Source organism: Mesorhizobium sp. P3_A10 (assembly GCF_056403175.1).
This window is the reverse complement of sequence record NZ_JBFUFZ010000001.1, coordinates 1,010,019-1,064,760: the sequence shown is the minus strand read 5'-3', so window position 1 is coordinate 1,064,760 and position 54,742 is coordinate 1,010,019. Positions and strand designations below refer to the sequence as shown.

The window sequence follows — 54,742 nt, the reverse complement described above, 5'->3', positions numbered from 1 at the left end:
GCCAATGCCCGGATCGTTGACATCCTTTCGGCGTTTTACATAAAGCAACGAGAGAACTTTAGCCTGAATGACGCTATCTCGTTCGATGCCTTTAGTGTCGGTGGCTTCCTGGGTCAGCTCGCGATGTATATTCATCTGCTCATTGTAGTGAATGTCATATTGCGCGCGCTTGACGGGATATTTGAGCGTATCATGTGCCTCCACGATTTCGCTGAAGCGCGCTGCGTCCCCGGTATTCTGGTTGTCGGGATGATAGCGCATGGCAAAATAGCGAAACACGCGCTCAATCGTTTCTGAGTTAGCGTTGCGGCTGACTTCCAGAAGCTCGTAGTAGTCAATGAACAAAGCGGTGCTCCCTCCAGCGCTATCATAAAAGCACCCGCCGAACCGCACGGCAAATTGATCGTTAGCAAAGGGTTAATCTCCCCTACCAGCACCGCAAGCTTCGCCCAGCAAGGGCTGAAACAAAAGCCGGGTCGGATCGTTTTCAATCTGCCAGAGACCCTAACTCTGGCCTTGTCCAACTCCCGCTGGCTTCGGCCGGCGGGCTTTTTAGTCCTGAAGCCGGTACCCAGCTTCTCAGGCGCTTTGCCATTTCATTAGAAGTTGCTAAAAATACGCTCGATATCGGGAATTGTCAGATTGGACGCCGCTTCACGCATTAGCTTCGAGGCCAGGCAACGGGCAGACTCGGTTGCGCCACCGCCTAGATATGGTCCTTTCCGGGCAGGTATAACCGGAGCGGCTGTAGCCGGCGGCGTGGTTGCGTTCCTTTGTTGGCTTGTTGAATGCAACCACATGGCGGGCGCGACTGGCGTAATCATAATTTTGGCATTTGCTCTGCCGTACTTCTATCTCCGGAGCGCGGAACGGACGAACATGGAGGCCTTTGAGACAGAATACATACGGCTGTTGGAACTGGAGAGGGCGAGAGAGAAAAGCTTGCCTGGCGCCAAACCAAAGGCGCTTCCGGTAAGAAAAGCTCGCCTGACGGTGAGAAGACCCCGCCTACCGGTGAGAAAACTCCGCCCGTGGTAGCCCGCCGCTCAAGGCGGTGGTGGCGCGTTTATACGGACTTGCTACGCGCCTCGTTGCAGGATTTCAGGGAAGAGGATTGACCCTTACTTGTGCTTCTCGACGAATGCTTTGCATGGGAGTGATAGCTGATCGATCATGCTCTGAAGATCACATTGGCCAATCGGTTTCCCTGGGCAAAGACGTTTGTAGTCGTTTCTGCACTCTTTGCCCTGGAAGCTTTTGAAGGCTTTTGCCTCGGCTGCCATACTATTCAAAAGCATGCCTGAGCACGCTAGGGCCAAGCCCAGCCACAGATGCTTCCCCATTAGCCCTCTCCCTGTTTGCCCCAATAAATTAGGGTACGCTAATGGTAAGGGCTCTGCAATCCAGCGCCAGCCCAGGATGAGCGGAACCTAATTTACGGCGCGCGCTTTATCTGCTCATGAGCACACGCGGCACCAACTTCCTTCACAAGTGGATTTCCAACGTCCCCGAAACGGTCGGCGCCGATATCATCTCAGTTGCTGAGCTGACGCAAAAGCTGTTCGCTGACGCCAAGACGATCGGCATTAGCAGCGTGGAAATCGAGGAGGATACCGGGAGCGTCTATGAGGTGATTCTAGACGCGATCGTGCACTGCGATGCCGGTTTGCCAGAGTGACACGGACGGATGCTCCGCCCCTTTGCACCCAATCGCTGATCGATGCGATGTATGCGTGTCCCATTTCGGGAGAGAGGTGTCGGCATCCATCTTGCAGCGGATGCTTGCCGGCTGACCCCGGTCCTGATCGCGTAATCTGATCAGGTTTGTAGGCTCGCCGGGCTTGAGGTGGTTGGGGTCCTCGCCCGGCGAGTTCCAATGATCTGGTAGCTGCCCCACCCCAGCGGCCCGACAGTCCGTTGGGGTAAATCCACTTACCGCCGGGCCTAACCGGCTCAGGCGGGCGAGCCGGCTAAAGCAGACCCTAATATTAGCTACTCTGCAGCAAAACCCCGGGCTGACGTTTTTCCCCGCTAGTGGCCACGCAGTTGGGGCAATGTATTTTCCGCAGTTTCTCGTGGGAATGCTGACGACATCGGGCGTCGTCGGGGTTTGTGCCTATTCGGCCACAGGCTCAATCTGGAAGGCTATTGTGTGGGGTATCATTGCTGCGGTTCTGCTGCAGGTCGGGTACTTCTCACTCCTGTTCTGGCTTGTCTATGGGCGGCGAGATACCAAGCAGGCGGCGGAGGAAACCACTCCGGGCACTACCAAGCAGCCTGCCGTTCCGAACCGACCACTCCACAGAGGCGGTCGTTAGTATCATTCGTCGCCCCGCGAAAGGCACTTGCCCTCACCACCCGATTCAGGATTATATTCCTTTCGTTGCGGCGACCCCTCAAACGGAGTTCGCTACCATGGCCAGGACCAAACTTTCCAAGCAGCTATCAGAGACTGAAATCGCGCGCTTCCTGAGCGAGGCGGAACGGCTGCACAAGAGCATCGTGCAGCCGCTGCTCTCGCCTAGCTGCGAGCATTTCCGAGCGCTGCAAAACACCCACGAGGCACTGTTGAAGACGGCCAAAGATATCACCGGCAAGGATGCGCCGTTCATCCGATGGAACGGGACGGGACCGGTGCTCCCGCCGATAGGCGTAATTGCGTGATGGCTAATATACAGATTAATTTAGTCGGTGCGGAAGGAACCCCATAAGTCCCCGCAGTGGCCGGTGCGACTGTCCTCCCCGAAGGTTGCCAGTCTGCATCGGCCATCTTTTTGCGCCGCGCGGTAGTGCCCCATCGACGCTCCTTCCCGTTCCTGTCGAGTCCCCCCTTTTTCAACGTGACCCATATTGGATCAGTTAGCTGGCACCGCAATTGCACAGACAGGTGTGTTGGGGGCGGGTGAGGGTCCGCCACACTTCATCGCGAAGCGACAGAACGGGGTAAAGCAATGCGGATTCTGGTGGGGCCTTCCAAGCGAGAAGGCGTGTCTAGGACCATCTTCCATCGACCGTTGATCGCTGGCGATGTCAAATCTGGAACAGGCGGCCCGGTGATATCGATTGAAGCCGAGGGCATCTACTCGGACGGTTCGAGGTACCGATACCTGATCGAATTTACGCGTAACGAACTTGCGGCACTTGTCGGCGCGCCGTAAAGCAGCGGCCCGGCACCTGGGGCGGGGTAGGCCAGCAAGCGCCGGGCCTAACCGGCAGGGGCATCAAGAGGCGGCGCCGGCTGATGGGAGATATACGCGCCTGCTAATTTAGGCGGAATACAACCAAATGAACGAATGACGCCACCAAAGGTTGGTGCAGGACTACATCCTGATCTCGACATACGACAACAGGTAAAGGATCGCCGTGGCCGCTGTCACGAATATGACCCATAAGCCTAAGCTGCTCATGCCTCCTCACTTCCCGGCGGCTCGCTGCTGGGCAGGCTGTTGGGATGTAGGGACGCCGGCCCAAGGCGCGAAAAAGGTCTGCCACAAGCACAAGCTAATATAACCAAGATGCAGACGCCTATGGTGTGATCGCGGAAGGCGCTAGACGAAATCCATGTGCCGCTGATGACCTTGTGTGCCCTATTTCACATTCCGCTTACCGCGTTGCCCGGTATGTCATTTTTAATTGAAAGTCTCCGCGCGCGGGTCTTAAAAATCGGCGTTTCACCCATTGCTCTTGGAGGAGAATTGCGATGGACAACGTACCGCTGAATGGCGCTCGTCCGCCTACCGTCGAAGTCGTTGAAGCCTGCGGAGAATGGTTCGTCCGCGTGGTCGATGGCTACGAAGAACTCACTCGATCATTCGAGCTTGAATCGTTCGCTTTGGCCTACGCGGAAGGGCAGCGACGACGCTTGGGGCTTGCGGAATTCGTGAGAGTCTAGGGCTTCACCGGCAGCAACAGCACAGGACGGCCATCAGCAGGCAGGCGGCCATGCCCGATCATGTCGCGTTAAGGGCCGCTATTGCGCCAAACGGTCGACAGCTTGCAGGAAGACAGAAGCGCCGGCCGCGAAGGCAGCATAGCTCGCCCACCTGCTCTGGTTTCCGATGTCCACGATGAAATCTTCAATCGTATCGCGCACGATCACGTTGGCTGCGCGAATTCCAAGTCCGGCCGCGACAAAGCCGGATGCTATCGCCAGATACTGCATAAGCTCTTGCATGCTAATTTCCCTCCCAAGCCTGTAAACCCCGCGGGCATGATGGCACGAGCCAGCGCCTCGCGACGGGGCACAAGAACTGGCGATGATCACTCAATCGCAGAAGCAAATTCTGCGGCCCGGCGCCCTCCTTTGACACTGAACAAACCAGAGGGGCGCCGAGCCTTAACCGGCAGCGCTTTGAGGGAAACGGCGCCGAGTAGTGAGTGTAGCGCACTCGCTATAGTTGTCGGAATACAGCCTTTTGGACGATGGCCCGGTGCTAGCTCCAAGCTGCGATTACTTCAGAGCGCTTCAGGCGGCCCAAGAGGCCCTTCTAGAGACGGTGCGAGATATCACCGGCAAGGATGCGCCGTTCATCCGCTGGAACGGGACAGGCCCGGTGCGCGCCCCTACGGCTGGGTAGCCCGATAGGCTTAATTGCGCGAATGCTAATATGCCTTTAATTTCAGGGACGCGGGAGGAGTTTGTCACCCGCGGTGGCCGATGCGGTCCGCCCCAACCCAAGGAAGCCCAACCGCATCGGCCATCAGGCGTATCAAGTCAGTTCGCGCGCACGATCGGGCTTGTTTGCCGCATCGCGGAAGGCAGTCCTAAATGCTCTCAAATGTTTTTCGGGAAAAGCTGGTTTGCGAATGCGGTCGCACCGGGTATTTGAAACTACAAGAAAACGATCAGCCCCTCAGCGGCACCTGGGAATCCTACAGCCTGGAGGGTTTCAATGGCGGCAGCCTGACGATTACCAATTCCGGAAATATTCCGGGCGACATGTTGGCCTATCTCCGCCCTTTGTGTCCTCAATGCAGCCAGTGGGGCAAGGTGAGGTATGCCAGCCGGACCTGAGCCCGCAAGAACCACCTACGTCGTCAGCGTCTTCGACAAGCCGCATTGGCGCACGATCCTGAGCACCAAAGACAAGGCTGAAGCCGAGGCCCTTGAACAGGCGGTGGTCCAGGACGGCATGAAAGCGCAGATCGAGGAGATCACGCCGAAGCCGAAGCGCCGCTAGCTCAACAGCAGATAGGCGCCCAGCACGGCCATTCAGGAGCGAAGGCGGCCATGCCGACCATATCGCGCCGCCGGCAAGCTTTCGACCCCGAAGCGGAACTCGTAGCCGGTTGTCCCTGGTGGAATGAGGCCAAGGCCTGAGCGCCGAACGCCCTTCTTCCAAGAAGGGAAGAGGGGCGGTCGCACATCAATAATCGCCGTTATAGTAGCGATCGTCACAGGGCGCGGTGTAGATGCGGCCGTAGCGGTCCTGGTAACGGCAGAGCTGTTCGCCGCGGCGCTGCGGCGTGGTCGACTGGCCGATGACTGCGCCGAGCAAGGCGCCGCCGGCAGCACCGATCACCGTGCTCTTGGTGTTGCCGCCTAGCGCCTGACCGGCAAGGGCTCCGACACCGCCACCGATGAGTGCGCCGGTGGTCGCACGCTGCTGTTGTTCGGTCTGCGTAGCACAACCCGCTAGTGCTGCCGCCATAAGAGCCGCCACAACGGCTTTCCTGATAACCATACGAGATACTCCTGTTCCCAGCCCCATGAACTGACGAAAGGGCGAATTGTTCCACCTGGGTCGACTTTGCGGCCAAACAGCGGCGCGGCTGCTCACGAAATGAGACATGGTTTCTCGGCCCTTGAGGCAGGACATCAGAAGGAAATGGAGCTGTTTGCGGCTCAGCGAGGCCAGCAAGCGCTACTATTCGACATAAACTGTCCGGCTATTGCTAATCAGATTGCAGGTCGCCGGTCCGCAGGTTGTCACCCTCGGACAACGCGAGGACACCCATGGCCAAAGCTCCAGCAGCTCACCCCGTTCCGACCAAGGTTCGCGCGGCGCAGTACCTGCGTATGTCGACCGAGCACCAGACCTACTCGATCGACAACCAGAAGGATGCCATCCGCGACTATGCGGATATCATGGGCTACGACATAGTTGCCACCTACGAGGACGTTGGTCGCAGCGGCCTTAACCTGGGAGGGCGTCCGGGCCTTCAGCAGTTACTGACCGATGTCGAGAGCGGGAGAGCCGAGTTCGAGACGGTCGTGGTGTATGACGTCAGCCGCTGGGGACGGTTCCAGAATATCGACGAGAGCGCCGCCTATGAGTACCGGTGCCAGATGGCCGGAGTGCGGATCGAATTTTGCGCCGAGCAGTTTGTAAACGACGGCAGTATCGGATCCGATGTGCTCAAGGCCATCAAGCGCAGCATGGCGGCCGAGCATAGCCGCATGCTGTCGCAGAAAGTGTTCATAGGCCAGGTAAGGCTGATCCGTATGGGATTTCGTCAGGGCGGAAAGGCCGGGCTTGGCCTGCGACGCTTGCTTGTCGACCGACAGGGGCGTCCAAAAGGCATTCTTTCGTCCCACGAATACAAGAGCCTGCAGACCGACCGAATAGTTCTGGTCCCCGGGCCGCCGGACGAGATCGCGACCGTGAGATGGATTTTCGAGCACTTTGTCAAAACACGGAAGACAGAGCTTCAGATCGCAAGACTGCTAAACAAGCGCGGCGTGCTGACCGACCGTAGGCGTCCATGGACCCGGGAGTCTATGCACTCGGTGCTGACCAACGAAAATTACGTCGGCAACAGCGTTTGGAACAAGAGCTCGACCAGGCTCAAAGGCAATCATGTCAGCAATCCCCCGGAACAGTGGGTGCGGGCGGAAAACGTCTTGGAGCCGATCGTGGACCGCAAGCTGTTTAGCCGAGCGCAGGGTATCCTCAAAACTATCTATCGCCACATGACAAACGACCAGATGTTGGCGGCCCTCAAGGCGCTCCTGGCCCGTCGCGGCGCCTTGTCCGCCTCTATTGTGGACGCCGCACCCGATTGCCCTCCGTCCACACGCTACCACTCGCGTTTCGGAGGCATCGTCAAAGCCTATGAACTGATCGGATACCAGCCATCCAAGAGTTGCCGCTTCATCCATGTGAACCGGCGCCTGGAAACGATGAGGCAGGAGGCGATCGAGGATCTCCTGGCCGCGGTTGAAAAGCACGGCGCGCTTGCGATCCATGACACCGAGACGGACCTCGTGCGGATCAACCGTGAGTTCACTGTGGCGATCGCAGTGGGACGCTGCAGGGTTTCCGGCCTCGGCTATCCGCGCTGGTTTTCGAAGGCTAATCTTCAGCTGCTGCCGGACATTTTTGTCCTGATCAGGATGAATCCCGGCGACCTCACCGTTCGGGACTACCTGATTGCCCCCGCGTGTGAGATCGCAGCCAAACGGGAACTGCTTGCCAACAACGGAGCGCGTCTGGATTCATATCTGTTTCCCACGCTGGAGCCGCTTATTGCATTGGCCGAGCGGGTATCCGTCGAGGGCGCAATATGAATGTAAAGCGCCTGAGCCGTGAAGCCGCTTATGAGGCTCTCCTGCACAGCGAACGCAGAAATGCTGGGCGTTTTGCGCCTAACCAGCAAGGGCCAAAGATGCGTCGTTTCGGCCCCCGGCTCCTCAAAACCTACGACGCGGAGTGCAGACGCAAGCGTGCCTTCATTGAAGAATCTCAAGAACTGGAACAGAGCCTGGACAATATCGCCGTGGCGGTTCGCCTGATGACAGGCGACAGGCAGTTCCGCATGCTACTGGCATCCGAAGGCCTTGCGACGATGCCAAATGCATTAGCAAAGAGAATCCAAGGCCCGCCGCCCGCACGGGACTTACCTCAACCCGCCTCTGTCGTGAGCGCCCCCTTGCTTCCCGCCGGCGAGGTTTGCCCGGAAGTTCTCGATCTGCTGCATGACTGCACGGGGCCCGCAAAGCTTTTCGCTTTGCTGCGGCTGGTCGTTCCGGCCAGGCAAATTGAGATTGCGCGGCTGATGGTTGCCATGGAGCGGGTCAGGTTCAACTACGTGAAGATGCTCGTCGCTCTCACGCCACGGCCGCTACTAGTCAAGGATATCGACCCGCGAAAGCAGATCGCCGGTCTTACCGAAGACCAGCTAATGGAGATGGAGCCCGAGTTAGCCAGGCTTAGCCTGGCATTTCTAAGCGCGGTCGAACGACGTGGGCCCGCGAGCCTGGAGCTGGTCGCGGCCAGCCGCTATTTTGACCGGCTGATGGATAATTCCAAGGTGGTGCGGTATCTGGCGCGCAATTTCCCGGGTCATTTTGAAGAGTTTCACAATTTGTCGGTGCCCGTCCTCAAATAGGTGGATCGATCCCATACGGGCCGGCTTGGATAGCCACGTCTGCGGCCATGCCGCTCGGGCGCCGCGCTATCGGCCGCATGGGTAAGGGCTGGACTTTCAAACTTTGATCGATCCGTGGATGGCAGTGACGGCGCACTGCAATAACTCGGGCGCAGATCGAGGAGATCACGCCGAAGCCGAAGAGGCGCTGACGCCAAAGTTGGAGCTTGGGTGGCGCCGGCACTGCACATAGGGCCGCTAGAACTTCAGCGCGACGCCGACCCTGAAGTCATGCGTCTGGACCGTGTGATCCAGCTCGCAATTGGTGCAGTAGCTTAGCGTCTTCTTGCCAAAATACGAGAAATCATATTCGCCGCGCAGGAAGACATTGTGGGTCAGCGCGACATCGACACCGGCGCCAACGATACCGCCGACAAGGGTCGCGTCCGCTTCCGCCGGGCCGCCGGGCCAGAACGTCTTCAGCTTCGCCGCAGTGACACCGGCGGTAACGTACGGCAGATAGGCCCCCATATCCATGCCGACCCGCCCCTTCAACGACCCGAACAGGCCAGTCGAGGCATCCAGCGTCACTGCACCGGGAACGTCGGTGAAGGTCGACTTCTTGAAGCGATAGCCAAGTTCGCCTTCAACGCCATAGACGATCTTGCCCGACTGGAAATTGTAGCCGGCAAATCCGCCGAGGCTCGCCGAGCCCACGGAGTGTCTGGAGGTGCCAAAGATGTCGAACGGAGGGGGTTCCTGGATGCGGTAGTGTTCGAGCGTCCCAGCGCCGAAGGCACCTGCATAGGCGCCTTGCCAAGTCCATTCCGTCGTTTCGACCGGCGCCGTCGGATCGGCGGCCAGGACCGGCGCGCACAATGCGAGGCCAAAAACAGAAGCGAGCAAGAGAGTTTTCACAGAATCCCCACCGAATTCGAGACGCGGCGTCACTATTTCAGGTTTGTCGTTTTTGTATGTAGCCAGAAAGTCACAAACTGAAACAAACGGAAGCGATCCCCCCCGCTGGGGGAGCCAGCATCCATCCTAGCCACCACTATCCATGCCGCCGTCAGTCTTTCGCAGCCTCACCCCGGCGCCCCCGCCATTCTCAGGGATGAACTCGACGCCGGCCGATTCGAAAGCCGCTTGCACCGCAGCCATTGAATAAGGTGAAAACGAGCATGGTGGCGACGTGCTGGACGAGCCGCACGACGGCAGGGATGACGACGAGTACGAACTGGGCTGGTCGGAGCACATAGACCAGCGCCTCGCCGGCAAGGTCGAGCAGAACACTTGGAACCATCCCGAAGGCGAACCCGATCTTGGATGGACTGGCCACGGGCGCGGCTGCACTGAGGAAGACGACCGGGAAGGCGACGACGAGCGCGAAGCCATAGACGAGCGCGAGCAGCCGGACACCGCCGACTGAAAAGCTGCAAATTTGCAGGATTGGCCCGCTACCTCACGGTGGCGGGCCTTTTGTTAGCCCACCACCCTCGGACCGCCGGGCGCGTGATCCCTTGCGCGTCTCGACGCCGCGGACCTTCCACAACTGTGGAACGCATGCATGATGTCGTCACGGGAAATCCCGATGTCGCTGAGCATGTCGTCTGGTGACTCGCTCAGCTCGGCCGTTGTCTTCAACTGCGTCTTCTGTTCGGCCCGATGACGGAGCCATTCGGCAAGGGGGCCAACTGCCACAAGAGGAAGGCTCAGAAGCATAGGAAGGTTCACAAGCATCGGTGTACTCCCTTCACCGCTGGAGGAAACTACACGCTGCAAGCTAGGCCGATGCGTCGCTGCGTCTGTGACAAAATTCACAGATGCCTCACGGTGGCGGGCTCTTAACCTTACCCCCTTCAAAGCCTACCTCGTACCCACATTGTCCGCACTTCAACGCGCGACCGCTTCGTTTGCCCACAACGGGCTCATGCTTTGCTCGCAATATCCAACAGAGCGGGCATTGTGGCGTCTCGTCAATCAAAGGCTGGTATCTGTGCACACGGGCAGCCGCAGAGGCAGCGTTGTCCAGGTCGAACTTCAGTTTTGCCCTAGTTTCATCGAGCAGGGTGAGCTTGCGCAGGAGTTTCCCGGCCTTCCCCTCCTCGATAAAAGCCAACTGGCTGGCGTCATGTTTGAGCGCCTCCGTCAATTCGACCATCAGCCCCTCCGTGTCGCGTCCATCTCGCGTGGACCTGCCGATAGTCGCAGGAAAGAAATGGCACCGCAATTGGCGCCGGACAGCGAGCGGCCCGCTGCCTCACTGTGGCGGGCTTTTCATTTATAGCGGCGTGCCGGCCGCCCATAGGTCGGCGAAAGCGGAAATTTTCAGCGTCGTGACTTCGGCTGGCGCCACGGTGATCGAAGCCGGCGACCTGCCCGCAAGATCCTTAAACGACTGGCTTACGTTCCAGACCTTGGCGTCGTCGACGATAATAAGCCGATCATGCAACAGCCGCGGGGCAGTGGCGCGAGCCTCAATGGGGCGTTTGGCCCCGTACTGTGTGGCCCATCGTTGTACTGCCGGAGCGAGCGTTGCGATTGTCTTCGGTGCAAAGGCATCGGCCAGCAGGTCGATCTTCACCCCTTCCGCGGCCATAGCGGCGAAGTCGGTCAAAATAGTATGATCCAGATAGGGGTCGACGACGAGCAGCCTTGACTGCGCTTCCTTCAAAACCTTGCCGATAGCGCTCATTGCGTCCATTGCGCTGCCGACAGGCAGGAATGACCCGGAAGATGATGCAGGTGCTGCCAACTCGGCCCGCGCCAGCGCACGCTGCAGGAGGAGCCAAAAGGTATTCCCGTAAATGTCTGGGTGCTTGCGATACCATTCCGAAGCATCCCTGACTGCAGCCATATCCATCATGTCACCGACCGCCTCGACCAGGGCAACAGCCTGGCTGGCCCATATCGCCTTCTCTGGGCTGTAGACCTCCATTCCGGCAGGCATTGACTCGATATGGTGGCCGATGCGGACGTACAGTTCTTGCGCGTCGATCGAGCGGGTAAGCATGGTCACCTCGGCGCCTCTCATGTCGCAGTCCATGTCGCACGGACTGGCGGATAGTCGCAGGAAACCGTTGGAAATCAACGGTAGTGGTTTGCAACATGGTGCAACATGAAATCAGCCACCCAGATGCAGGCGATTGCACCTAAGTGGCTGATTTAATTTGGAGAAATTTGGTAGCGGGAGAGGGACTTGAACCCCCGACCCCAGGATTATGATTCCCGTGCTCTAACCAACTGAGCTACCCCGCCAGGGCGGCGAAAGGCCCGAAATCCGCCTCAAATCGAAAGGCATGTCGAGGCGTTCGCCAAGGTCGCGCGGATATAAGGTTGGGAGGGCAAGCCTGTCAAGCTTCCAGGCGACCGGTATGGCGGCATATTCGCGTGTCGCTGAAAAGCTTTGCCGGGCAGACATTTGAGCTGGGCCACCGGGGTTGAGTTCGGCGGGGCACGTCGCTATGTCTCGGCCTGGAAATTCTAGAGTTTGAAACAAATGAAACCGCGCATCGCAGTCCTCGGTTGCGGATACTGGGGCAGCAACCACATCCGCACCCTCAAGGCGCTTGGCGCGCTGCATGCGGTCTCCGACCTCAACAGCGCCCGTGCGGAAGGTTTTGCCAGCGAGCAGGATTGCCTGGCGATCGAGCCCGAGCAGCTGTTTGTCCGTGACGATATCGACGCCATCATCATGGCGTTGCCGCCACAGTTCCATGCCGACATGGCGGTGCGCGCCGTCGAGGGCGGCAAGGACGTGCTGGTGGAAAAGCCGATCGCGCTGACGGTGACCGATGCCGAGCGCGCGGTGCAAGCGGCCAAAGACAATGGCCGCGTCTTCATGGTCGGCCATGTGCTGCGCTTTCATCCCGCCTTCGAGACGCTGAAGGCGCTGATCGACAATGGCGAGCTCGGCGAGGTACGATACATCCACTCGCACCGGCTCGGGCTCGGCAAGTTCCACACCGAGAACGATGCACTGTGGGATCTGGCGCCGCACGATCTGTCGATGATCCTGGCCATCACCGGCACGGAGCCGATCGAGGTGCGCGGCGAGGGTGCAGCGCTGCTCGACAATCTCAGCGACTTCGCCCATCTGCACATGCGCTTTCCCAACGGCCTGCGCAGCCACCTCTTCGCCTCGCGGCTCAATCCCTATCGCGAGCGGCGGCTGACCGTGGTCGGCACCAAGGCGATGGCGGTGTTCGACGATGTCGAGCCGTGGGAGCGCAAGCTCGCCGTCTACCGCCACGCCGTATGGCAGGACAGCGGCCAGTGGGCGTTCACCGCCAACGAGCCGTCCTATGTGGCGGTTGGGCAAGGCATGCCGCTGACGCGCGAACTGGAACATTTCATCCAGTGCATCGAGACGCGAGCCGAGCCGCGTACCAGCGGCGAGGAAGCCATCAGGGTGCTGCGCATCCTGACGGCAGGCACGGTCACGCACACCAAATCCTGAGACCGTTTGGAATTCTACTCCGGCGGCCATCTGATGGAGCGAATTTCGAAACGGTTTCTGAGAGGACGGAGACTTACTCGGCGGGGATCTGCGCCGGGCGGGCGGCCAGCCGTGTCAGCATCGCCTCGGCCTCGGCGCCGCGCTCCGAGCGCTCGATGAAGCCGCCGCCAAAGACGCGGGCCTCGTTGCCGTCGTCGGAATAGAGCACGCAGGCCTGGCCGGGCGCGATGCCGGACTCGCCATCGGCCAGCTCGACAAAGGTACTGCCGGCACGGTGATGCAGTACGGCCGGGCGTGGCGGACGCGTCGAACGAACCTTGGCGAACAGCTCCAACCCGGTTGCCGGTATGTCCGACAGCGAAATGTCGCCCAGCCAGTTCATGTTGCGCAGATAAATCTTGTGCGTCTCCAGCGCTTCGCGCGGACCAACGATGACGCGGGCCCGGTCGGCGTCGAGATGGACGACATAGAGCGGCTCGCCCGACGCGATGCCGATGCCGCGCCGCTGGCCGATCGTGTAGCGCAAAATGCCCTCATGGCGGCCAAGCACGCGGCCGTCGATATGGACGATGTCACCCGGATTGGCGGCAGATGGCTTCAGCTTGGCGATGATGTCGGAGTATTTGCCCTGCGGCACGAAGCAGATGTCCTGGCTGTCCTGCTTGGCAGCGACGTTAAGCCCCATCTCCTCGGCAATGGCGCGAACCTGTGGCTTCGACAGGCCGCCGAGCGGAAAGCGCAGATAGTCGATCTGCGCCTGGGTGGTGGCAAACAGGAAATAGCTCTGGTCGCGATCGGCGTCGACCGGCCGATACAGCGCGCGATGGGCGCCGTTGGCGCCGGAGCGGATGTAGTGGCCGGTGGCCAGCGCATCGGCGCCAAGCTCCTTGGCGGTCGCCAGAAGATCGGCGAACTTGACCGTCTGGTTGCACGAAACGCAAGGGATCGGCGTTTCGCCAGCCACGTAGCTCTCGGCGAAGGGGTCGATGACCGCCTTGCGGAAGCGCTCTTCGTAGTCGAGCACATAATGCGGGATGCCCAGCGTCTCTGAGACACGGCGGGCATCGTCGATGTCCTGGCCGGCGCAGCACGAACCGGCCCGGTGCGTCGCCGCGCCATGATCATAGAGCTGCAGCGTGACGCCGACGACATCATAGCCTTCGCGCTTGAGCAGGCCGGCGACGACCGATGAATCGACACCGCCCGACATGGCGACGACGATGCGGGTGTTTTGCGGGCTTGCGGGAAGATCGAGGCTGTTCATGGTTCTTTCGTTCTGCACGGCGCTTGCATGCCAATGGCGCGAATATAGGTCAAGCTCTCCGGGCGCGCCAGCTTTGCGGCAGCGCCGATTTTGCGATCAAATTCCGCGCTTGCCGGCGAGTGTTTCAAATGCCGATGAAAAGACTAACGCGGCGTTCATGATCCTTACCTAGTCATTAGGGTCTGCTTAGGCAATTTTTAAAGCTGTGGCGGTAATGTGGTGGGGATTGGGTCTTTGAGTTTTTTGTAGAGAGTACGATGACCGATCTGGTTAGACCGCGAGTCAAATATGTTATCGGGCCTGACGGCAGCCCCCTTACGATTGCCGATCTGCCGCCGACGAACACTCGGCGCTGGGTTATTCGGCGCAAGGCGGAGGTAGTGGCGGCTGTTCGTGGCGGGCTTTTGAGCCTCGATGAGGCATGCCAGCGCTACAAGCTTACCACCGAGGAATTCCTGTCCTGGCAGGCGTCGATCGACGAATATGGGCTTGCCGGGCTGCGCACCACGCGCATCCAGCAATACCGGCATTAAGGCCGGCTTGAAGATAAGAAAAGGGCGCGGCAATCCGCGCCCTTTTTGTTTTGCCACGACGACTGCGTTTGCCTTAGACCGCCAGCACCACCTTGCCGATCGGTCTGGTGGCAAGAAAAGCATGGGCGTCGCCGGCCTCTTCAAGCGGAAAGCTCCTGGCCACGTGAATGGCAAGCTTTTTCGCATCGATCAGTTTGCCGAGCTCCACAAGGCCCTCACGATCGGGCACGACGGACATTCGCTCGACGCGGATATTGCGCGCGCTAGCCTCTGCCCTGGTGGCGTCGCTGACATTGAGCAGCGAGACCAGCACGCCACCGGCCTTGAGCACTTTCAGGGAGCGCTGCGCATGGTCGCCGCCGATTGGCTCCAGGACCAAATCAATGTCGCGGGCGCTATCGGTGAAATCGCCCTCGGTGTAGTCGATCACCTCGTCGGCGCCGAGTGAGCGGACGAAATCGAGCTTTTCCGGGCTGGCGGTGGCGATGACGTAAGCCCCGCGCGCCTTGGCGATCTGTACCGCCAGGTGTCCGACGCCACCGGCGGCGGCATGGATCAGCACGCGCTGGCCCTGCTTCAACCCGCCATGGCGGACAAGGCCTTGCCAGGCTGTCAGCCCGGCCAGTGGCAATGCGGCGGCATGGATGTGGTCGATACCTGCGGGCTTCAGCGCAATTTCATCGGCGGGCGTGACGGCGAGTTCAGCATAGGCCGCTGCCTGTCTGGGAAAATGCGGCATGCCGAACACGGCGTCGCCGACCTTGAGGCCCGTCACGTCGGCGCCGAGCGCCTCGACGGTTCCCGAAATATCCCAGCCGAGGATGAAGGGCGGCTCGCCGAGCAGCGGGTAATAGCCGCCGCGTACGGCACCATCGACCGGATTGATGCCGGCGCCCCTGACGCGGACAAGCACTTCGCCGTGTTTTGGGGTCGGGTTGGGCCGGTCGGCGATGACAAGGACGTCGGGTCCGCCGACGGAATTCTGGATAACGGCACGCATGGGAGTCTCCTGCTCTGTTGATGCCACTATCATTTGGATAGTAATATTCCCTTGTCTAGTATGTACCTTTTCTATATATAGGCACCTCATGGATAGTGATGAGAACTGCCCCTTCGGCTATGACGCCTTCCAGCGGACGTGTCCTTCGCATGCCGTGCTCGAGATGCTGGCCAGCAAATGGGTCTATCTGACGGTTTGCGCGCTACGCCGCGGCCGGATGCGCAATGGCGAGCTGGCGCGCAAGCTCGAAGGCATTACGCCAAAGATGCTGACGCAGACGTTGCGCATCCTCGAACGCGACGGTCTGGTGCGGCGCGAAATCTTTCCGGTGATCCCGCCACGGGTTGAATATGAATTGACCGAACTCGGCCAGAACCTGGCGGGGCTGCTCAATCAGATAAGATCCTGGTCGGAGCAGCATGTGCCCGACATCAAGGAGGCCCGTGCGCGGGCGACAGTGGGTCACGAAGAGGATTTGTTGGCCCAAGCCTGAGGCCGCCGGCTTATCCGATCATCCACAAAGTGCCGGATTCATGCCGTCTGGCTTGCGCGTTGCGCTGGTCGGGCGGCGGCGCCTCGCTCCGATTGCCCAGGTGGAGTGGGTCTAGGGCCCTGTTTTCAGCCGATCATGGCGCTGCGGCCGCCCAATTCGGCGTCGCGGATCTTGGTATCGCGCGATTCCAGCATTTCCGCTTTGGAAAGCTCCGCTTCAGCTTCGCCGAGTAATGATTCGGCAGCGCTTCGCTGCTGGGCGAGGTCGCTTTGTGAATTTCTGAGGTTGTCGCGGCGCAAGCGCGCTGCCTTGGCGAAGGTCGGATAGGCAAAATGATTGATGTCGGTGATGCCGGCCTTCTTTTCTTCGGCGGTGATCTGAAGCTCCAGTTCCACAGCCATGCGCTCGAACTCGGCGATCATCATGTCGAGCTGCAGCAGCTGCCGCCGCTTCTCATTCACCTGAAACTGCTTCAGCCGAACGAGGTTTTCACGTGACTTCATGATTCGGTACTCCCGGAAACGCACACCTGCACATATCGTCCAATCCACCCGGCAAGGGCCTGGTGCCACCCGTTTCCACCGGCATTCCCGGAATTATGGGAAACAAACTCCTAAAGTTTTTTGCCGGCGGTAACCATTCGTTTACGGGCATTGTTAATCATACGGCTCAGGACTTAAGGCCGGGTAAAAATTCCGGCTCTCTGTACGGAAGCTGGCCAGCGAGTCCCTGGAGTCACTTAGTCCGGCTTATTAATGTGTTGCATTAGCGGTTTGGTTCTGTGATTCGTTATTAGATTCAACAGGGTGTAGAAAGGGGTTAAAAAATCTGGTACCGTCCTCCATGCGGAATTAGGTTTTGTTAACCATTCGATGGCACCTTCTGTTCAGGCAATCACTGCTCCGGTCCCGGACGGGTCGTGAAATGGTCCGGCAGCAGAAAAGGGGAATGAAATGCGCGTTCTGCTGATAGAAGATGACAGTGCAACCGCACAAAGCATCGAACTGATGCTGAAATCGGAAAGCTTCAACGTCTATACGACCGATCTCGGCGAAGAGGGTGTCGATCTCGGAAAACTCTACGACTACGACATCATCCTTCTCGATCTCAATCTCCCCGACATGTCGGGTTATGAAGTCTTGAGAACGCTTCGCCTTTCCAAGGTGAAGACACCAATTCTCATCCTCTCCGGCATGGCCGGCATCGAGGACAAGGTGCGCGGTCTCGGCTTCGGCGCCGACGATTACATGACCAAGCCATTCCACAAGGACGAGTTGGTGGCGCGTATCCACGCCATCGTGCGGCGTTCCAAGGGCCATGCGCAGTCGGTCATCACCACTGGCGACCTGGTGGTCAATCTCGACGCCAAGACCGTCGAAGTCGGTGGCCAGCGCGTGCATCTGACAGGCAAGGAATACCAGATGCTGGAGCTGCTCTCGCTGCGGAAGGGCACCACGCTGACGAAGGAAATGTTCCTCAACCACCTCTATGGCGGCATGGACGAACCGGAATTGAAGATCATCGACGTCTTCATCTGCAAACTGCGGAAGAAGCTCGATGCCGCTTCCGGCGGCCAGAACTACATCGAGACGGTCTGGGGCCGCGGCTATGTGCTGCGCGAACCGGAAGACATTCGCGTCAGCGCCTGAGCGAAAACGCCCGTCCGATCGATTTTCCCACAAAAAACCCGGCCTAGGCCGGGTTTTTTGTATCTGTGGCTGGCTGACAGCGATTATCGAGCGAATCAGGCGGCAATTTTCAGAGTGCGGAAACGCTCGAGCAGTTGCGGCCGGTTGAATGGCTTCAGCAGATAGCCCTGGGCGCCGGCACGCTTTGCCCGCATGATCGAGGCGACGTCGACCTCGACCAGTGAAATCAGGATCTGAGGCTTTATCGAGCTCTCCATAGCGCGCACCCGGCGGATGAGATCCACTGCCTGCATATCCGGCAGAGCGCCGTCGACGACGATAACATCCGGCATGTCGGCTGCGCACATCTCGACGGCGTCAAGCCCGGTGGCGGCTTCGATCACCACCATGTCAGAGCCACCCAGGATGCGTTTTGCAACCTTCCTGATGACACTCGAATCGTCGACGAACATGCAGCGTTTCATTTCCGGGTCCTCTTTGCCATGTGGCGAACCGGCGGCATCCGGGCATCTGTGAGACACCATAGATCAATCTGGTAAAGAAGCTGAAAAGCCGTTAGGTAAAGTTTTCGCAAACATGGCCTGCGCGCACCGTTTTCGTCGCGAATTCGACGCGGCAAGGCTGGCGACGCTTGTTTGCCCTGAATTGTCTTGTCGTGAATTGCAAAATATGTCGCAAATATTAACAGAAGAAAATACTTGATCTGTTCTTGCCGGCCGGATCGAGATTTTCAGGCCGCCGAGAGCACGATTTCTTCCGCGGTCGCGTGGATCGATATCGTCATGTTGGCTTCACGCGCCAGAAGAAGCGTGTAGTAGGGCTGGACCGAATGGGCATCGATCGGCTCCTCGGGCTTGTTGCCGGAATGCAGTTCGAGGAATTTCGGCGGCACGCGCAGCATCGGGCCGCTTGCCGCAAGGGCAAAGCGCGGCTCGGTGTCGAGATTTTCGAGCGTAACCCCAAGCTTGCCGCCGCGCGGTATGGCGGCATTGGCGACGAGAATGAGGTTGAGCAGCAGCTTGACCTTGTTTTTGGGCAGCAGCGCGCGGGGTCCGTTCCAGCTCAGCTCCGGTTTTTCGTTCTTAAGGAAGGCGATGGCGACAGCCTCGGCGTCGCCCGTGTCGATCATCATCCCGGCCGAGCCGGCAGCGCCGAAGGCGATGCGGGCAAATTGCAGGCGGGCGGAAGCGTTCCTGGCGCTCTGTCGGATCAGCTTCATGGCGTCTTCGTCAGCGCCGCCTTCGTCGAGCAGCTCAAGTCCATTGTTTATGGCGCCGACCGGCGAAATGATGTCGTGGCAGACCCGGCTGCATAACAAGGCTGCGAGATCGGGCGCAGAAAGGGTGAAAAGCTCGGCCATCGGCGAAAATCCCTGCTAAAAATCTGCGTCCCTACGGTCGGGCGGTCAACCGTCGCGCCTGTCTACACGAATCACGCTCGCTCCCAAGCTTTCTGAATACACAGCGCCTGTGCGTGCAGCAACAAATCCAAAATTGTCGTTGGCGAAAATGCCGTGTTCACACAGGGTGGGAGCCTGCGCGGACGGCTCGAAACCAGCCTTCGAACCGCCATCTTCATGTGAGAGGTTAATGGTTGAAAAAGAATTACGGCATAGTTTGCCCGTAACAGTCATCCTTAACGGCCGCCAAAGAGCCGCACGGGTGAGAGGCGTCGGCGAAAGTGCTCCATGACGGAGATTGGAAGCATGTTTTCCCGATTCTACGACCGGACTTTCCGCGTCATCTCAGACCGGACCTTTGTCCGTGTGATCTCAATGACGATTGCCCTGATGGGGCTCCTGGTCTTTTCAACCTCGGCTTTGCGGGCCCAGGAGTACACCGCTCAGGAGATCGTCGATTCCGGTCACAAATTCTTCGGTGCGACCTCGGGTGGGCTCGCCACCGTCGTCGAGAAGATTTTTGCCTCCTACGGTCTGCCCAATGGCTATCTGCTGGGCGAAGAGGGTTCCGGCGCGCTGATCGGCGGCCTGACCTACGGCGAAGGCACGCTCTACACCAAGAATGCCGGCGACCACAAAGTGTTCTGGCAAGGTCCGTCACTGGGCTGGGATTTCGGCGGCGAAGGATCGCGCGTCATGATGCTGGTCTATAATCTCGACGACGTGAACAGTCTCTACAATCGTTTCGGCGGCGTTGCCGGCTCCGCCTATGTCGTGGCGGGCGTCGGTTTCAACGTGCTGCAGAACAACCGGGTTCTGCTGGTGCCGATCCGTACCGGCGTCGGCGCGCGGCTCGGCGTCAATCTCGGCTATCTCAAGCTTACCCAGAAGCCGACCTGGAATCCCTTCTGACCGGGGTGTGACTGCGCCATTTCGACCGGATCAATAGGTCCTCGCCCCAACGTTGCTGTGGCATACCCTTGCCGCGGCACTGGATTTGCGTCATGCGAAGATGGCAAAGTCCAGCCTTGGCGGTTCTCTGCCATCCATAACGGATAGTCACCTTGGTCCAGTCGATCCTGTTCTTCGCTCTCGGCTTTCTCTGCGCTGGCTTTCTGGCGCTGATGGTTGCGCCGGCCATCTGGCGGCGTGCCGTGGCGCTGACGCGCAAACGCGTCGAGGCCTCGGTGCCGATGACGCTGGCCGAGATCCAGGCCGACAAGGATCGCGTCCGGGCCGAATACGCGATGTCGACGCGCCGGCTCGAAATAAACGTCAAGACGTTGCGGGAGAAAGCGGCCGAACAGCTGGTCGAGATCAGTCGTGGACACGAGGCCATGAAGGGTCTTGCGGTCGAGCGGAAGGACAAGAATCAGGCGCTTTCCGAACTGCAGGCCAAGGGCGAAGAGCTTCGCCAGCGCGAAGAGCAGTCGCAGCGCCTGTCGGAACGCCTGGCGCAAACCGAGCGCATGCTGGAAAAGCGTGCGCTCGAACTCGAAAAGCTGGAGCACATGTATGACGACGCCAGCTTCTCCTCCAGCAACCGCCAGATCGAACTGGTGGCGCGCGAATCCGAACTGGAAAAGCTGGCCAACGACATCTCGGTGTTGCGAAGCCAGCGCAAGGAGGCAGAGAGGCGCAATCAGGAGATCGCTGCCGAAGGCAAGGCCACTCGCGATGCCTTGAAAGCCGAGAAGAAGAGAACCGCCGACCTGGACAAGAAGCTCGAACGCCTGCTGGCAACGCTTGCCGATCGCGAGGACAAGCTCGACCGCCGTGAAAAGGAGCTGGCACGGCTTCGTGAAAAATCAAAGGGCGAGGCTGGGGGAAATGCTCCAGCTGTTCGCCTCGTCGCAGGAGAGGACGTCGGCGGAAAAAGCACCGATATCGACAAGGCGATCGCCAAGCTCGACAGCGACCGGGAGCGGCTTGAGGCCAGGCTGACGGTGCTGGCGCGCGAGAACAAGAGATTGAAGGCGGATCTTGGCGCGCTCGAAACATCGAAATCCGGCGATGGCGGCGATGTGCGCGGCGCCAGTGCTGCATTGCGCGAACAGATGAACGATCTGGCGGCGGAGGTCGTCAATCTGACGGCGAAACTCGAGGGACCGGATTCGCCGATAGCCAAGGCACTTTCAGCACCTCAAGACGTGCGGTCCGGGACCACCAGTCTCGCCGACCGCGTGCGAGCGCTGCAAAAAGCCGCTTCGGCGAATTGAGATCCAGAAGACCAGCCGGCCTATACCTTCCTGGCTGAAAAATGATGCAGCGCGATGGCTGAGGCGGCGGCGACGTTCAGGCTGTCGAAACCCTGCGCCATATCGATCCGCACCGTTTGCAGGCGGGCGAGCAGGTCTTCAGGCAGACCTTCGCCTTCCGTACCGAGATAGAGCGCCAGTCGTTGCGCCGTTCTGGCATCGCGAATGTCGGTCAGCCCGCGCGGCGACAGGGCGAACTGGCTGAAGCCCAGCCGGTCGAGCATGGCGGTGAAGCCGGCGGTGTCGTCGAAGGATGCAAAGGGAACTTTCAGCGCCGCGCCGACAGAGACGCGGATCGCCTTGCGATACAACGGATCGCAGCAGGTCGCGTCGAGAAGCACGGCATCGGCGCCAAAGGCCGCGGCGTTGCGGAAGATCGAACCCATATTGTCATGATTGGCGATGCCGACCAGCACGACGACCAGGGCGCCGGCGGGCAAGGTGTCCAGCAGGGCCTCGGCAGGCTGCGGGGTGCCTTTGCTGCCGATCGCCAAGATGCCGCGATGCATGTGAAAGCCGGCGATCCTGTCCATGACCTCGCTGGCGGCGACGTAGACCGGAAGGTCCGCTGGCGCCTTGCGCAAGACCTGGTCGAGGCCGGCCAGCCGGTTCTCGAGAACCAGAACCGACTCAGTGGCAAAGCGCCGGGCCGAGAGCAGCACGTCCAGCACTACCTTGCCTTCGGCAACGAAGCGGCCGTGCCGGCCGGTGAGGTCGCGTTCGCGGATATCGAGATAGGCGGCAACGCGCGGGTCTTGCGGGTCGTCGATAGGGATGGGAACCATTGATGTCTCGCCGGCGAAAATTCGTCAGCGAGGTAAGGGACGAACGGTCCTGCCGGTCAAGTCCCGGCGCGGCGCAGGCGATAAGCCATCTGGGACAGATCACCCTCGCCAAAAATGCTGTCCAGCATAACGAGGAGGTCGCGCACAGCTCCGGACTTGCAGGAATAGTAGATCATCTGCCGGTCGCGGCGGGTCTCGACAAGGTCGAGCGCCCGCAGCTTGGCCAGATGCTGCGACAGAGCKGATTGGCTGAGCATGACTTTCTCAGCGATGGCGCCGACCGACATTTCACCGTCGGACAGATAGCTCATGATCAGCAGCCGTTTCTCGTTGCCCATCAGGGTGAGAAACGTAGCTGCCGACTCGGCGTTGGCAATTAGCTTAGTCGAGACCATTGAAGCCCCATGTTTTCCAGCTCATCCGAACGCTATGGGGGCAATAGCGTCTGGTGCCAAATTCAACTGTGGATGCACGCTGGTGAATCAGCGCCATATTGAATCGTAGAACATTTCCTCCAAATCTCAAGACTTGCTTTTGATTCATGGCGATAAACTGCCTACTTTGTGCATAGCCGGCTGCCGTCCAGTCTTGGCCATGTCGACCAGAACCGGCCGCAAGTCGCGCGCCGCCTTCAGTGGTTCAGGGAAAAAGACCCGGCAAATCATGTCTCCCGAGGCCAGATCCATGCCTTCGGCATCAAAACCGGTGACGATCCAGCCCTCGCCCTCGGCCTTGGCAAAGTGGTGCGCGTAGACGGCGATTGCCTCGAGATGGTCGGCATTCATGTGATCGAGGGCGGATTGTTCGCTCGCGGCAAGCTCTTCGACGATCGATCCGCTGGTGATCAGATCAGAGCGACCGAGCAGATAGGCCTTGCCGAAACCGCCATTGAGGCTGGCGCGCTCCGGCTCGAGGCGGAAGATCGAGAAGTCGCCAAGCCCGGCATACAGCTTGGCCTTGGGATTGCGGTTGAGATAGCGCCGCTCGGCTCGGGCGTGCTCGCTCGATCCGCGTTCAAGCCGCAGCGCCCGGCAGACCAGCGTCAAGCGCGGGTGTGCCAGCGGATCGCCCTTGCCGGGTTCGCCGACGAGCAGGGAGCAGCGTGGGTCGGCGAGAATGGCTCCGGTGTGGGCAGACAGCATCGACACCAGGATCAGCGGCGCGCCGTCGATATCGCTGGCGATGCCGACCCTTGAGGCCAGCGGCGAGCCGGTCCCGGGCTCGATCACGGCCAGCGCGCCGAAGCGCGCGCTGCGGGTCAGCGTGCTGGCCAGCCTGACCGCTTCAGTGTCGGTCTCCCGAATGACATTCTTCTTCCGGTCACCCAAAGTGCTCACCGCTTAAGCTGTTTTTTCTTCTCCAGGTATCGGCCCACCAGGCCGGATTTGACAAGGGCTTCGGTCTCGCTTTTCGAAATGCCGAAGCGCGCCAGCACGGTCGCCGGCTCGCATTCGTGTGCGGTCGGCGCAACCGCTAGCGTCGATTGCGAGCCCGGGAAACGCGGCGTCGGGGCAGGGCGCTCGAACGCACCGGTGTTCACGAAGGCGTTGCGCGCCCGATTGTGCGGATGATCGCGCGCTTCCCGCAGCGACAGCACTGGCGCAACGCAGGCGTCGGTCTCGGCAAACAGGCCAGCCCAGTCGTCGCGCGCCTTCTGCCTGACCCGGTCGGCGATGGCGGCGCGCATGTCCGGCCACAATGACCTGTCGTATTGGTTGCGGACAAAATGCGCGTCGAGCGGCAGCAATCTTGCAAATTCGGCAAAGAAGCGGGGCTCGAGGCAGCCGACGGCGATGTGCTGCCTGTCTGCCGTTGCATAGGTGTCGTAGAAGGGCGCACCGGAATCGAGCAGGTTGGCGCAGCGCGTGTCGCTCCACAGGCCGGCTGCCATCAAGGCGTGCACAGGTGTCGCCAGCATCGAAGCGCCCTCGACCATCGCCGCATCGATCACCTGGCCCTTGCCGGAGCGCGAGCGCTGGAACAGGGCGGCGAGAACGCCGGCAATCAGCATCATGGCGCCGCCGCCATAGTCGGCGACGAGGTTGAGCGGCGGGGCTGGCCGGCCGCCCTCCTGGCCGATGGCGTGCAGCACGCCGGAATAGGCGAGATAGGTTATGTCGTGGCCGGCGCGGCCGGAGAGCGGTCCGTCCTGGCCGAAGCCGGTCATGCGGCCGTAGATCAGCGCCGGGTTGCGCGCCAGAGCGATATCAGGCCCGAGGCCAAGCCGCTCCATGACTCCCGGACGAAAGCCTTCGACCAACATGTCGGCCTTTTCGGCAAGGCGCAGCACCAGTTCGGTGCCTTCCCCACGCTTCAGGTCGATGCGCAGGATGGAGCGGCCGTGACGGTCGAGATTGTAGTCATCCGGCAGCGGCAGAAACGGCTGGTCAGAACCGGCTCGCTCGATGCGCAGCACGTCGGCTCCCATCTCCGACAGCATCAGGCCGGCCAATGGCACTGGTCCCAGCCCGGCCATCTCGATCACGATCAGGCCGGCGAGCGGGCCGCTCTTCGCCGCGACGTCGGCACTCATGGGCCGCGCGCCCGGCTACTTCGGCGCCATGCGGATGGCGCCGTCGAGGCGAATGGTCTCGCCGTTCAGCATCTGGTTCTCGACGATATGCAGCGCGAGCGCAGCATATTCGGAAGGCTCGCCCAGACGGGACGGGAAGGGCACCGCGGCGCCCAGCGAATCCTGCACGTCCTGCGGCATGCCGGCCATCATCGGCGTCTTGAAGATACCGGGCGCTATTGTGCAGACGCGAATGCCCGAACGGGCGAGGTCGCGGGCCACCGGCAGTGTCATGCCGACGACGCCGCCCTTGGAAGCGGCGTAGGCGGCCTGGCCGATCTGCCCGTCATAGGCGGCCACCGACGCCGTGTTGACGATGACGCCGCGCTCGCCGCCCTGCAGAGGGTCGAGCTTCGCGGCACGATCGGCAACAAGGCGGATCATGTTGAAGGTGCCGATGAGGTTGATCTCTATGACCTTGCGGTACTGGTCGAGCGGGTGCGGACCATCCTTGCCGATGGTTTTCACGCCGATGGCGATACCGGCGCAATTGACCAGAATACGCGGTGCGCCGAGCAGTTTTTCCACCTCCGCGACGGCTGCGCCGCCGCTGTCGGCGCTGCTCACATCGCACTGGACGGCGATGCCGCCTATGTCGCCCGCCACCTTCTGCGCCCGCTCGATGCCGATGTCGAATATGGCGACGCGGGCACCTTTGTCGGCCAGCGCGCGGGCCGTCGCCTCGCCGAGGCCGGAGCCGCCACCGGTGACGATCGCAATCTGGCCATTCGGGTTCATGCCGGCGTCCTCCAAGGTGTGCGGGGGCATGCTACGAAGCCCGGTGCGAAGGCGCAACCGGCGGGGTCGATCTTCGATTGAAGCGGGATCAATCGAAGTCTCGATTGACCCGGGGATCAGGCGATGACCGCGACCTGCGCGGCAATCCTGGCAAGGTCGGCATGGCAGACCTCGCCCGAAAGCCTTGCTGCGGCGCCGGGTACGATCTCGTGCGCCAGCAGCCGGTCGAGATCGACCGGACGCGGCATCGAGATCTGTCCGCGCGGGATTCTCTTGAAGCCAAGCGGACCATAGTAAGGCTCGTCGCCGACGAGCATCACGGCCGGTACACCGGCCTTGGCCGCGGCCTCCAGCGCGATCGCCACCAGCCGGCGGCCGATGCCGAGATTCTTGAAGGCGGGCCGCACCGCAAGCGGCCCGAGCATCAGCGCGCGGCCGGCGCCGGCCGCAATGCGCGTCATCCGCACGGAGGCGACGACGATGTCGCCATCGACAGCGACGAAGGACAGCGAGCGTTCGTGGCCGCCGGCCTCCCGGATCTTGTAGGCAGCCAGCACGAAACGACCCGGCCCGAAGGCTTCTTCGTTGATGGCTTCGATTTCGGGATCATGCGCCGGAGTTTCCGGCAGGTATTTCACGTCGGCAAGGCTCATGGTCTTTGCGTTCCGGTCTACGAGAAAAGGTTTGCTGCAAGCGGCAGCGTTCGCCAGTCAGCGCTTTCTAAGCGCGGGCGCCCTTTCGTCGTCGGTCAAACCGGATCGAAGCAAAGTCGAACATGCGGATTTTCCGCTAGCATCAATTTTCGACCTTCGCAATCGGCGCTTTTCATCGGCCGCCGCTGTCGGGTGACGGTCTGTTCAGCATCAAGCGATTCCGTGCGGCGGCTTTGCTCCCTACATCAGAGCAAAGATGAAAGGGCAGTTGCATGGGATTGCTGGTCGACGGCAGATGGCAGGACCGCTGGTACGACACCAAGGACAGCGGCGGCAAGTTCGTACGGACGCAGGCGCAGTGGCGTGACTGGATCACCCGCGACGGTGCGCCGGCCGAGGGGCGCAGCCGCGGCTTCAAGGCCGAACCCGGCCGCTATCACCTCTATGTCTCGCTCGCCTGTCCGTGGGCGCACCGGACGCTGATCTTTCGCGCCTTGAAAAAGCTCGAGGGCATCATTTCCGTCTCGGTCGTGCATCACTTCATGGGAGCGAATGGCTGGACGTTCCTGGCCGAGGACGGCGCCACCGGCGACACGCTCTATGGCCTCGACTTCCTGCATCAGATCTACACCAAGGCCGATCCCGCCTATTCGGGCCGGGTGACGGTGCCGGTGCTGTGGGACAAGAAGCTGCAGACCATCGTCTCCAACGAATCGTCCGAGATCATCCGGATGCTGAATTCAGCCTTTGACGCTTGGGGCGATGCCAGCGTCGATTTCTATCCGCCAGCGCTGCGTGGCGAGATCGACACGATCAATGCGCTGGTCTATCCCGCCATCAACAACGGCGTCTATCGCGCCGGCTTTGCCACCACGCAAGCGGCTTATGAAGAAGCCTTTGGCGAATTGTTCTCAGCGCTCGACACGCTCGAGGACAGGCTGTCGGAGCAGCGCTATCTCACCGGCGACCGCATCACCGAGGCCGACTGGCGCCTGTTCACCACGCTGGTGCGTTTCGACCCGGTCTATGTCGGGCATTTCAAATGCAATTTGCGCCGCATCGCCGACTATCCGAACCTGTCGAACTATCTGCGCGATCTCTACCAGGTGCCCTGCGTCGCCGGCACGGTGAACCTGCATCACATCAAGGCGCACTACTACGGCAGCCACGAAACGATCAACCCGACACGCATCGTGCCGGTCGGTCCGGAGCTGGACTATGCCGCGCCGCATGATCGGGCGCGGTTCAGAAAGGCCGCGTGAAATCAGTGATCTAGAGTTCACCATTTCGCGGAAGCGCAGAACCGCTCTATCCGTTTGTTCGACGCAATTCCGGACGGAGAGCCGCTATGCACTTTTCCTGGGATTGCGCTAGCGGAAGGTCTCGGTGTCGATCCGGGTCCTTCTGGCAAGTTCAGCTTTCAACAGAGTTTTTCCAAATCGGCTCGAATACCAGGCGGCATTCAAACCAAACGTCAGCAGGAAAGCGAACAGAACGCCTCCAACCCACACGGCCAGCGGAACGCTGCTCAGGTCATGCGCGTCCGCCGCGATAGCCAACCAACCCAGCGGCGCCGAGATCAAAAAGGCTGCCAGGGTCGAGAGCAGAACTATCGTCCAATACTCCCTGCGACTAAACAATCGGCCGTTTCTTCTAATGAACTTATATAGCGCAACGTTGGCCGATCCGAAGCTTATGGCGAATCCCGCGGCTTTACCAAATTCCTTTGAAAGTGTCGGGATGACGACCACCAGGATGCCAAGCGCAACCATCAGCGCCACCGTCGTCAAAGTATAATAGCCAACATAAGGCCAGACGCTTACGGAAGGCTCATCACTGTTGCTCACTGTCTCCCCCCTAACTCAAAAATTGCCCGAAGTAGAGCATAGAGTTTCTGCAAAGGAGAAAGCAAGCCTACCAATATGCCGATACAGGCTGGCCCCCAAAAACCTCGGCGATCCGCCGCAACGTTGCCGGCGTCGTGTCCTGCGGCAAGCGGTCGAGCGGGAAGAAGCCGGCCTCGGCGATCTCGTGGTCCGGCAATTTTGCTGCTGTCTGGCTGAAGTTTTCGATCAGGTAGAAGCCGACATGGTCGCGGCGGCTGGACCGGCGGTTGAAATGCATCGATTTCAGCAGCGGCGGGGCGGTCAAGGCGATGTTGCCTTCCTCGGCAAGTTCGCGTGTCAGTGCCTCGACCAGCGTCTCGCCGACCTCGACGCCGCCGCCTGGAAGCTGCCAGCCCGGAACATAAGTGTGGCGGATGAGAAAGACCGAGTTGGAGGCGCGGTCGTGGATCAGGCCGCGCACGCCGAGCGTCATCGGTCGCCGCAGCACGAAATAGAGATGGAACAGTCTTGCCCTGAGGCCCGGCCAGCCGGTCTGGCGGAAGGCAGCCTCCGTATCGGTCGCCATCACCAGCCGAACCGTGGATGGAAAGGAAACCGGGAGTGGAAAGCGGGGGGCGCGTCGCTTATGAAGGAGGAATGTTCAGGCTCGCGCATATTTCCGATGTCCATCTGGGGCCGCTTCCCGATGTAACCTATCGCGATCTCGCCTCCAAGCGCGTGGTCGGCTACGTCAACTGGCAGCGCAACCGCCGCCGCCACATGCACGACGCCGTCATCGACACCATCATCGCCGACCTGAAGGCGAACGCACCGGACCATCTCGCGATCACCGGCGATCTGGTCAACCTGGCGCTCGATGGCGAGATCGAGATGGCCAGGCACTGGCTGGAAACGCTGGGCTCTCCGCACGATGTGTCAGTCGTTCCGGGAAACCATGACGCTTATGTGCCGGGCGCCTTCGACAAGACCTGCCGCTCCTGGGCGGCATGGATGAGCGGCGACGGTGTCAACGCGCCGGTCGACCGCAACGCCTTTCCCTATCTGCGCGTGCGCGGCAATGTCGCGCTGATCGGCGTTTCTACGGCGCGCGCCACCGCGCCGTTCATGGCCAATGGCTTCTTCATGGAAGGCCAGGCGGAAAGGCTCGGCAAGCTGCTCGACGCAACGGCCAGGCAAGGTCTTTTCCGGGTGATCATGATCCACCATCCGCCGGTGCGCGGCGCGGTTTCGCAACACAAGCGGCTGTTCGGCATTGCCCGCTTCCACAAGACCGTTCACCGGCACGGGGCCGAACTCGTGCTGCACGGCCATTCGCATCTGCCGTCGCTGTTCTTCATCGGCGGGCGCGGCGTCAAGATTCCGGCGGTTGGCGTCGCTGCCGCGGGGCAAGCACCAGGCGGCAAGAACCCGGCAGCACAATTCAATCTGATCGATATCGATGGTGAAAAGGGCAACTGGCGGATCAAGCTGACGCGACGCGGCCTGACCGGGCCGGCAATGCCGCCATCCGATTTGCAGACGTTGGAACTCGGCGTGGATGCCGAGGCGTCGCTGGTTAAAAGCTGATTTTCATCGCCATGAGGCGATCCCAAAACAGCGCGGCCGAGACGGCCAACCCGACAAGTGCGCCGGCGGTGATGACGCCGAGGCCGGAAAAGAAGGTCGACCAGCCGTTGCCCCGCATGGCGGATTGCAGCGGCGGCTCGGCTTCCGCCACAGCGTTGCGCCTCATGCCGGCGTGCTCGACGCCGCCTTCCATCATTCTCTGGTGCTCGACCACGCGCTCGGCGACATAGCGTGTCACCTGATCGGCGACCGGTTTCATGTCGGTGGACTCGGCGAGCACGACACGGCCGATGCGGGTATCCCTGAGGAAGCGATAGGTGCGGCGATCACGCCCCATGGCGACATGGCTGACGGCGTCTATCCAAAGGCGCGGTTGCAGACCGGACGAGACGGCGAAGTCGAAATTATCCATATCGACCGGCACATCGGCGAAGACAGGGGCGAGTTCTGCTGCCAACAGTTCGAGGCGCATACGATGCGCCTCGCGCATATCGACCACGACATCGTCGCGGTCGGCGAAGGCGTTCTTCACGTCGCGAATGGCGTCGGACAGCTTTCGCGACTGGTCGATGGGTGTCACGTTCTCGCCTGCGTCCTTCATCGGCATGGCCTCGCGGGTATGGTTAACAGCGAGTTAACACAGCCGCCGGCAAAATGCACTGGCGAGTTGGCAGCGGGAGTCAACCCGCAGCTGCATCAAGCCTTGGACGAGGGCGCCTGCTGCGGCGGTTCATGTTGCGGCGCACAGCCTCGGCGATCAGCCCTGGCGCTTCCTCGACCAGCATGTGGCCGGCTTCCAGCACATGGTGCAGGTGAAAATGTACCGGCACGTCATCAGCCTGGGTGAAAGGCAGCACCGGGTCATCCGTTCCCCAGACCAGCATGACCGGCATGTCAAGCGTGTCGAGCTGTTCGCGCGGGATGACGCCCTGCCGATCATCCCTGGTCATGGCGGCCGCGATCTCGACAAGTTTCTGCAACTGATCCGGGCGCTGGCGCATCCCATCGAAGACATCCACCAGATGCTTTGGCGGCAGGCTTTGCGGTCCGGACATGGCGGCAAGGCATGCGCGAATTTCACGCCTGTCGGAAGCCGCGGCGTAACGGCGCAACAGCGATCCGTTGATCTCCGCGCCAAAGCCGCCCGGCGCAAGGAGCGTCAGCGAAGCTATCTTTTCGGGCTCGATCAATGCCATCAGCGTCGCCACCGCCCCGCCCATCGAATGACCGACGAGATGCACCCTTTTTGTTTTGCGTGCGGTGAGATCTGCCAGAACCGCCCGGGCAGCCGTCTTGGCAGGACCGCTGCCGGGATAATCGAGGGACAGTCCGTGGCCTGGAAGATCATAGGCCAGCGTCCGAATACCGGGCGGCAGTGCCGAAGTCACCTCACGCCAGACATCATGGCACCCGCCGAAGCCATGCAGGAAGACGATCGTCTTCGGCCCGGTGCCCCGTTCGGCAGCGTAAAGGGATGAGGTCATGAAAATTTATGGATTGTCGCGGGGACCAGGCAGGCACAGAACTTCAGATTGTGGCTGGATTGCTCCTAGTCCAGATCGATGGCCAGTAAAATTTTCGCGATCTTAGAAAAGCTTAGCTGGCATTGCCAAGCCCGGCGGCGCGCAGCGCCTCGACCAGCCGGTCGGTCAGGTCGGCGGGATATTTTCTGTCGACGAAAGTCGCGCGTGGATTGGCGGCGAATTTCGGAAATTTGGCGACCAGCTCATCCACCAGTTTGCCCGCCAGTTGATCGCGGCCGGCGGCTTTGGCGCCGATCAGGCGCGCCGCCAGATAATGCGATTTCGTCGCCGTCGTCCGCAAAGCCTCGCTGGCCAGCGCGGCCTTGTTCATATCGCCGACCATGAACTCGCCGACAAACAGCCCAAAATCCCACCATGTCGGGTGGCCGCTGGAGATGTCGACGGCATGGGCGAGGATCGGCGTTCCCTCGGCGTATTTGCCAGCGAAAATCAGTCCGTAGCCGTAGGCCGCGGCCATGCCGAGGTCGTAAGGGTTGAGGTTGTAGGCCTTGTGCATCCAGCGGATCGACTCTTCCGAGTTGCCGAGGCGCGAATAGAGGTAGCCATAGGCGCGGTGCGCATAGGGGCTCATCGGTCCCATCTGCACGGCGCGGTGCGCGAACGACATCGCCTGTTCCACTGTCGCGCCGGGCGGATAGGCGTAGTGATCAGTGACAGCCTCGAGATGCAGGGAGGCGAGTTCAGAATAGACCAGCGACGACTTCGCATCCCGGTTGGCCAGGTTTTCGAGACAGCGATAGGCGGCCTCGTGGGTTTTGGCGCTCTGGTCGAGATAGTATTTGTCGTTGCGCACCAGGCATTCGGTGAGACCGGTCTCAATGCCGCTCTGCTCGATATAAGCGTAGATGGTGCCCGAGGCGGGAATGGTCGAACTCAAGATGTTGGCGATGCTGTCCTCGACAGCAGTGGGGGCGCTGTTGGCGGGTGTCAAACTGCGTGACAGCAACACGCGGCCGGTGGCAACGCTCTGAAGTTCGAGCGTGACATCGCCCGCCGCTGGTCCCGGTGAAATCTCGAACACGAAGCTGGTGGCGTCGGTGACCGGGTCGGGCGTGCCGTCGGCGTCGCGCCCAATGAAGTCGATGGTGTCAAAACCGGCGAGGCCGGCGCGCAGCGATGCAGCAACGCGGGCAGCTTCGGCGCCATTGTCCTTCACGGCGATATAGACCAGGGGCAAGGTCTCCACCGGAGGCGATGCGATGCTGCCGGTGGCCACGGCGGTCTCGACCGCCGAGCCTGCGTCACTGTTGGTGAGCAGGTCACCGCTGCCCTGGCGAAGGATCAGCACACCCAGCATGGCGATAACCAGCGCCATCGCGACCCAGAAGAACTGGAGATGGCGCGCCAACGAAGGTGCCGGCTTGACAGCTGCCGACGAGATCAATGAAGCAGGATGCGCGCCGCTACCGGGCTCTTCAGGCAATCCGGACAGGGTCGCTGCTACCGCCGCCTGTTCCACCGGCTCTTGCCCGGCTGGCAAGCGAATGGCGTTGAGCTCATAGGATGGAACATAGCCGCCGCGCGGAATAGCGATGCGAACCGGCTCGGCTACGCCTTCGTTGGCGAAGTAGTGCTGCAGAAGCTCGCGCAGCCTGCCCGCCTGCACCCTGACCACAGCATCGGTCGACGAATCGAAATCGCCGTCCTTGCCGAAAACGTCCATGGCGATGGAAAAGCCCTTGAGCCTGTCGGCTTCGCCGGCCTGCTCGCGCTCGACCAGATAACGCAACAATTTCCGCGCGCGTTCGGATCTCCCGAACGTTTCGCTGGCAAGCAGTCGCTCCAACGTCTCGCGCACTGCGGGGGCGGCAGGCGTGGCATGCTGCAAGTGTCGATCCTCTCGAAGTCGGCACAGGTTAAGGCACAATCATATAGGGCCTGCACCGCCGCACAAGCGGGCACGTATTATGCGATCGCGTACCCCACCGGATATTCCCCAATGGGTTAACGCATGACCCGGAAACCGGATCGGGTGTCGGGGTCATGCGCAGATTGGAAAAATGTCGGCCGCGAAAGATCAGCCGGCCTTACGGCCGAGGATGCGGTTGGCGGCCGAAACCACGGCTTCCAGCGAGGCGGCCACGATGTTGGTGTTGATGCCGGCGCCGAACAGCTTGCCGCCGGGATATTCCATCTCGACATAGGAGATGGCGGACGCATTCGAGCCACGCTGCATGGAATGCTCGGAATAGTCGAGCACCGACATGTCGACGCCGACATGGCGCGACAGCGCATCAACGAAGCCGTCGATCGGGCCGGTGCCGGTGCCGGTGATGGTCACCTCCTTGCCCTTGTCGAGGATCACCGCCTCGACGACGCGCCGGCCCTTGGTCACGGTGTCCGGATAGGTGTGGTGGTCGAGGAATTTCAGCCGCGCGCCGGGCTGGTCGACATAGGTTTCGAGAAAGTGCTCGTAGATGCGTTTTGCCGGCACCTCCTTGCCCTCGGCGTCGGTGATCGCCTGGATATGCTGGCTGAATTCGATCTGCAGGTTGCGCGGCAGGTTGAGGCCATAGTCGGCCTGCAACACATAGGCGATGCCGCCCTTGCCGGACTGCGAGTTAATGCGAATGATCGCCTCGTAGTTGCGACCGACATCGGCCGGGTCGATCGGCAGATAGGGCACTTCCCAGTGCGGCGTGTTGGCCTTGCGCAGCGCCTTCATGCCCTTGTTGATGGCATCCTGGTGCGAGCCGGAAAAGGCGGTGTAGACGAGCTCGCCGACATAAGGATGGCGCTCGGGAATCTTCAACTGGTTCGAATATTCGTAGACGTCCTTCATCCGGTTGATGTCGGAGCAATCAAGTTCCGGGTCGACGCCTTGCGTGTACATGTTGAGCGCCAGCGTGACGATGTCGACATTGCCGGTGCGCTCGCCATTGCCGAACAGCGTGCCTTCGACGCGGTCCGCGCCTGCCATCAGGCCGAGTTCGGTGGTGGCGATGCCGGTGCCGCGATCATTGTGCGGATGCAATGAAATCAACAGCTTGTCGCGGTTGTCGAGGTTGCGGCACATCCATTCGATGCGGTCGGCATAGATGTTGGGCGTCGACATCTCGACCGTCGACGGCAGATTGATGATCAGCTTGTTGTCCACCGTCGGCTTCACGATCTCAGTGACGGCGTTGCAGATTTCGAGTGCGACTTCGAGCTCGGTGCCGGTAAAGCTCTCCGGCGAATATTCGAAGCGAAAGCCGCCGCCGGCCTTGGCCGCCATGTCGGTGATCATCTTGGCGGCGTCGGTGGCGATGCGCTTGATGCCGGCGACGTCCTTGTCGAAGACGACGCGGCGCTGCAATTCGCTGGTCGAATTGTAGAAATGGACGATCGGGTTGGTGGCGCCCTTGAGCGCCTCGAAGGTGCGGGTGATCAGCTCGGGCCGGCACTGCACCAGCACCTGCAACGAGACGTCGGCGGGCACATTGCCTTCTTCGATGCACCAGCGGGCGAAATCGAAATCGGTCTGCGAGGCCGAGGGGAAACCGATCTCGATCTCCTTGAAGCCCATGTCGAGCAGCAGGCCGAACATGCGCGCCTTGCGCTCATGGCCCATCGGGTCGATCAGCGCCTGGTTGCCGTCACGCAGGTCGACCGAGCACCAGATCGGTGCCTTGTCGATGACCTTCGAAGGCCAGGTGCGGTCGGTCAGGCCGACGGTCGGATAGGGCTGATACTTGCGAGCGGCGTCCGGCATGCCCCGGGCTGCCTCAGGCATGCCCTTTGTTGCATCCCCGGCATTTGGACGGATGTCTTCTCGTGCGTTCATCGTCGTTTCTCCCGGCGGCTCGCGGATCGGTCTTCAGACGGATTGAGGCGAGCTGCGCCTTACCAGATTTTTCGTTCGCTTGATGTGACTTGCCAATTTTGAGACTGGCCAAGGAGCGTGCGCGTGAGCGGCGGTTCGACCGCCGGGCGCTCCTTCAGCGAACCCGGCGATCGCCGATAAGGCCGAGAAGAAGCAGGGTCGAAGCAAGCGCGCGCACGGTCTGGCCGGCAATGCCGGTCTGACGGGAAGCGACGGAGGTGTGGCGCGTGTTCATGGCGGTTCTCATACAGGAGCGGCTATGGACAGGCAAGTGGCTGCACCGCCGCTTGTCCCGGAGCGCTCTTCCCCATACGCGGCAAATGCGCCAAACTTGGCAGTCGACGGGGCCGTATTGCCTCACTGCCGGAGGGGTCGTTGCCTATGAATTTCGTGTTCTTCTCGCCGCATTTTCCCGGCAACGGCGCCGACTTCTGCGACCGGCTGAAAAAAGCCGGCGCCACCGTGCTTGGCATCGGCGATGCGCCCTTCGACGCTCTGGACGGCAAACTCAAGGCAGCGCTTTCGGAATATTATCGCATCGCCGACATGGAGGACTATGACCCGGTGTTCCGGGCGATGGGTCATTTCATCCACAAATGGGGCCGCATCGACCGCTTTGAATCGCTGAACGAGCACTGGCTGGAGCTAGAAGCCAACATCCGCACCGACTTCAACATCTATGGCACCAAGCTCGATTTCGTGAAGAATTTGAAGCGCAAGAGCCGCATGCGCGCCTTCTTCCGCAAGAGCGGCGTCGAAACCATTCCGCAGCGCAAATGCTCCGACCGAACCGGGGCCATGACCTTCATCCGCCGCGTCGGCTATCCGGTGGTGGTGAAGCCGGATTCCGGCTCCGGCGCCTCGAACACCTACAAGATCTCCAACGCCAAAGAGCTCGACCAGTTTTTCAAGGAAAAGCCCGAGGATGTCAGCTTCGTTATGGAGCAGTTCATCGAGGGGCTGGTGGTGACCTTTGACGGGCTGGTCAACCGCGACGGCGAGGTGGTGCTGGCCGCCAGCCACCGCTACGACCAGAGCGTCATGGAGGTGGTCAACCGGGACCGTCACATGAGCTACACCTGCTTTCCCGAAATCAACCCGGTGGTGGAAGAGGCCGGCAGGAAGATCCTGAAGGCATTCGACGTGCGCGAGCGCTTCTTCCACATCGAACTGTTCGAGACCAAAGACAATCGGGCCATCGCGCTGGAGGTCAACATGCGGCCGCCCGGCGCCTGGATGACCGACGCCATCAACTATACGTTCGACATCGATGTCTACGCCGCATGGGCCGACATGGTGGTGAAGGACGCGACAGGCGGGCCGTATACGGGCAAATATTTCACCGCTTATGCTAGCCGCAAGCGTCACCTCCACTATTTGCACAGCCATGCGGACGTGCTAGCCGCGCACGGCGACAAGATCGTCCACCATCAGCCAATCGAAGAGGTTTTCAGCCGCGCCATGGGAAATTACGCCTATCAGATGCGCTCGAAGGATCCGAAGGCGCTGCGCCAGGCGGTCGACTATATCCATGCGGAAGAGGCGTGAGGTGATGGACATCTCCTATCACAAGGGGTCCAGCCGCAACCTCGGCCGCGACATGGAATACAAGCGCTACGGCCATGCCGGCCGGCCGGTGGTGGTGTTCCCGACCTCGCAGGGGCGCTTCTATCAGTTCGAGGATTCCGGCGCGGTGGCAGCCCTTGCCGAGTTCATCGACACCGGTCGCATCCAGCTGTTCACGCTCGACGGCATCGATTCGGAATCCTTCTTCAACAAGCATGTGGACACCGCCCACCGCATCGCCCGCCATGAGGCCTATTTCCGTTACGTGCGCGAAGAGGCGCTGCCGGAACTTTTGTCCACGGCCGCAGGCGCCAATGGTGGACGCGAGCTTAAGCCGCTGTTCTCAGGCTGCTCGATGGGCGGCTACCATTCGTCGAATTTCGTCTTCCGCTTTCCGGAACTTGCCAGCGGCGTTATCGCGCTGTCGGGCGTTTATTCCGCCCGCGACTTCTTCGGCAAGGCGCTGGACGGCGACATTTTCTACAACTCGCCGCTCGACTATCTGCCCGGCATCGTCGACCAGAAACTGCTTGCCCGGCTGAAGGCGCTCAGGCTGATCTTCTGCTGCGGGCAGGGCGCGTGGGAGGAGCGGATGCTGGTCGAAACGCATGAGCTGGAACAAATCCTGCGCGACAAGTCGATCCCCGCCTGGGTCGACTATTGGGGCGGCGATGTCGCCCATGACTGGCCGTGGTGGCACAAGCAGCTGGTCTATTTCTTCGCCCGCTGGCTGGACGACGACTTGATGCACCGGCTGGACTAAGGTGCGTTGATATGATGCCGGCCTGCAAACGATGGTTTCCTGCGCTTCTGGTGCTCACGTACTTCAAGTACGCTCCGCTCCGGTTCTCGAAAACCATCTAGTTTGGTCGCTTCGCGCCCGTCTTCGACTCCGACTCGGCCTGACCTGAATCTCAACACACCTTGGGGCACAGACGAATGACCGCGCCCGATCCCACTGCGAGCCTCGTGGTCGCCTGACGATCCGCCGAGCCATAATGCCGCGGAACGCCTGCCCGCTGCGGACTATTCCTTGACCGCCCTCGCCACCAGGCGCGCCACGCTCGGCCCGACCAGCAGTACGACGAGGAAGCGTGCCGACTGCAGCGCCATCACGAAGGAAATGTCGACGTGTTGTGCGGCTGCGGCAATGATGGCGACGCTGTCCATGCCGCCGGGGCTGGTCGCCAGATAAGCGGTCAGCGGATCGATGCCGAGCAGGTGGCTGATCATGAAGCCGAGACCGCCGCAGAAGGCGATGAGGATGATGATCGAGCCGACGATCTGCGGCAGCGCCCGTGTCGCATGGCGGAGGATAGGTCGAGTGAAGTTGAGCCCGATCGACCAGCCGACTGATGCGTAGCTGACCGCCAGCAGCCATGGCGGCAACTGCATGGCTACGCCAAAACCGAGATGGACGATGGCGCCGAAAATGAACGTGCCGAGGAAGAACGGCGAGGGCAGCCTGAGCAGCTTGCCAAGCAGGCCGCCGATGAGCGCGACACCAAGTGTTGCAGCAAAGGCGGCCAGTTCGATCGGCGGAAACCAGACGATATCAGGGACCTCGATGGCTGAGGTGTCGACCCACATTTTTGCGACGAGGGCTGCCGTCATCGAGACGAAGATGACGCGCAGATACTGCATGAAGGCGACGAGGCGCTGGTCGGCGCCGAAGGCGCCGGCCATCAGCACCATGGCGGTGGCCGCACCCGGCGACGAGCCCCAGACCGCCGTGGTGCCGGGCAAGATGCGCCAGCGGCTGATCAGCCAGCCGAGCAGGCTTGAGGCGGAGACGGTCGCCACCACCGCGCCGAGGAACAGCGGCCATTCCTTGTAGAAGACCGGGAAGATGTCGGCGGAGATCGAGGCGGCGACAAGGCAGCCGACGATGGCTTGCGCCGAGCCGAACAGAACGCGAGGCACCCGCACCGTGGCGCCGTTGGTGCCGGCGAGGATCGCCGCCAGCATCGGGCCGATCAGCAGCGCCGCGGGCAGGGCGGCGAATTCGAGCGCGCCGGCGAAGAGCAGCGAGACAATGAGCAGGACCAGCCACTGAAACGAGGAGCGCATGCGCGCAAAGCGTTCGAGAGTTGGTTGATGCGGCGAGGAGTCCATATCCGCGTGTCTTAGACCGATCGCAGAGGAATGCGAACCGCTTTTGGCGGAAGGATAGCCTTGAAGTAAAGCCTCCGGGCGTCAGCCGGTCTGGGCGTCTGTGAGGCCGAAGCCGCCGACCGGATGGGTCTCGACCTGGAACTCGAAGCCGGCGATGAAGGGGCGCGCCTTGGCGATCGTCGCCTGGACCTCGGGGAGCTGCAGCGAGGACTTGTGGCTTGCCTGGTCGGTCCACACTTCGGTGACCCAGATCGCGTCGGCGTCGGCCGGGTCGGTGGCGATGATGTAGCTCAGGCAGCCCGGCAGGGCGCCGGTGCTTTCGCGCAGCAGGGCCATGACAGCATCGCGCTGGCCGCGCGCCGCGCGCATCTTGCCGATCAGTCCGTACATCGTGTCCTCCGCGTTACGCGACACAAGTATGCAGTGCGCAGCTCAAGGCATCAACTGGCCGCCATTCACCTCGATTATTTGGCCGGTGATGTAGCCGCTGAGCAGATCGGAGGAGAGGAACAGATAGGCGCCGACGCAATCTTGCGCAGTGCCGGCGCGCCCCTGCGGGATGGTGGCGACCATGCCCTTCATCTGCTCGCCGGTGGAATAGCGCTCGTGAAACGGTGTCGCGATGGTGCCCGGCGCCACCGCGTTGACGCGGATACCGAAGCCGATCAGCTCCTTGGCCATGCCGCGCGTCACGTTGGAGACGAAGGCCTTGGCCGAGCCATACAGGCCGGCGCCGCCGCCGGCGCCGTTGCGCGCGGCAATCGACGAGGTGTTGACGATGAAGCCGCCCTGCTTCTTCAGCCACGGGATTGCCTTGCGCGAGGCGGTCAGCACCGAACGGGCGTTGAGGTCCATGACCGCGTCGTAGTGCGCCTCAGTCTGCTCGGCATAGGGCACCCGGCCAAGCATGCCGCCGGCATTGTTGACCAGCCCATCGAGCCGGCCGAATTTCTCAGCGCTCTCCTCGACGACGCGCTCGACATCGGCAGGCACCGAGAAATCGCCCTGGGTCAAGAACACCTCGCCACCGGCATCGCGAATGGTCCCGGCCAGTTTCTCGGCGGCTTCGCGGCTCGAATTGTAGTGCAGCGCGACGCGGCTTTTCTGCGCGGCGTAGGCCAGCGCAAGTGCTGCCCCAATGCCGGTCGAGGCACCGGTGACCAGCACCGCCTTGCCGGCGAGATCGGGTATGCTGAGAGCGATCGGGGTGGCTGGCACTGCTGTTCCTCCGGGATTTTCCCCGTCCCTTCGTAGGCCCTTGCCCCCCTTATGTTCAAGCCTCAGGGCCTGAGATAGACATAGCCTTGGCCCTGCAGTTCGGCGAGTTTGACGACGCCGCCCTTGTCGGCGGCGTGGAAGCCGTCGAGCAGGTCGGCAAGGGTGATCTCCATGCCTTTCATTGTGTTGCCGCAGGCATGCGGCTCAAGCCCTTCCTGGACAAGGCCGGCGAAACGCCCGGAAATCGCGGCCGATATGCCCTTCGACTTGAAGGCGGCAAGGGCTGGACCATGCACGACCAGCGCGATGTCGACATTGCCGCCGGTGCCGTCGTAGTGGTTCTTGATGTTGCCGAGCACGAAATTGACCTTGTCGACATCGCTGAGGTGATAGGCGACTTTTTGCCTTTCCCCGGCGGTGTCAGTGCTTGCTGCCTGCGCCACCCGCAAGCCAAAAAGCGTTCCAGTTCCGGCAAGAACCGCGCGGAACATATCGCGTCGACGCATCGCATCCTCCTCGGCTTGACGCTCACTGCAAATTGCGTGGCTGTGGCCATGATACTAGCATAAAACGACGTTACGTCCTGTCGATGCGAGGGAGAGGGTCACATGGCGTTCGGGAGATGGAAGACTGCTGCCGGCGCCGGATTTGGCGTCGCGCTGTTCGGCGCGCTTGCCGGCTCGGCCCTTGCCGACGAGGCCCTCAAGCTCACCGAGCTGAGCCCGGACGGCAAGGATGCCTGCTTCGGCCGGGTCTACGATGCTGCACATCTCAAGGCGCATCCGAAGCAGAAGGTGGCGCGAATATTCTTCCTCTATGGACGTGACCCGGTGAGCCGTCCGAACGAGGAGCCGGCCACGAATTCCGACTCGTCCTACAATGGCTTTATCGCCACCACCGTGCGCGGCGCCAAGGCGCCGGAATGGGCCAGCGGCTGGTGCAATCACGAGTCCGAGGACGGCAAGACCGGTCCGATCCGTTGCGGCATGGATTGCGACCGCACCATGGCGTCACTGAAGCTCGACGACAAAGGCCGTCTGATCGTCACCGATGTTTCTCAGGATCTTTATCTCGACGCGGGGTCGGAAGACGAACTCGGCGAGGCTGAATATGACCGGCAGGCGCTTGGCTCGGAGGACGACAATTTCCGCCTCGACCCGATGCCGGCGGCAACCTGCCAGGCCGAGTTCGCGCGCATCGATCCGATCGATCCGGCGCTCGGTCCGCCTTTGCGCGAGCGGCTGAAGTCGGACCAGGCTTTTTGCTACGGACGTGACTACGATGCCGCGCATCTAGGCTCGCATCCCGACCAGGTGACGCAATCCATCCGGGTTTTCCGTGGCCCGGTCGAACTTGCGTCCTTCGCCGCCGGCGGCGATGCCGCCAACTGGCCCGACGGCGCCGATATCGCCGTTTCGGTCACCACGCGGCAGAAGGCAGGCAAGGTTACGCAGACCTACTCCTGCCAGGGTGAGGCGGACCAGTGGCGCTGCGCGGCGAGCGCGAAGATGAGCAACTTTTCCTGCGATATCGGCCAAAAGGAAATCTACCTCAAGCGCGGCGCCAACGGCTCCATGATGCTGGCCAACCCCAACAGCAGCCTGGCCATCGTCGACCTCTGTTCGAAGGCGGCCGACGGCAAGACCAACTCCGACGACAAGGTCTACCGGCTGGAGCCGATGCCGCAATCGGCTTGTTCACCATAAGCCCGGCGCTTCGTCATCCAATGGCGGAGCAAGGAGCGAAGCGACGCGGCGCAGACCATAGGATCCATGCCGCGACTTTAGAGCGGCGCTAGGGTGCATAATTCTGTGCCGACGCACCCTTCGGCTGAAGCTACGGCATGGATTCTAGGGTCTCCGCGACGGAGCTTCGCTCCTGCTTCGCCCTAGAATGACGAAGTTGAGAGGCCTCGGCCGATCTCCAACGCCATGCCAAACTGTTTCAGGCGAACGGCACTGCCGTCGTGCCCTTGGGCAGCTTGGCCTCGTCGTCGGGTTCGACATGAATAGTGACGCGCACCGAGGGGATTTCGGCCTTCAGCGCGTCCTCGATGCGGTCGCAGATGACGTGGCTGGCGCCGACCGTCATGTCGGCATCGACGACCAGATGGAACTCGATGAAAGTGGCGCGGCCGGCAATGCGCGTCTTCAGGTCGTGAACCTCCAGCGCACCCTTGCAGTTGGCCGAGATGATGTCGCGGATATGCATGTGTTCCTGGGTGTCGACGGCGCGGTCCATAAGGCCGCTCAGCGATTCTCCGGTGAGCTTCCAGCCCTGGTAGAGAATGTTCAGCGCCACGAGGAGCGCAAGCAGCGGGTCGAGAATATGCCAGCCGGTCAGTACCGCCCCGACAAGGCCAATAATGACCCCAACCGAGGTCAGCACGTCGGTCATGATGTGCTGGCCGTCGGCAACCAGCGCCGGCGATCGTTCGGCGCGGCCGTTGCGGATCAGCACGAAAGCCCAGACCGCGTTGACTAGAGCCGCGCCGGCATTGATCGCCAAACCTTCCCAAGGCTGTTCGAGCGATGTCGGGTTCGGCAGCGACTGCCACACCTTGGCGATGATCAGCATCGCGGCGACGACGATCAGCACGCCCTCCAGAACGGCGGAAAAATACTCGGCCTTGTGATGGCCGAACGGATGGTCGCTGTCGGCTGGTTTGTGGCTGATGCGGATCGCCCAGAGAGCGGCGGTCGCGGTGATGACGTTGACGATGGATTCCAGGGCGTCAGAATAGAGGGCGACCGAGCCGGTGATCCGCCAGGCAAAGAACTTCAAACCCATCACCAGGAAGGCGATGACGATCGACCAGAAGGCAAGGCTTGCGACCTTGCGCTTGGCAGCGGCTTTGGCCGCGATCGCCGTCATGTCTTCGGTTGCGGCCATCGTCGCTAGGCTGCCTTTTCCTTGGCCTTGCGCGGCAGATGCGCAACGATGTTCTCGATGATGCGCATGCCGGCATTGTGGCCGAGCGTCATGATCGATTCCGGATGGAACTGCACAGCGGCGATCGGCTCCTTGCGGTGCTCGAAGGCCATGATGATACCGTCTTCGGTCTCGGCGGTGACGATGAAATCGTCGGGCAGCCGCACCGGATCGGCAAAGATCGAGTGGTAGCGGCCGACGGTCACTTCCTTGGGCAGGCCGGAGAAGATGATGCCGGGTTTCGACACGCGGATGCGCGACGGCTTGCCGTGCATCGGCACGTGCAACTGCCGGAGCTCACCGCCATACGCCTCAGCCAGTGCCTGCAGGCCAAGGCAGACGCCGAAGATCGGCAGGTCGCGGGCACGCGCCTTCTTGATGGTGGCGGCGCAATCGAAGTCCTTAGGCGTGCCCGGGCCGGGCGACAGCACGACCAGGTCGGGCTTCAGCCGGTCAAACACTTCTTCCGGCACCGGCGTGCGCACGGTCGAGACATTGGCGCCGGTTTGGCGGAAATAGTTGGCCAGCGTGTGGACGAAGGAGTCCTCGTGGTCGACCAGCAGGATGTTGACGCCGTCGCCAACGCGCGCGGTGGTGCGTTCGGTGCCGGCGGCATTGCCTGACTTGGCGTCGCGGATGGCGGAGAGCATGGCGGATGCCTTCAATTCGGTTTCGGCTTCTTCTTCCTCGGGAATGCTGTCGAAGAGCAATGTGGCGCCGGCGCGCACCTCGGCGATGCCGTCCTTGATGCGGATGGTGCGCAAGGTCAGGCCGGTGTTCATGTCACCGTTGAAGTTGACCATGCCGATCGCCCCGCCATACCAGGCGCGCGGGCTCTTCTCGTTCTGTTCGATGAAGCGCATGGCCCAGAGTTTCGGCGCCCCGGTGACGGTGACCGCCCAGGCATGCGACAGGAAGGCGTCGAAGGCGTCCATGCCTTCGCGCAGCCGTCCCTCGATGTGGTCGACGGTGTGGATCAGGCGCGAATACATTTCGATCTGGCGGCGGCCGATGACGCGCACCGAGCCCGGCTCGCAGACCCTGGATTTGTCGTTGCGGTCGACGTCCGAGCACATGGTCAGCTCGGACTCGTCCTTCTTCGAATTGAGCAACTTCAGGATCTGCTCACTATCGGAAATGGCGTCGTCGCCGCGCTTGATGGTGCCTGAAATGGGGCAGGTCTCGACGCGGCGGCCGTTGACGCGCACGAACATTTCGGGTGAGGCGCCGATCAGGTATTCGCCTTCGCCCAGATTGATGAAAAACGAATAGGGCGAGGGGTTGATGGTCTTCAGCTTGCGCGAAATCTCCGAGGGCTGCGTCTCGCAGCGCTCGTAGAACATCTGGCCGGGCACCACCTCGAACAGGTCGCCGCGCTTGAAACTGTCCATCGCCTTGCGCACCAGATTGGCATATTCGCCGGGCTCATGGTCGCCGCGCGGCGGGATGCGGTCGGCGGTCTGGAACGGCTCGACGATTTCGTCGCGCGGCAGGTTTTCGGTCGAGAAACCATCGCCGGAATAGTCGTAGCGGTCGGTCCAGGCCTTGGTCGAATAGTGGTCGACGACCAGGATCTCGTCGGGCAGGAACAGCACGAGATCGCGCCGGCTCTGCTTGCGCTCCAGCTTGTAGTCGACCGGATCGAACTGGAAGGCGAGGTCGTAGCCGAAGGCGCCGTAAAGGCCGAGATTGGCGTCTTCCTCGGTCTTGAACAATGCGGTGATGGCGCGCAGCACCGTAAACACCGAGGGGACGCGGCTGCGTTCTTCCTCGGTGAAGACTCGGCCGGGTTTGGCGATTTCGAGGCGGATCAGTTTTTTCGATGTCTCGGCGATCGTCACTTCGGCAAGGCCGGAAAGTGCGGCGCCGATCACCGGCAACAGCACTTCGCCGCGGCTGTTCAGCGCTTCGATGCGCATGGCGCGGCCACGGGCCGAGATCACCAGCGGCGGGTCGATGATGGCGGTGTCCCAGCGCGTGTAGCGGCCGGGATATTCATAATTCGAGGAAAACACCGCGCCGCGGCGCGAATTCAGCCCGTCGACATAGGCGTCGATCGCGCCCTCATAGGGCCGATCGTGGCGCTCGCGGGTGATGGTGACGCCACCCGCGGTGACGAAGCTTTCCGCCCCGTTCTCCAGAATTTTCATCGTCATTGCCGTCTCCATCAGCGTCTTTGGGGCAACGGACCCGGGAATGGCTTGAAAAAACAAATGGCCGCCCGGACATTCCGTTGCGGCCACCTTCTATTTTCACGCGCACGCGTTCGAACAGGCCGCTGTCAGCGAGCCCACCACCAAATGGTCTTGATCGAGCGCATGTTCATGGCGAAATCCATAGCGGCGATTGAACGGCTGCGCAACAGGTTTGAAAAGTCTGTTTGGTGGCTGCCGTTTCCACAGCTCATGGCACATCGCCAGGGCCGGCAGCCCCGCCTACTCTGCACATCCAACAGCAGGAAGACGCGAGAGACACCAATGACCGAGCAAATCGACCGCGCGCGGGCGTTCCACGCCCTTCACGTCAAGGGAAATCCAGTCGTTCTCTACAACGCATGGGATCCGGGCAGTGCCAAGATCGTCGAGAAGGCGGGAGCCAAGGCCATTGCGACCGGAAGCTGGCCGGTCGCGGCCGCCTTCGGATTCGCCGACGGTGAGAAAATCCCGCTGGAGCTGGCGCTGGACAACATCAAGCGCATCGTTGGGGCGGTCGACCTGCCGGTGACCATGGATCTCGAGGGCGGCTACGGCGTCGCCCCTGAGATCGTCGCCCGCACCGTGACGCTCGCCTTGCAGGCGGGCGCCATCGGCTTCAATTTCGAGGATCAGATCGTCGGCGGCAGCGGCCTGCACGACGTCGCCGTGCAGGTGAAACGCATCGAGGCCGCCGCTGCCGCCGTCAAAGCTTCCGGCGTGCCGGCGTTCATCAACGCGCGAACTGACCTTTTCCTCAAAGCGAAGCCGGACACACATGACAAGGCTTTGGTCGACCAGGCCATCGAGCGGGCGCAGGCCTATGAGAAGGCCGGAGCGCACGGCTTCTTTGCGGCGGGTCTCGGCGACGAGGGCCTGATCGAGACGCTCTGCAAGTCGATCAATCTGCCGGTCAACATCATTGCGCTGGCGCATGTGCCGCCACGGCAGCGCCTGGCGGAACTCGGCGTTGCCCGCGTCAGCCACGGTCCTGTGCCTTACAGGCAGATGGCCGAATGGCTGGAGGCCAAGGCGCGCCAAGCTATTTCGGGTTAGCCCGGCGGGCTTTCCTCAGTCTTCCAGCGTGCCTGACCTTGCATCGGCACTCTTCTTGTCGCCGACCAATTTCAGCAGGTCTTCGCCGGCGCGGATGATGCGGCGCGACCGCCGGGTCAGGATGATGCCGGCCTGTGGTGCGAACACCTCGGTGCGGCCGCCGGCTTCACCCGGCGTATGGACGATGGTGGCCAGCCGCGCGCCCTTGGCGACGCGGTCGCCGGGCTTCACGTCGTAGAGGATGGCGCCGGCGCGCGGCGCCGGCATCATGTCGATGTTTTCGAGTGGCGCCGCGACGCCGGTGAACGGACCGGGCGCGGGCAGGGCCGGATCGATGATCACGCCGCGCGCCACCAACAGGCGGTAGAGCCCTTCGGCATCGGTGCCGGCTAGGGCGCCATCGACGTCGAGCATGCCGCGATATTCGACCGTGGTGGCGACGCGCCGGTCGAAGCGCGCCACATCGGCGGGGACGTTCTGGTAGGGCATGATCGAAGCGCCCTCGAAGGTGCCGGCGGCGTCTTCGTGCCACAGCATGACCGCATCGACGCCCATGGCTGCAGCACAGTCGGCCATCGCCGGCCACAGGCTGGTGTGGACATAGAGATAGGCCAGGCCCTCGTCGTCGCAATGCAGGTCGAGCACAATGTCATGGCCGAGCGAAAGCTGCAGCAGCCGCGTCTTCAGCTGCTGGTCCGTTGTGCCATGCGTGGTGTCCGGCAAGAGCGAGGTGTCGGGCGCCGCCAGCAGCGGAAAGCCACGGTTGAAGTTGGTTCGGGTGCCGAGGTGAAAACGGCCCTGGTGCTCGCCGAAATGATACTGGGCGCGGCCGATCGGGTTGGCCCAGGGCACGATGGTGATCGAACCCTTGATGCGTCCCTCAGCCTCGGCCTTGGCCAGCATCGGCATCAGCGCATCGATGGCGACCACGCCCGGCAGTTCGCCGGCATGGAGTGCCGCCTGCAGATAGGCTGAAGGGGCAGCCTTATCCGCCCCCGCAAAGCGGAACACCGGAAATTCGTAGGAAACGCCTTCGGTGTCGCCGGTGATGCGCTCGATCGATTTCTGCATGGGATGTCTCCGAAAATGAGCCGAAGACATGCATCTTTGCCGCTACGCTGTCGATTGGTCCAGCGCCCGGCGCAATGGGCGCAAGCTACTCGGCCGGGGCCTGAAGGGTTGCTGCGGGTGCCGCCCGGTCGAGCGCTTGCGACAGCACGGCAACAGCAACCGCCAGCAAAGCCAGCCCTGCGCCGACGAAGGGCAGATTGGCATAGGAGACACCCCAGGATAGCGCGATGCCGCCGATCCAGGCGCCGCTGGCATTGCCGACATTGAAGGCGCCCTGGTTCAGCGTCGCGGCGAGGTTAGGTGCCTCGGATGCGGCCTCGACGACGCGGATCTGCAGCGGCGGCACGACGACGAAAACGAGCAGGCCCCACAGGAAGACAATGGCGATGGCGACCACGGCAATGGTGCCGAAGTGGGCGAAGCCGAGCAACAGCAGCGCCAGCATCAACAGCGTGCCGATCACTGTCGGCATCAGCTTCCAGTCGGCCAGCCTGCCGCCGATGATGTTGCCAATGGTCATGCCGCCGCCGAACAACAGCAGCACCCAGGTTACGGCGGACGTCGACAGGCCGGACACGTCGGTGAGATAGGGCTTTATGTAGGTGAAGACGGCGAACAAGCTGGCCGATGCCGTTGCCGAGATCAGCATGGCCAGCCAGACCTGCAGCTTGCCCAGCACCCTGACTTCACCGAGCAGGCCGCCGCTGCTTGGTTCAGTGACATCAGATGGCACCAGCCAGGCGATTGCCGCGACCGAGATGAGGCCGATGCCGACCACCGCGAGGAAGGTGGCGCGCCAGCCAAAGGCTTCGCCGAGCGCGGTGCCGGCCGGCACACCCAGAATGTTGGACAGCGTCAGTCCGGCAAACATCAGCGCCATGGCGCTGGCCCGCTTGTTGCGCGGCACCAGGCTGGCGGCGACGACCGACCCGATGCCGAAGAAGGCGCCATGGCCAAGCGCGGTGAAAACGCGCGCCGCCATCAGCGTCCAGTAGCCGGGTGCGATGGCGCAGAACAGATTACCGACAACAAACATCGTCGTCAGACCGATCAACACCGGCTTGCGCCGCAGGCGCGCGGTGGCCACCGCGACAATCGGGGCGCCGAAGACGACGCCGAGCGCATAGCCGGTGACCAGCAGGCCGGCCGAGGGGATCGAAACGCCGAGATCGGCGGCAACCTCGGGCAACAGCCCCATGATGACGAATTCGGTGGTGCCGATGCAGAAGGACGCAATGGCAAGCGCTAGGATCGGCAAGGGCATGGAGCGTCCAGAATGAATCGGTTCAAAGCCGAGACTGTCTGGATATGTGTGCCGCGCGCAATCGTCATTGTTGCAATGCAGCATTGCAGAAAGCGGAGGGCTGGCTGAAAGCGCGACGCCAAAACGACCAGGAGCTTCGAGAGCGGTCTTATGCGAGTGGCTTCAAGTCCTGGGCGATGGTGGGCAGAAGCTCCGAGACATTGGGGTGGATGTGGGTTGCCCGCGCGAGCGTGTCTACCGGCGCCTTGGCGTACATCAGGTCGAGCACGCAGTGCACCGCCTCGTCGCCACCCGGGCCAAGCACCGAACAGCCGAGGATTTCCCTGGTGTCGGCGTCGACCAGGATTTTCATGAAACCTTGCGTCTCGCCCTTTTCGACAGCGCGGCCGACGCGGGTCATCGGCCGCTGGCCGACCAGCGCGCGACGGCCGGACTTTTTCACCGCCGCCTCGGTCATGCCGCAGCGGCCGAGCGGCGGGTCGATGTAGAGCGCATAGGCTTCGATGCGATCACTCACCTTGCGCGGATCGTTGTCGAGCAGGTTGGCGGCGACGATCTCATAGTCATTGTAGGAGGTGTGGGTGAAAGCGCCCTTGCCGTTGCAGTCGCCCATCGCCCAGATGCCGAGCGCCGTGGTGCGCAGCTGGTCGTCGACGGTGACGAAGCCGCGGCTGTCGACCTCGACGCCGGCTCTGTCCAGGCCGAGATCGTCAGTGTTGGGCGTGCGGCCCAATGCCAGCAGCACATGCGAGCCGACCGCCGGTGGCTTGCCGGCGGAGAAGGTCACGGCAATGTCGTCGCCCTGTCTGGCAAAGCCGATGTCGTCGGCGCCGACATGGACGGCAATGCCTTCGTTTTCGAGGATCGACAGGATGGCCGCCGAGACATCCTCGTCCTCGCGGCCGGTCAGGCGCGGGCTCTTTTCAATGACGGTGACGTCGGAGCCGAAGCGGCGGAACATTTGCGCGAATTCGAGCGCGATGTAGCTGCCGCCGACGACGACGAGATGGCGCGGCAGCACGTCGAGATCCATCATCGACGAATTGGTCAGGTAGGAAATGTCATTGATGCCGGGCAGGTCGGGCACCGAGGCGCGGCCGCCGGTATTGAGGAATATGCGCTCGGCGGTCAGAAGGTCGTTGCCGACACGCACGGTCTTGGCGGATTCGAAACGCGCATGGCCGCGATAGAGCGTGCATTTGTCCATGCCGGCGATCCAGGTCTCGAGCCCAATGCGGGCATCGTCCGAGACCTTGTCCTTGCGCGCCTTGATCGCCTTGAAATTGACGCCGACCGGGCCGGAGAGCGTCACGCCATAGTCGGCGGCGCGCCGCGCCAGATGCGCGGCATAGGCGCTGGCCACCATCGTCTTGGTCGGCATGCAGCCGGTGTTGACGCAGGTGCCACCGACCAGCTTGCGCTCGATCAGCGCCACGCTCATACCGGCCGCGTTCAGCCGGCCGGCGAGCGATGGGCCGGCCTGTCCGGCCCCGATGATGATGGCATCGTATGTCTTGGCGTCTGAGGCTTGGGCCGTCATCCCACCGCAGCCACGATCAGCAGGCCGCCGACGATGGCCACCGCGTCCTCGATCAGGGCGGCGGGCAGGTCCTTGCCGAAGCTCGCTGCCAGCCGGCCGCGCAGTTCGGCGCCGCCCAACGTGCCGATCACCGCACCGATGGCGCCGGCGATCAGGCCGCCGATGGTGGCGCCGCCCGTCGCGCCGATCACCGCGCCGGTTAAGGCGCCCGTGATGACGCGGGCGCCGAACTGCTGCGGCACTTTTCTGCTCGGGGTCGAGGGCAACTGGTCGGTGATCAGTTCGACGATGGCCAGGATGGTGAAGATGCCCACTGCGATCCAGTGGCCCATGAAGTTCGCCCAGGTGCCGGCGAGCGGCAGCCAGCCGAGATACGCGCCCCAGGCGACGGCGGCAGGTGCGGTCATGGCGCGCAGGCCGGCGATCAAGCCGATCAGAAGTGCAAGCAGATAAAGCATGATTGATCCCTCGATAGCAGGCCCGGGACAGATCCGCGAGGGCAAGCTAGCATAGGTCCGGCGTTTGACCAGAGTCGGCCCTGGCACTTCTTGCACCAGGGCGCCTTGTACTTTGGTAAAACAGTCAAGGACGAGGAAGAGACGGAGGCGCAGTCATGGCCGAAAGCGAACGCACAAAGATGGCGGCGGGCGGGTGGTACACGTGCCTCGATGCGGAGCTGGAAGCGCTGCGCGTCGGCGCGCGCGACGCGGTGTTCGAGCACAATTCACTGCCGCCTCGCCAACGTGGCAACATCGGACCGGCGCTGAAATCGGTGCTCGGCGCAGCAGGTGAGGGCGCCCGGATCGAAGCGCCGTTCCACTGCGCCTACGGCTTCAACATCTTTCTGGGCGAGGCCACCTTTCTCAACGCCGGCTGCACCATCCTCGACACGGCGACGGTCCGCATCGGCAAGGGAACGCTGCTCGGTCCCAATGTGCACATCTACTGCGCCGAGCATCACAAGGAGGCCGCCGGGCGGCAGGCGGGTCTGGAGATCGCCAGACCGGTCGCGATCGGCGACAATGTCTGGATCGGCGGCAGCGCCATTATTCTCGGCGGCGTCAGAATAGGCGAGGGCGCCATCGTTGGCGCCGGCGCGGTGGTGACACGCGATGTGGCCACGAACACCACTGTCGTCGGCAATCCGGCGCGGCCGGTCAAGCGCGGCTGACCATCCAGCCGGATCAGCGCGAAGCGGTGTGCTCGTCCTCATCGATACGCTTCGAGAATTCGCGTCGGTACTGCGCCGGCGACGTTCTCAACCGCGCCGCGAAATGCTGGCGCAGCGAGGTGGCACTGCCGAAGCCGGCTTCGAAGGCGACCGTGTCCATGGACTTGTCCGTGGCCTCCAGCAGGCGCTGCGCCAGCGCGACACGCTGGTCGGTCAGCCAATCGCCGAAACTGGTGCCGATCGTTTTTTGAAAGCGGCGCGTGAACGTCCGGCGTGTCAGGCCTGCGGCATCGGCCACACTGTCCAGGCTGTGCGCTTCACCGAGCGTTCTGCGCACGGCGTCGAGGGCCTGTGTGAAACGGTCGGTGTTTTCGGCCCTGGCGATGGGGCGCTCGATGAACTGCGCCTGTCCGCCCTGTCGATGTGGCGACAGGACGATCTGCCGGGCGAGGCGCAACGCCGCCTCCACTCCGTAGCGGGCGCGCACCAGGTGGAGACAGCAGTCGAGCCCGGCGGCGACACCGGCGGACGTCATGACATCGCCGTCGTCGATGTAGAGCACGTCAGCGTCGACGACGATGTCGGGATAAAGCACCTGCAATTGTTCGGTATAGGCCCAATGCGTGGCTGCCCGCCGCCCGGAAAGCAGGCCGGTCGCTGCAATGGCGAAAGTGCCGAGGCACAGCCCGACAAGCAACGCGCCATTCTGGTGCGCCCGACGCAGCGCCTCGGTCAGAAATGCAGGCGGCGGCTCGTCCAGATCCCGCCAGCTTGGGACGATCACAATGTCCGCGTCGTCGAGGCTGCCCAGCCCATGCGGCGCCGTGACGGTCAACCCGGCTTCAGTCCTGACCGGTCCCGCTTCGAGTGCGCAGATGCGGAAGTCGAAGCGCGGCAGGCCAAGCGCGGTGCGATCCTCGCCGAATACCAGGCACGGGACGGAGAGGTGGAATGGGCTGATGCCATCGAAAGCGATGGCGGCAACAATCGGATCGGCCATGGGCGCACAAATGAGGGTTGGGCTGAATTGTCCCAATTCTTTCGAACAATGTCAATTGGGACACTTACGACCGCTCGAGGACGCGTCTATTTTCGACCCATCGCATTCAAGCCGGAAAGGAAAACACCATGTCTGACCCAGTCAAAACCGCACCGCGCCGTGCTCTCATCGTCGTCGACGTCCAGAACGACTATGATGGCGGCAATCTCGCGATCAAGCATCCGCCGTTCCGCGACAGCGTCGTCAACGTGGCCCGGGCCATGGACGCGGCCGCCGCGGCTGGCGTCAAGGTGGTGGTCATCAAGCAGCTGGCGCCCGAGACGTCGCCGGTTTTCGCCAAGGGCAGCCATGGCGCCGAACTGCACCCCGAGATCGCCACGCGAAGCCGCGACCACTATGTCGAAAAGACCTTGCCCAGCGCCTTCACCGGCACGGATCTCGAGGACTGGCTGCGCGCCAATGCCATCGATACGATCACCGTCATCGGTTACATGACGCATAATTGCGATCTGTCGACCATCATCCACGCCGTGCATATGGGCTTTGCGGTCGAGTTCCTGTCCGACGCCACCGGCTCGCTGCCCTATGCCAACAGCGCCGGCTATGCCTCGGCCGAAGAGATCCACCGCGTGGTGACGATCATCCTGCAATCGCGCTTCGCGGCGGTTCTCAAGACCGCCGAATGGATCGATTGCCTGAAGACCGGCGCGTTGCCCGAGCGCGACACGCCCTATGCGTCCAACCAGCGCGCGCTGGCGCGAAACGCTGCGTAGGCAATTGCCGCGAATGAAAAAGGGGCGCCGCAGGCTGCGGCGCCCCTTGGCGTTTCCTGGTCACGGACATTTTCGGCGGGGTCGTGGCCTCTTTGGTACTCTTGTCCGCTGGGCTCATCCGCCTTCGGGATGATGGGCGGCCAACGCAAGAATTCGGAGCGTGCTCGATTTCAGAATCTGGAGAGATCTGGAGAACGGAGTGAAGTCTTTCACAGACGAGGGCCCCTCTCTGCGGAACGGTCATATTTGATCAGGGAGTGTGATCGGTGGACTTTCCCGGGAGAAACAAGTGAAAGCGCGAGTTGCAAGAACTGCAGTCGTTCTGGCCTTGGCCGGTACCGCGGCGCTCTTGCCGTGGCCCGCTTTCGCCCAGGTCCCTCCGCACGCGCCGGGAACGATCTGCTTCACTCAATCCTTCTGGTGCTGGGCGCAGCCGCCCGGCCCGCCTGGATATCCGTGCGGGTGCCCGTCGCAATACGGCTATGTGCCGGGTTATCTAGGGTAGTCGTCAGGCGGGGGGATTTCACGATGACGATGACACCGGTCGACCCTCTCGTTTCGGGACTCATCGCGGACGCCAAGCTGGTCGCCAACTACGGCCGGTATGGCGTCTTCAAGGACAGTTCCCTGTTTGCGGCTATCGGCAATGCCGAAAAACTCCAGGATGCGACGGCCAGCCAGCCTGAGGTCGTCAATCTTCAGACAGTGTTCAACGATTGTTCCGGCACCGTGCCATTTGCCACCCTGGCGGCCCTGCGATCGGGATGGTCGCCCGGGGACATGTCGCGCAAGACCGCGCTGGCGACATACTTTCTGGTGGCTCTTTCCGTGCTCTTCATGGTTGTGACCGGGAGGTTGACGTACATTTACAACAAGGGAATCGCGATAAACTCCGAACTCATAGAAATCGACAACAATGATTTCAGCGCACGGTTCGGACAGGCGATACGGCAGGTTTGGGCGACGAAGAAACAGCTGAGCTCGGCATCGTCCGAGCAGGCTTCGACCACTGACCTGACGCTTCTAAAGGACGCCTATTACAATTCGGAAGATAGCCTTCACGCTCTCGACCAGCGCTTTTCCTCCCTGGTGAGAAGGGCGCAAGGGTTCATGACTGAGGACGCGCAATTCCCGATCTGGGGAATGCAATGGATGTACTGCAAGCTTTATTCGACATCCACGGCCGAAAGCGGAGCGGCGGGCCAGGCACAGTTCTCCAAGCAGGGTGCCATAAACCAGTTCTGTGACCAGGCGCTGGGGGTGAGTAAATCCACGCCTCCAGACAAGGTCAAGGAGCTCCCCCCTCAGCCGGATACCTATTGCACGCAGATAAACACCGACAAGAAAAACCCGAACATTCCTGAAGGTGCGTCTTCGGAAAAAGTGACGGACGTGAATGCCGATTTCGACGAGGCAACGCGCAGCCTGCAGTGCGACGGCGTGATCACGATCGCGCCGAACTCGATCTACACGCTGACCGCGCAGATAAAGACACTGGGTGAGGTTCTCAGCCCATATGCCTTGTGGATACTCCCGGCCTTTTACGGCGCGCTCGGAGCCATCATGTTTCACATGCGGATGATCCTCAATCCGCTGCTGCCCAATCCGCCGCTGTCGCGGTTGATCCACAGGATCGCGCTGGGGGCGCTGGCCGGCATGGTGCTTGCCTGGTTCGTGACGCCGGGCAGCAGGCTTGGAGACGAGGTTTCGAGAATTGGCTTCAGCCTGTTCACCTTCGCCTTCCTGTTCGGCTTCAGCCTCGACATCTTCTTCACCATCCTCGACCAGTTCGTCAGCATGTCGGTCGCCGGGATCAAGAAGTTCGGGTCCTCGACAGTGGCGTGAGGGAAAACGCGGCAAGCAAAAGGGCGCCGCAGCGATGCGGCGCCCTTCGCCATTTCAGTTGACCTATGCTCTCAGAACAACCCTTCGATCTGGCCGATCTCGTTCAAGAAGATCTTTTCCGAGGA

58 protein-coding genes and 1 tRNA gene (2 of these 59 only partly in view) are annotated in these 54,742 nt (G+C 61.8%); 23 read left to right on the top strand and 36 right to left on the bottom strand.

The features are described from left to right. Positions 1-345: the 5' portion of a J domain-containing protein gene (locus AC1DXU_RS05170; protein WP_477365139.1), read on the bottom strand. Its footprint begins 195 nt before the window's first position; the window shows 345 of its 540 coding nt (coding positions 1-345); its start codon is at positions 343-345; its stop codon lies off the left edge, out of view. A 1,114-nt stretch (positions 346-1,459) separates the two neighbouring features. Between AC1DXU_RS05170 and AC1DXU_RS05165 the strand changes: the two genes are divergently transcribed. From AC1DXU_RS05165 to AC1DXU_RS05150, 4 genes are all read left to right on the top strand, one after another. Further along, entirely contained in the window at positions 1,460-1,678 is a 219-nt protein-coding gene (locus AC1DXU_RS05165) for a DUF768 domain-containing protein (RefSeq protein ID WP_477365137.1), read from the top strand. Between the two features lie 376 nt (positions 1,679-2,054). Further along, positions 2,055-2,318, top strand: coding sequence for an exopolysaccharide production repressor protein (locus AC1DXU_RS05160; RefSeq protein ID WP_477365134.1), 264 nt, complete (start codon positions 2,055-2,057; stop codon positions 2,316-2,318). A 97-nt stretch (positions 2,319-2,415) separates the two neighbouring features. Further along, positions 2,416-2,664 carry a hypothetical protein gene (locus tag AC1DXU_RS05155; protein ID WP_477365132.1) on the top strand — a complete coding sequence of 83 codons (249 nt, stop codon included), beginning with the start codon at positions 2,416-2,418 and terminating at the stop codon, positions 2,662-2,664. Between the two features lie 1,036 nt (positions 2,665-3,700). Continuing rightward, on the top strand, positions 3,701-3,892 hold the full coding sequence (locus AC1DXU_RS05150; RefSeq protein WP_477365129.1) for a hypothetical protein: 192 nt from the start codon (positions 3,701-3,703) through the stop codon (positions 3,890-3,892). A 78-nt stretch (positions 3,893-3,970) separates the two neighbouring features. Here AC1DXU_RS05150 and AC1DXU_RS05145 read toward each other — a convergent pair whose 3' ends face one another. Then, positions 3,971-4,162 carry a hypothetical protein gene (locus AC1DXU_RS05145; RefSeq protein ID WP_477365126.1) on the bottom strand — a complete coding sequence of 64 codons (192 nt, stop codon included), beginning with the start codon at positions 4,160-4,162 and terminating at the stop codon, positions 3,971-3,973. 835 nt (positions 4,163-4,997) lie between these two features. Here AC1DXU_RS05145 and AC1DXU_RS05140 point away from each other — a divergent pair. Next, positions 4,998-5,180, top strand: a complete 183-nt coding sequence (locus tag AC1DXU_RS05140; RefSeq protein WP_477365123.1) for a hypothetical protein — start codon at positions 4,998-5,000, stop codon at positions 5,178-5,180. Positions 5,181-5,366: 186 nt separating this feature from the next. Here AC1DXU_RS05140 and AC1DXU_RS05135 read toward each other — a convergent pair whose 3' ends face one another. After that, on the bottom strand, positions 5,367-5,684 hold the full coding sequence (locus AC1DXU_RS05135) for a YMGG-like glycine zipper-containing protein (RefSeq protein ID WP_477365120.1): 318 nt from the start codon (positions 5,682-5,684) through the stop codon (positions 5,367-5,369). 272 nt (positions 5,685-5,956) lie between these two features. On the opposite strand from AC1DXU_RS05135, the gene AC1DXU_RS05130 reads away from it, so the two are divergent. Further along, entirely contained in the window at positions 5,957-7,510 is a 1,554-nt protein-coding gene (locus tag AC1DXU_RS05130; protein WP_477365117.1) for a recombinase family protein, read from the top strand. Next, positions 7,507-8,331 carry a plasmid partitioning protein RepB C-terminal domain-containing protein gene (locus tag AC1DXU_RS05125; protein ID WP_477365114.1) on the top strand — a complete coding sequence of 275 codons (825 nt, stop codon included), beginning with the start codon at positions 7,507-7,509 and terminating at the stop codon, positions 8,329-8,331. The genes AC1DXU_RS05130 and AC1DXU_RS05125 overlap by 4 nt, the downstream gene beginning before the upstream one ends. Positions 8,332-8,568: 237 nt before the next feature. On the opposite strand, the gene AC1DXU_RS05120 is transcribed toward AC1DXU_RS05125, so the two are convergent. Next, entirely contained in the window at positions 8,569-9,228 is a 660-nt protein-coding gene (locus tag AC1DXU_RS05120) for an outer membrane protein (RefSeq protein WP_477365111.1), read from the bottom strand. 274 nt (positions 9,229-9,502) lie between these two features. Between AC1DXU_RS05120 and AC1DXU_RS05115 the strand changes: the two genes are divergently transcribed. Beyond that, positions 9,503-9,739 (top strand): hypothetical protein, encoded by a 237-nt coding sequence (locus tag AC1DXU_RS05115; protein WP_477365108.1) that lies wholly within the window; start codon positions 9,503-9,505, stop codon positions 9,737-9,739. Positions 9,740-10,138: 399 nt separating this feature from the next. On the opposite strand, the gene AC1DXU_RS05110 is transcribed toward AC1DXU_RS05115, so the two are convergent. The 3 genes from AC1DXU_RS05110 to AC1DXU_RS05100 all read right to left on the bottom strand — a co-directional run bounded on the left by AC1DXU_RS05110 (position 10,139) and on the right by AC1DXU_RS05100 (position 11,568). Then, positions 10,139-10,471, bottom strand: coding sequence for a hypothetical protein (locus AC1DXU_RS05110; protein ID WP_477365105.1), 333 nt, complete (start codon positions 10,469-10,471; stop codon positions 10,139-10,141). Between the two features lie 120 nt (positions 10,472-10,591). After that, entirely contained in the window at positions 10,592-11,344 is a 753-nt protein-coding gene (locus tag AC1DXU_RS05105) for a phosphatidylserine/phosphatidylglycerophosphate/cardiolipin synthase family protein (protein ID WP_477365102.1), read from the bottom strand. A gap of 147 nt (positions 11,345-11,491) precedes the next feature. Continuing rightward, positions 11,492-11,568: transfer RNA gene (locus AC1DXU_RS05100), tRNA-Met, on the bottom strand. Positions 11,569-11,809: 241 nt separating this feature from the next. Here AC1DXU_RS05100 and AC1DXU_RS05095 point away from each other — a divergent pair. Further along, the gene (locus AC1DXU_RS05095; protein ID WP_477365100.1) at positions 11,810-12,769 is read left to right on the top strand and encodes a Gfo/Idh/MocA family protein; all 960 of its coding nucleotides are present in this window, start codon (positions 11,810-11,812) and stop codon (positions 12,767-12,769) included. A gap of 73 nt (positions 12,770-12,842) precedes the next feature. Here AC1DXU_RS05095 and mnmA read toward each other — a convergent pair whose 3' ends face one another. Continuing rightward, entirely contained in the window at positions 12,843-14,033 is a 1,191-nt protein-coding gene (gene mnmA, locus AC1DXU_RS05090; protein ID WP_477365097.1) for a tRNA 2-thiouridine(34) synthase MnmA, read from the bottom strand. A gap of 257 nt (positions 14,034-14,290) precedes the next feature. Here mnmA and sciP point away from each other — a divergent pair, with 257 nt between their 5' ends. Next, the gene (gene sciP, locus AC1DXU_RS05085; protein WP_013529904.1) at positions 14,291-14,566 is read left to right on the top strand and encodes a CtrA inhibitor SciP; all 276 of its coding nucleotides are present in this window, start codon (positions 14,291-14,293) and stop codon (positions 14,564-14,566) included. Positions 14,567-14,639: 73 nt separating this feature from the next. Here sciP and AC1DXU_RS05080 read toward each other — a convergent pair whose 3' ends face one another. Next, a complete protein-coding gene (locus AC1DXU_RS05080) occupies positions 14,640-15,566 on the bottom strand; it encodes an NADP-dependent oxidoreductase (protein WP_477313094.1) in 927 nt (308 codons plus the stop codon). A gap of 88 nt (positions 15,567-15,654) precedes the next feature. Between AC1DXU_RS05080 and AC1DXU_RS05075 the strand changes: the two genes are divergently transcribed. Beyond that, on the top strand, positions 15,655-16,059 hold the full coding sequence (locus tag AC1DXU_RS05075; RefSeq protein ID WP_477313092.1) for a winged helix-turn-helix transcriptional regulator: 405 nt from the start codon (positions 15,655-15,657) through the stop codon (positions 16,057-16,059). 125 nt (positions 16,060-16,184) lie between these two features. Here AC1DXU_RS05075 and AC1DXU_RS05070 read toward each other — a convergent pair whose 3' ends face one another. Then, the gene (locus AC1DXU_RS05070; protein ID WP_023669945.1) at positions 16,185-16,562 is read right to left on the bottom strand and encodes a flagellar export protein FliJ; all 378 of its coding nucleotides are present in this window, start codon (positions 16,560-16,562) and stop codon (positions 16,185-16,187) included. A gap of 450 nt (positions 16,563-17,012) precedes the next feature. Between AC1DXU_RS05070 and ctrA the strand changes: the two genes are divergently transcribed. Continuing rightward, positions 17,013-17,708 carry a response regulator transcription factor CtrA gene (ctrA, locus tag AC1DXU_RS05065; protein WP_006203583.1) on the top strand — a complete coding sequence of 232 codons (696 nt, stop codon included), beginning with the start codon at positions 17,013-17,015 and terminating at the stop codon, positions 17,706-17,708. 95 nt (positions 17,709-17,803) lie between these two features. On the opposite strand, the gene AC1DXU_RS05060 is transcribed toward ctrA, so the two are convergent. Next, positions 17,804-18,172, bottom strand: coding sequence for a response regulator (locus AC1DXU_RS05060; RefSeq protein WP_477245637.1), 369 nt, complete (start codon positions 18,170-18,172; stop codon positions 17,804-17,806). A 266-nt stretch (positions 18,173-18,438) separates the two neighbouring features. Further along, on the bottom strand, positions 18,439-19,068 hold the full coding sequence (gene chpT / locus AC1DXU_RS05055) for a histidine phosphotransferase ChpT (RefSeq protein ID WP_477365094.1): 630 nt from the start codon (positions 19,066-19,068) through the stop codon (positions 18,439-18,441). A gap of 414 nt (positions 19,069-19,482) precedes the next feature. Here chpT and AC1DXU_RS05050 point away from each other — a divergent pair, with 414 nt between their 5' ends. Both AC1DXU_RS05050 and AC1DXU_RS05045 read left to right on the top strand, forming a co-directional pair. Continuing rightward, positions 19,483-20,019, top strand: coding sequence for a DUF1134 domain-containing protein (locus tag AC1DXU_RS05050; protein ID WP_477245908.1), 537 nt, complete (start codon positions 19,483-19,485; stop codon positions 20,017-20,019). A gap of 152 nt (positions 20,020-20,171) precedes the next feature. Next, entirely contained in the window at positions 20,172-21,326 is a 1,155-nt protein-coding gene (locus AC1DXU_RS05045) for a coiled-coil domain-containing protein (protein ID WP_477365091.1), read from the top strand. 20 nt (positions 21,327-21,346) lie between these two features. Here the strand turns inward: AC1DXU_RS05045 and AC1DXU_RS05040 are convergent, their stop codons facing one another. The 6 genes from AC1DXU_RS05040 to AC1DXU_RS05015 all read right to left on the bottom strand — a co-directional run bounded on the left by AC1DXU_RS05040 (position 21,347) and on the right by AC1DXU_RS05015 (position 26,113). Next, positions 21,347-22,150, bottom strand: coding sequence for a TrmH family RNA methyltransferase (locus AC1DXU_RS05040; protein WP_477365088.1), 804 nt, complete (start codon positions 22,148-22,150; stop codon positions 21,347-21,349). 56 nt (positions 22,151-22,206) lie between these two features. Next, positions 22,207-22,545, bottom strand: a complete 339-nt coding sequence (locus tag AC1DXU_RS05035; RefSeq protein WP_477365085.1) for an ArsR/SmtB family transcription factor — start codon at positions 22,543-22,545, stop codon at positions 22,207-22,209. Between the two features lie 144 nt (positions 22,546-22,689). Then, positions 22,690-23,478, bottom strand: coding sequence for a HugZ family pyridoxamine 5'-phosphate oxidase (locus AC1DXU_RS05030; RefSeq protein WP_477365083.1), 789 nt, complete (start codon positions 23,476-23,478; stop codon positions 22,690-22,692). A 5-nt stretch (positions 23,479-23,483) separates the two neighbouring features. Then, the gene (locus AC1DXU_RS05025) at positions 23,484-24,683 is read right to left on the bottom strand and encodes a CaiB/BaiF CoA transferase family protein (RefSeq protein WP_477365080.1); all 1,200 of its coding nucleotides are present in this window, start codon (positions 24,681-24,683) and stop codon (positions 23,484-23,486) included. Between the two features lie 15 nt (positions 24,684-24,698). Next, positions 24,699-25,460: a 3-hydroxyacyl-CoA dehydrogenase gene (locus AC1DXU_RS05020; protein ID WP_477365077.1), complete on the bottom strand. Its 762-nt coding sequence runs from the start codon at positions 25,458-25,460 to the stop codon at positions 24,699-24,701. A 116-nt stretch (positions 25,461-25,576) separates the two neighbouring features. Beyond that, positions 25,577-26,113, bottom strand: a complete 537-nt coding sequence (locus AC1DXU_RS05015) for a GNAT family N-acetyltransferase (protein ID WP_477365075.1) — start codon at positions 26,111-26,113, stop codon at positions 25,577-25,579. 272 nt (positions 26,114-26,385) lie between these two features. On the opposite strand from AC1DXU_RS05015, the gene AC1DXU_RS05010 reads away from it, so the two are divergent. Beyond that, on the top strand, positions 26,386-27,375 hold the full coding sequence (locus AC1DXU_RS05010) for a glutathione S-transferase family protein (RefSeq protein ID WP_477365072.1): 990 nt from the start codon (positions 26,386-26,388) through the stop codon (positions 27,373-27,375). 108 nt (positions 27,376-27,483) lie between these two features. Here the strand turns inward: AC1DXU_RS05010 and AC1DXU_RS05005 are convergent, their stop codons facing one another. Beyond that, positions 27,484-27,960, bottom strand: a complete 477-nt coding sequence (locus tag AC1DXU_RS05005) for an ABZJ_00895 family protein (protein ID WP_477365069.1) — start codon at positions 27,958-27,960, stop codon at positions 27,484-27,486. Between the two features lie 67 nt (positions 27,961-28,027). Next, complete coding sequence (locus tag AC1DXU_RS05000) at positions 28,028-28,525, bottom strand: NUDIX domain-containing protein (RefSeq protein ID WP_477365066.1); 498 nt, start codon at positions 28,523-28,525, stop codon at positions 28,028-28,030. A 71-nt stretch (positions 28,526-28,596) separates the two neighbouring features. Between AC1DXU_RS05000 and AC1DXU_RS04995 the strand changes: the two genes are divergently transcribed. Then, positions 28,597-29,526 (top strand): metallophosphoesterase family protein, encoded by a 930-nt coding sequence (locus AC1DXU_RS04995; RefSeq protein WP_477365063.1) that lies wholly within the window; start codon positions 28,597-28,599, stop codon positions 29,524-29,526. On the opposite strand, the gene AC1DXU_RS04990 is transcribed toward AC1DXU_RS04995, so the two are convergent. From AC1DXU_RS04990 to leuA, 4 genes are all read right to left on the bottom strand, one after another. Further along, positions 29,516-30,127, bottom strand: a complete 612-nt coding sequence (locus AC1DXU_RS04990) for a hypothetical protein (protein ID WP_477365060.1) — start codon at positions 30,125-30,127, stop codon at positions 29,516-29,518. The two genes, AC1DXU_RS04995 and AC1DXU_RS04990, sit on opposite strands and share 11 nt — an antisense overlap. 79 nt (positions 30,128-30,206) lie before the next feature. After that, positions 30,207-31,010 carry an alpha/beta fold hydrolase gene (locus tag AC1DXU_RS04985; RefSeq protein WP_477365057.1) on the bottom strand — a complete coding sequence of 268 codons (804 nt, stop codon included), beginning with the start codon at positions 31,008-31,010 and terminating at the stop codon, positions 30,207-30,209. A 112-nt stretch (positions 31,011-31,122) separates the two neighbouring features. Beyond that, positions 31,123-32,898 (bottom strand): tetratricopeptide repeat protein, encoded by a 1,776-nt coding sequence (locus AC1DXU_RS04980; RefSeq protein ID WP_477365054.1) that lies wholly within the window; start codon positions 32,896-32,898, stop codon positions 31,123-31,125. Between the two features lie 189 nt (positions 32,899-33,087). Beyond that, positions 33,088-34,785, bottom strand: a complete 1,698-nt coding sequence (gene leuA, locus AC1DXU_RS04975) for a 2-isopropylmalate synthase (protein WP_477365052.1) — start codon at positions 34,783-34,785, stop codon at positions 33,088-33,090. Between the two features lie 471 nt (positions 34,786-35,256). Between leuA and AC1DXU_RS04970 the strand changes: the two genes are divergently transcribed. Continuing rightward, on the top strand, positions 35,257-36,423 hold the full coding sequence (locus AC1DXU_RS04970; RefSeq protein WP_477366037.1) for an ATP-grasp domain-containing protein: 1,167 nt from the start codon (positions 35,257-35,259) through the stop codon (positions 36,421-36,423). Positions 36,424-36,427: 4 nt separating this feature from the next. Further along, positions 36,428-37,204 carry an esterase family protein gene (locus AC1DXU_RS04965; RefSeq protein ID WP_477366034.1) on the top strand — a complete coding sequence of 259 codons (777 nt, stop codon included), beginning with the start codon at positions 36,428-36,430 and terminating at the stop codon, positions 37,202-37,204. A 263-nt stretch (positions 37,205-37,467) separates the two neighbouring features. On the opposite strand, the gene AC1DXU_RS04960 is transcribed toward AC1DXU_RS04965, so the two are convergent. From AC1DXU_RS04960 to AC1DXU_RS04945, 4 genes are all read right to left on the bottom strand, one after another. Next, a complete protein-coding gene (locus AC1DXU_RS04960) occupies positions 37,468-38,556 on the bottom strand; it encodes an AbrB family transcriptional regulator (RefSeq protein WP_477365049.1) in 1,089 nt (362 codons plus the stop codon). A gap of 81 nt (positions 38,557-38,637) precedes the next feature. Further along, positions 38,638-38,946, bottom strand: coding sequence for a putative quinol monooxygenase (locus AC1DXU_RS04955; protein WP_477313056.1), 309 nt, complete (start codon positions 38,944-38,946; stop codon positions 38,638-38,640). A 42-nt stretch (positions 38,947-38,988) separates the two neighbouring features. After that, the gene (locus tag AC1DXU_RS04950) at positions 38,989-39,774 is read right to left on the bottom strand and encodes an SDR family NAD(P)-dependent oxidoreductase (protein ID WP_477313054.1); all 786 of its coding nucleotides are present in this window, start codon (positions 39,772-39,774) and stop codon (positions 38,989-38,991) included. 62 nt (positions 39,775-39,836) lie between these two features. Continuing rightward, on the bottom strand, positions 39,837-40,280 hold the full coding sequence (locus tag AC1DXU_RS04945) for a DsrE family protein (protein ID WP_477313052.1): 444 nt from the start codon (positions 40,278-40,280) through the stop codon (positions 39,837-39,839). 102 nt (positions 40,281-40,382) lie between these two features. Here AC1DXU_RS04945 and AC1DXU_RS04940 point away from each other — a divergent pair, with 102 nt between their 5' ends. Continuing rightward, on the top strand, positions 40,383-41,480 hold the full coding sequence (locus tag AC1DXU_RS04940; protein WP_477365046.1) for a hypothetical protein: 1,098 nt from the start codon (positions 40,383-40,385) through the stop codon (positions 41,478-41,480). Between the two features lie 238 nt (positions 41,481-41,718). Here AC1DXU_RS04940 and AC1DXU_RS04935 read toward each other — a convergent pair whose 3' ends face one another. Further along, on the bottom strand, positions 41,719-42,648 hold the full coding sequence (locus AC1DXU_RS04935) for a cation diffusion facilitator family transporter (protein ID WP_477313691.1): 930 nt from the start codon (positions 42,646-42,648) through the stop codon (positions 41,719-41,721). Positions 42,649-42,671: 23 nt separating this feature from the next. After that, positions 42,672-44,861: an anthranilate synthase gene (locus AC1DXU_RS04930; RefSeq protein WP_477365043.1), complete on the bottom strand. Its 2,190-nt coding sequence runs from the start codon at positions 44,859-44,861 to the stop codon at positions 42,672-42,674. A 321-nt stretch (positions 44,862-45,182) separates the two neighbouring features. Between AC1DXU_RS04930 and AC1DXU_RS04925 the strand changes: the two genes are divergently transcribed. Beyond that, positions 45,183-45,953, top strand: a complete 771-nt coding sequence (locus AC1DXU_RS04925) for an isocitrate lyase/PEP mutase family protein (protein WP_477365040.1) — start codon at positions 45,183-45,185, stop codon at positions 45,951-45,953. A 15-nt stretch (positions 45,954-45,968) separates the two neighbouring features. Here the strand turns inward: AC1DXU_RS04925 and AC1DXU_RS04920 are convergent, their stop codons facing one another. The 4 genes from AC1DXU_RS04920 to AC1DXU_RS04905 all read right to left on the bottom strand — a co-directional run bounded on the left by AC1DXU_RS04920 (position 45,969) and on the right by AC1DXU_RS04905 (position 50,286). Next, a complete protein-coding gene (locus AC1DXU_RS04920) occupies positions 45,969-47,024 on the bottom strand; it encodes a M14 family metallopeptidase (RefSeq protein WP_477365037.1) in 1,056 nt (351 codons plus the stop codon). 85 nt (positions 47,025-47,109) lie between these two features. Beyond that, entirely contained in the window at positions 47,110-48,288 is a 1,179-nt protein-coding gene (locus AC1DXU_RS04915; RefSeq protein ID WP_477365034.1) for an MFS transporter, read from the bottom strand. A 148-nt stretch (positions 48,289-48,436) separates the two neighbouring features. Further along, positions 48,437-49,828: an FAD-containing oxidoreductase gene (locus AC1DXU_RS04910; RefSeq protein ID WP_477365031.1), complete on the bottom strand. Its 1,392-nt coding sequence runs from the start codon at positions 49,826-49,828 to the stop codon at positions 48,437-48,439. Then, positions 49,825-50,286 (bottom strand): DUF4126 domain-containing protein, encoded by a 462-nt coding sequence (locus AC1DXU_RS04905; protein ID WP_477365028.1) that lies wholly within the window; start codon positions 50,284-50,286, stop codon positions 49,825-49,827. Before AC1DXU_RS04905 ends, AC1DXU_RS04910 begins: the two co-directional genes overlap by 4 nt. Positions 50,287-50,441: 155 nt before the next feature. On the opposite strand from AC1DXU_RS04905, the gene AC1DXU_RS04900 reads away from it, so the two are divergent. Next, positions 50,442-50,999, top strand: coding sequence for a sugar O-acetyltransferase (locus tag AC1DXU_RS04900; protein WP_477365025.1), 558 nt, complete (start codon positions 50,442-50,444; stop codon positions 50,997-50,999). A gap of 13 nt (positions 51,000-51,012) precedes the next feature. On the opposite strand, the gene AC1DXU_RS04895 is transcribed toward AC1DXU_RS04900, so the two are convergent. Then, complete coding sequence (locus tag AC1DXU_RS04895) at positions 51,013-51,999, bottom strand: helix-turn-helix domain-containing protein (protein WP_477365022.1); 987 nt, start codon at positions 51,997-51,999, stop codon at positions 51,013-51,015. Between the two features lie 128 nt (positions 52,000-52,127). On the opposite strand from AC1DXU_RS04895, the gene AC1DXU_RS04890 reads away from it, so the two are divergent. Further along, entirely contained in the window at positions 52,128-52,772 is a 645-nt protein-coding gene (locus tag AC1DXU_RS04890; protein ID WP_477365019.1) for a cysteine hydrolase family protein, read from the top strand. A gap of 528 nt (positions 52,773-53,300) precedes the next feature. Beyond that, entirely contained in the window at positions 53,301-54,617 is a 1,317-nt protein-coding gene (locus AC1DXU_RS04885; RefSeq protein ID WP_477365016.1) for a hypothetical protein, read from the top strand. A gap of 71 nt (positions 54,618-54,688) precedes the next feature. Here AC1DXU_RS04885 and AC1DXU_RS04880 read toward each other — a convergent pair whose 3' ends face one another. Next, positions 54,689-54,742: the 3' end of a formate--tetrahydrofolate ligase gene (locus AC1DXU_RS04880; RefSeq protein ID WP_477313028.1), read on the bottom strand. It continues 1,626 nt past the right edge of the window; the window shows 54 of its 1,680 coding nt (coding positions 1,627-1,680); the start codon falls outside the window, past its right edge — the gene reads right to left on this strand; the stop codon is at positions 54,689-54,691.

Coding starts and splice junctions, on each gene's coding strand:
- AC1DXU_RS05165 (WP_477365137.1), top strand. CDS start 1,460: ATGAGCACACGCGGCACCAACTTCCTTCACAAGTGGATTTCCAACGTC.
- AC1DXU_RS05160 (WP_477365134.1), top strand. CDS start 2,055: ATGTATTTTCCGCAGTTTCTCGTGGGAATGCTGACGACATCGGGCGTC.
- AC1DXU_RS05155 (WP_477365132.1), top strand. CDS start 2,416: ATGGCCAGGACCAAACTTTCCAAGCAGCTATCAGAGACTGAAATCGCG.
- AC1DXU_RS05150 (WP_477365129.1), top strand. CDS start 3,701: ATGGACAACGTACCGCTGAATGGCGCTCGTCCGCCTACCGTCGAAGTC.
- AC1DXU_RS05145 (WP_477365126.1), bottom strand. CDS start 4,162: ATGCAGTATCTGGCGATAGCATCCGGCTTTGTCGCGGCCGGACTTGGA.
- AC1DXU_RS05140 (WP_477365123.1), top strand. CDS start 4,998: ATGCCAGCCGGACCTGAGCCCGCAAGAACCACCTACGTCGTCAGCGTC.
- AC1DXU_RS05135 (WP_477365120.1), bottom strand. CDS start 5,684: ATGGTTATCAGGAAAGCCGTTGTGGCGGCTCTTATGGCGGCAGCACTA.
- AC1DXU_RS05130 (WP_477365117.1), top strand. CDS start 5,957: ATGGCCAAAGCTCCAGCAGCTCACCCCGTTCCGACCAAGGTTCGCGCG.
- AC1DXU_RS05125 (WP_477365114.1), top strand. CDS start 7,507: ATGAATGTAAAGCGCCTGAGCCGTGAAGCCGCTTATGAGGCTCTCCTG.
- AC1DXU_RS05110 (WP_477365105.1), bottom strand. CDS start 10,471: ATGGTCGAATTGACGGAGGCGCTCAAACATGACGCCAGCCAGTTGGCT.
- AC1DXU_RS05105 (WP_477365102.1), bottom strand. CDS start 11,344: ATGAGAGGCGCCGAGGTGACCATGCTTACCCGCTCGATCGACGCGCAA.
- AC1DXU_RS05095 (WP_477365100.1), top strand. CDS start 11,810: ATGAAACCGCGCATCGCAGTCCTCGGTTGCGGATACTGGGGCAGCAAC.
- mnmA (WP_477365097.1), bottom strand. CDS start 14,033: ATGAACAGCCTCGATCTTCCCGCAAGCCCGCAAAACACCCGCATCGTC.
- sciP (WP_013529904.1), top strand. CDS start 14,291: ATGACCGATCTGGTTAGACCGCGAGTCAAATATGTTATCGGGCCTGAC.
- AC1DXU_RS05080 (WP_477313094.1), bottom strand. CDS start 15,566: ATGCGTGCCGTTATCCAGAATTCCGTCGGCGGACCCGACGTCCTTGTC.
- AC1DXU_RS05075 (WP_477313092.1), top strand. CDS start 15,655: ATGGATAGTGATGAGAACTGCCCCTTCGGCTATGACGCCTTCCAGCGG.
- AC1DXU_RS05070 (WP_023669945.1), bottom strand. CDS start 16,562: ATGAAGTCACGTGAAAACCTCGTTCGGCTGAAGCAGTTTCAGGTGAAT.
- ctrA (WP_006203583.1), top strand. CDS start 17,013: ATGCGCGTTCTGCTGATAGAAGATGACAGTGCAACCGCACAAAGCATC.
- AC1DXU_RS05060 (WP_477245637.1), bottom strand. CDS start 18,172: ATGAAACGCTGCATGTTCGTCGACGATTCGAGTGTCATCAGGAAGGTT.
- chpT (WP_477365094.1), bottom strand. CDS start 19,068: ATGGCCGAGCTTTTCACCCTTTCTGCGCCCGATCTCGCAGCCTTGTTA.
- AC1DXU_RS05050 (WP_477245908.1), top strand. CDS start 19,483: ATGACGATTGCCCTGATGGGGCTCCTGGTCTTTTCAACCTCGGCTTTG.
- AC1DXU_RS05040 (WP_477365088.1), bottom strand. CDS start 22,150: ATGGTTCCCATCCCTATCGACGACCCGCAAGACCCGCGCGTTGCCGCC.
- AC1DXU_RS05025 (WP_477365080.1), bottom strand. CDS start 24,683: ATGAGTGCCGACGTCGCGGCGAAGAGCGGCCCGCTCGCCGGCCTGATC.
- AC1DXU_RS05020 (WP_477365077.1), bottom strand. CDS start 25,460: ATGAACCCGAATGGCCAGATTGCGATCGTCACCGGTGGCGGCTCCGGC.
- AC1DXU_RS05015 (WP_477365075.1), bottom strand. CDS start 26,113: ATGAGCCTTGCCGACGTGAAATACCTGCCGGAAACTCCGGCGCATGAT.
- AC1DXU_RS05010 (WP_477365072.1), top strand. CDS start 26,386: ATGGGATTGCTGGTCGACGGCAGATGGCAGGACCGCTGGTACGACACC.
- AC1DXU_RS05000 (WP_477365066.1), bottom strand. CDS start 28,525: ATGGCGACCGATACGGAGGCTGCCTTCCGCCAGACCGGCTGGCCGGGC.
- AC1DXU_RS04995 (WP_477365063.1), top strand. CDS start 28,597: ATGTTCAGGCTCGCGCATATTTCCGATGTCCATCTGGGGCCGCTTCCC.
- AC1DXU_RS04990 (WP_477365060.1), bottom strand. CDS start 30,127: ATGAAGGACGCAGGCGAGAACGTGACACCCATCGACCAGTCGCGAAAG.
- AC1DXU_RS04985 (WP_477365057.1), bottom strand. CDS start 31,010: ATGACCTCATCCCTTTACGCTGCCGAACGGGGCACCGGGCCGAAGACG.
- leuA (WP_477365052.1), bottom strand. CDS start 34,785: ATGCCTGAGGCAGCCCGGGGCATGCCGGACGCCGCTCGCAAGTATCAG.
- AC1DXU_RS04970 (WP_477366037.1), top strand. CDS start 35,257: ATGAATTTCGTGTTCTTCTCGCCGCATTTTCCCGGCAACGGCGCCGAC.
- AC1DXU_RS04965 (WP_477366034.1), top strand. CDS start 36,428: ATGGACATCTCCTATCACAAGGGGTCCAGCCGCAACCTCGGCCGCGAC.
- AC1DXU_RS04960 (WP_477365049.1), bottom strand. CDS start 38,556: ATGGACTCCTCGCCGCATCAACCAACTCTCGAACGCTTTGCGCGCATG.
- AC1DXU_RS04955 (WP_477313056.1), bottom strand. CDS start 38,946: ATGTACGGACTGATCGGCAAGATGCGCGCGGCGCGCGGCCAGCGCGAT.
- AC1DXU_RS04945 (WP_477313052.1), bottom strand. CDS start 40,280: ATGCGTCGACGCGATATGTTCCGCGCGGTTCTTGCCGGAACTGGAACG.
- AC1DXU_RS04940 (WP_477365046.1), top strand. CDS start 40,383: ATGGCGTTCGGGAGATGGAAGACTGCTGCCGGCGCCGGATTTGGCGTC.
- AC1DXU_RS04935 (WP_477313691.1), bottom strand. CDS start 42,648: ATGACGGCGATCGCGGCCAAAGCCGCTGCCAAGCGCAAGGTCGCAAGC.
- AC1DXU_RS04930 (WP_477365043.1), bottom strand. CDS start 44,861: ATGACGATGAAAATTCTGGAGAACGGGGCGGAAAGCTTCGTCACCGCG.
- AC1DXU_RS04925 (WP_477365040.1), top strand. CDS start 45,183: ATGACCGAGCAAATCGACCGCGCGCGGGCGTTCCACGCCCTTCACGTC.
- AC1DXU_RS04920 (WP_477365037.1), bottom strand. CDS start 47,024: ATGCAGAAATCGATCGAGCGCATCACCGGCGACACCGAAGGCGTTTCC.
- AC1DXU_RS04915 (WP_477365034.1), bottom strand. CDS start 48,288: ATGCCCTTGCCGATCCTAGCGCTTGCCATTGCGTCCTTCTGCATCGGC.
- AC1DXU_RS04910 (WP_477365031.1), bottom strand. CDS start 49,828: ATGACGGCCCAAGCCTCAGACGCCAAGACATACGATGCCATCATCATC.
- AC1DXU_RS04905 (WP_477365028.1), bottom strand. CDS start 50,286: ATGCTTTATCTGCTTGCACTTCTGATCGGCTTGATCGCCGGCCTGCGC.
- AC1DXU_RS04900 (WP_477365025.1), top strand. CDS start 50,442: ATGGCCGAAAGCGAACGCACAAAGATGGCGGCGGGCGGGTGGTACACG.
- AC1DXU_RS04895 (WP_477365022.1), bottom strand. CDS start 51,999: ATGGCCGATCCGATTGTTGCCGCCATCGCTTTCGATGGCATCAGCCCA.
- AC1DXU_RS04890 (WP_477365019.1), top strand. CDS start 52,128: ATGTCTGACCCAGTCAAAACCGCACCGCGCCGTGCTCTCATCGTCGTC.
- AC1DXU_RS04885 (WP_477365016.1), top strand. CDS start 53,301: ATGACGATGACACCGGTCGACCCTCTCGTTTCGGGACTCATCGCGGAC.